Annotated in this window: 52 protein-coding genes and 1 riboswitch (2 of these 53 cut by a window edge); of the genes, 15 read left to right on the top strand and 37 right to left on the bottom strand. The window is 42.1% G+C overall.

The features are described from left to right. Positions 1 to 2,387, bottom strand: partial view of a bifunctional DnaQ family exonuclease/ATP-dependent helicase gene (locus ACHUFA_RS02100; RefSeq protein WP_394404769.1) — the 5' portion only. It extends 70 nt beyond the left edge of the window; the window shows 2,387 of its 2,457 coding nt (coding positions 1–2,387); it begins with the start codon at positions 2,385 to 2,387; the stop codon falls past the left edge of the window. A gap of 87 nt (positions 2,388 to 2,474) precedes the next feature. Between ACHUFA_RS02100 and ACHUFA_RS02095 the strand changes: the two genes are divergently transcribed. Further along, complete coding sequence (locus ACHUFA_RS02095; protein WP_222349003.1) at positions 2,475 to 3,101, top strand: MBL fold metallo-hydrolase; 627 nt, start codon at positions 2,475 to 2,477, stop codon at positions 3,099 to 3,101. A 44-nt stretch (positions 3,102 to 3,145) separates the two neighbouring features. Beyond that, positions 3,146 to 3,826 (top strand): alpha/beta hydrolase, encoded by a 681-nt coding sequence (locus ACHUFA_RS02090; RefSeq protein ID WP_394404787.1) that lies wholly within the window; start codon positions 3,146 to 3,148, stop codon positions 3,824 to 3,826. Between the two features lie 32 nt (positions 3,827 to 3,858). On the opposite strand, the gene ftsX is transcribed toward ACHUFA_RS02090, so the two are convergent. From ftsX to ACHUFA_RS02050, 8 genes are all read right to left on the bottom strand, one after another. Then, positions 3,859 to 4,788 (bottom strand): permease-like cell division protein FtsX, encoded by a 930-nt coding sequence (ftsX, locus tag ACHUFA_RS02085; RefSeq protein ID WP_222349004.1) that lies wholly within the window; start codon positions 4,786 to 4,788, stop codon positions 3,859 to 3,861. After that, a complete protein-coding gene (gene ftsE / locus ACHUFA_RS02080) occupies positions 4,781 to 5,473 on the bottom strand; it encodes a cell division ATP-binding protein FtsE (protein ID WP_222349005.1) in 693 nt (230 codons plus the stop codon). The genes ftsX and ftsE overlap by 8 nt, the downstream gene beginning before the upstream one ends. A 47-nt stretch (positions 5,474 to 5,520) precedes the next feature. Next, positions 5,521 to 6,616 (bottom strand): peptide chain release factor 2 gene (prfB, locus tag ACHUFA_RS02075; RefSeq protein WP_222349006.1). Its coding sequence is split into 2 segments (ribosomal slippage): positions 5,521 to 6,543 and positions 6,545 to 6,616, totalling 1,095 coding nucleotides; the frame shifts between segments, so codons are not numbered across the junction. Positions 6,617 to 6,650: 34 nt separating this feature from the next. Next, a complete protein-coding gene (queG, locus tag ACHUFA_RS02070) occupies positions 6,651 to 7,778 on the bottom strand; it encodes a tRNA epoxyqueuosine(34) reductase QueG (protein WP_222349007.1) in 1,128 nt (375 codons plus the stop codon). Positions 7,779 to 7,816: 38 nt separating this feature from the next. After that, a complete protein-coding gene (locus tag ACHUFA_RS02065) occupies positions 7,817 to 8,314 on the bottom strand; it encodes a VanZ family protein (RefSeq protein WP_222349008.1) in 498 nt (165 codons plus the stop codon). Between the two features lie 135 nt (positions 8,315 to 8,449). Next, on the bottom strand, positions 8,450 to 8,803 hold the full coding sequence (locus ACHUFA_RS02060; RefSeq protein WP_394404767.1) for a TM2 domain-containing protein: 354 nt from the start codon (positions 8,801 to 8,803) through the stop codon (positions 8,450 to 8,452). 11 nt (positions 8,804 to 8,814) lie between these two features. Beyond that, on the bottom strand, positions 8,815 to 9,390 hold the full coding sequence (locus ACHUFA_RS02055; RefSeq protein WP_394404766.1) for a TM2 domain-containing protein: 576 nt from the start codon (positions 9,388 to 9,390) through the stop codon (positions 8,815 to 8,817). A 55-nt stretch (positions 9,391 to 9,445) separates the two neighbouring features. After that, complete coding sequence (locus tag ACHUFA_RS02050) at positions 9,446 to 10,174, bottom strand: glycerophosphodiester phosphodiesterase (protein ID WP_394404765.1); 729 nt, start codon at positions 10,172 to 10,174, stop codon at positions 9,446 to 9,448. A gap of 90 nt (positions 10,175 to 10,264) precedes the next feature. Here ACHUFA_RS02050 and ACHUFA_RS02045 point away from each other — a divergent pair, with 90 nt between their 5' ends. Then, on the top strand, positions 10,265 to 10,489 hold the full coding sequence (locus ACHUFA_RS02045; RefSeq protein ID WP_222349014.1) for a hypothetical protein: 225 nt from the start codon (positions 10,265 to 10,267) through the stop codon (positions 10,487 to 10,489). Positions 10,490 to 10,661: 172 nt separating this feature from the next. Here the strand turns inward: ACHUFA_RS02045 and ACHUFA_RS02040 are convergent, their stop codons facing one another. The 3 genes from ACHUFA_RS02040 to ACHUFA_RS02030 form a co-directional block, all read right to left on the bottom strand. Further along, the gene (locus ACHUFA_RS02040; RefSeq protein ID WP_394404764.1) at positions 10,662 to 13,349 is read right to left on the bottom strand and encodes a cation-translocating P-type ATPase; all 2,688 of its coding nucleotides are present in this window, start codon (positions 13,347 to 13,349) and stop codon (positions 10,662 to 10,664) included. 231 nt (positions 13,350 to 13,580) lie between these two features. Continuing rightward, complete coding sequence (locus tag ACHUFA_RS02035) at positions 13,581 to 13,967, bottom strand: YwiB family protein (RefSeq protein ID WP_222349018.1); 387 nt, start codon at positions 13,965 to 13,967, stop codon at positions 13,581 to 13,583. A gap of 10 nt (positions 13,968 to 13,977) precedes the next feature. Then, positions 13,978 to 14,868 (bottom strand): TSUP family transporter, encoded by an 891-nt coding sequence (locus ACHUFA_RS02030; protein ID WP_394404763.1) that lies wholly within the window; start codon positions 14,866 to 14,868, stop codon positions 13,978 to 13,980. Positions 14,869 to 14,973: 105 nt separating this feature from the next. On the opposite strand from ACHUFA_RS02030, the gene ACHUFA_RS02025 reads away from it, so the two are divergent. The 4 genes from ACHUFA_RS02025 to ACHUFA_RS02010 are packed head-to-tail and all read left to right on the top strand — an operon-like array spanning position 14,974 to position 19,538. Beyond that, the gene (locus ACHUFA_RS02025; RefSeq protein ID WP_394404762.1) at positions 14,974 to 16,287 is read left to right on the top strand and encodes an HD domain-containing protein; all 1,314 of its coding nucleotides are present in this window, start codon (positions 14,974 to 14,976) and stop codon (positions 16,285 to 16,287) included. Continuing rightward, positions 16,274 to 17,086, top strand: coding sequence for a sugar-phosphatase (yidA, locus tag ACHUFA_RS02020; RefSeq protein ID WP_394404786.1), 813 nt, complete (start codon positions 16,274 to 16,276; stop codon positions 17,084 to 17,086). Before ACHUFA_RS02025 ends, yidA begins: the two co-directional genes overlap by 14 nt. Beyond that, positions 17,086 to 18,306, top strand: coding sequence for an aminoacyltransferase (locus tag ACHUFA_RS02015; RefSeq protein ID WP_394404761.1), 1,221 nt, complete (start codon positions 17,086 to 17,088; stop codon positions 18,304 to 18,306). Before yidA ends, ACHUFA_RS02015 begins: the two co-directional genes overlap by 1 nt. Then, positions 18,303 to 19,538: an aminoacyltransferase gene (locus tag ACHUFA_RS02010; protein ID WP_394404760.1), complete on the top strand. Its 1,236-nt coding sequence runs from the start codon at positions 18,303 to 18,305 to the stop codon at positions 19,536 to 19,538. The genes ACHUFA_RS02015 and ACHUFA_RS02010 overlap by 4 nt, the downstream gene beginning before the upstream one ends. 29 nt (positions 19,539 to 19,567) lie before the next feature. Here ACHUFA_RS02010 and ACHUFA_RS02005 read toward each other — a convergent pair whose 3' ends face one another. The 9 genes from ACHUFA_RS02005 to ACHUFA_RS01965 form a co-directional block, all read right to left on the bottom strand. Then, the gene (locus tag ACHUFA_RS02005; RefSeq protein WP_394404759.1) at positions 19,568 to 22,714 is read right to left on the bottom strand and encodes a GBS Bsp-like repeat-containing protein; all 3,147 of its coding nucleotides are present in this window, start codon (positions 22,712 to 22,714) and stop codon (positions 19,568 to 19,570) included. Between the two features lie 74 nt (positions 22,715 to 22,788). Next, positions 22,789 to 23,541, bottom strand: coding sequence for a triose-phosphate isomerase (gene tpiA, locus ACHUFA_RS02000; RefSeq protein ID WP_222349032.1), 753 nt, complete (start codon positions 23,539 to 23,541; stop codon positions 22,789 to 22,791). 190 nt (positions 23,542 to 23,731) lie between these two features. Further along, positions 23,732 to 24,928 carry an elongation factor Tu gene (tuf, locus tag ACHUFA_RS01995; protein WP_222349034.1) on the bottom strand — a complete coding sequence of 399 codons (1,197 nt, stop codon included), beginning with the start codon at positions 24,926 to 24,928 and terminating at the stop codon, positions 23,732 to 23,734. Between the two features lie 124 nt (positions 24,929 to 25,052). Beyond that, complete coding sequence (locus tag ACHUFA_RS01990) at positions 25,053 to 26,129, bottom strand: anti sigma factor C-terminal domain-containing protein (protein ID WP_394404757.1); 1,077 nt, start codon at positions 26,127 to 26,129, stop codon at positions 25,053 to 25,055. Next, positions 26,116 to 26,613 carry an RNA polymerase sigma factor gene (locus tag ACHUFA_RS01985; protein ID WP_394404756.1) on the bottom strand — a complete coding sequence of 166 codons (498 nt, stop codon included), beginning with the start codon at positions 26,611 to 26,613 and terminating at the stop codon, positions 26,116 to 26,118. Before ACHUFA_RS01985 ends, ACHUFA_RS01990 begins: the two co-directional genes overlap by 14 nt. A gap of 282 nt (positions 26,614 to 26,895) precedes the next feature. After that, on the bottom strand, positions 26,896 to 29,592 hold the full coding sequence (gene ppc, locus ACHUFA_RS01980) for a phosphoenolpyruvate carboxylase (protein ID WP_222350063.1): 2,697 nt from the start codon (positions 29,590 to 29,592) through the stop codon (positions 26,896 to 26,898). Positions 29,593 to 29,622: 30 nt separating this feature from the next. Then, entirely contained in the window at positions 29,623 to 30,837 is a 1,215-nt protein-coding gene (gene ftsW / locus ACHUFA_RS01975) for a cell division peptidoglycan polymerase FtsW (protein WP_222350065.1), read from the bottom strand. Positions 30,838 to 30,939: 102 nt separating this feature from the next. Further along, entirely contained in the window at positions 30,940 to 31,308 is a 369-nt protein-coding gene (locus ACHUFA_RS01970; protein ID WP_394404785.1) for a DUF4430 domain-containing protein, read from the bottom strand. Then, on the bottom strand, positions 31,289 to 31,801 hold the full coding sequence (locus ACHUFA_RS01965) for a hypothetical protein (RefSeq protein ID WP_394404755.1): 513 nt from the start codon (positions 31,799 to 31,801) through the stop codon (positions 31,289 to 31,291). The genes ACHUFA_RS01970 and ACHUFA_RS01965 overlap by 20 nt, the downstream gene beginning before the upstream one ends. Positions 31,802 to 31,933: 132 nt before the next feature. Between ACHUFA_RS01965 and ACHUFA_RS01960 the strand changes: the two genes are divergently transcribed. The 4 genes from ACHUFA_RS01960 (at position 31,934) to ACHUFA_RS01945 (ending at position 34,895) form a co-directional block, all read left to right on the top strand. Next, positions 31,934 to 32,791 (top strand): glycoside hydrolase family 25 protein, encoded by an 858-nt coding sequence (locus tag ACHUFA_RS01960; RefSeq protein ID WP_222350071.1) that lies wholly within the window; start codon positions 31,934 to 31,936, stop codon positions 32,789 to 32,791. A 19-nt stretch (positions 32,792 to 32,810) separates the two neighbouring features. Further along, a riboswitch (TPP riboswitch) is annotated at positions 32,811 to 32,913 on the top strand. A gap of 55 nt (positions 32,914 to 32,968) precedes the next feature. Next, positions 32,969 to 33,517, top strand: a complete 549-nt coding sequence (thiT, locus tag ACHUFA_RS01955; RefSeq protein ID WP_394404754.1) for an energy-coupled thiamine transporter ThiT — start codon at positions 32,969 to 32,971, stop codon at positions 33,515 to 33,517. A 53-nt stretch (positions 33,518 to 33,570) separates the two neighbouring features. Continuing rightward, positions 33,571 to 34,413, top strand: a complete 843-nt coding sequence (locus ACHUFA_RS01950; RefSeq protein WP_394404753.1) for a DUF368 domain-containing protein — start codon at positions 33,571 to 33,573, stop codon at positions 34,411 to 34,413. Further along, the gene (locus tag ACHUFA_RS01945; RefSeq protein WP_222350077.1) at positions 34,410 to 34,895 is read left to right on the top strand and encodes an aminoacyl-tRNA deacylase; all 486 of its coding nucleotides are present in this window, start codon (positions 34,410 to 34,412) and stop codon (positions 34,893 to 34,895) included. The genes ACHUFA_RS01950 and ACHUFA_RS01945 overlap by 4 nt, the downstream gene beginning before the upstream one ends. Positions 34,896 to 34,913: 18 nt before the next feature. On the opposite strand, the gene ACHUFA_RS01940 is transcribed toward ACHUFA_RS01945, so the two are convergent. Continuing rightward, entirely contained in the window at positions 34,914 to 35,813 is a 900-nt protein-coding gene (locus tag ACHUFA_RS01940; RefSeq protein ID WP_394404752.1) for an HAD family hydrolase, read from the bottom strand. Positions 35,814 to 35,965: 152 nt separating this feature from the next. Here ACHUFA_RS01940 and lysS point away from each other — a divergent pair, with 152 nt between their 5' ends. After that, positions 35,966 to 37,456, top strand: a complete 1,491-nt coding sequence (gene lysS / locus ACHUFA_RS01935) for a lysine--tRNA ligase (protein ID WP_394404751.1) — start codon at positions 35,966 to 35,968, stop codon at positions 37,454 to 37,456. A 240-nt stretch (positions 37,457 to 37,696) separates the two neighbouring features. Here the strand turns inward: lysS and ACHUFA_RS01930 are convergent, their stop codons facing one another. From ACHUFA_RS01930 to ACHUFA_RS01915, 4 genes are all read right to left on the bottom strand, one after another. After that, a complete protein-coding gene (locus ACHUFA_RS01930) occupies positions 37,697 to 38,761 on the bottom strand; it encodes an LLM class flavin-dependent oxidoreductase (protein ID WP_394404750.1) in 1,065 nt (354 codons plus the stop codon). A 148-nt stretch (positions 38,762 to 38,909) separates the two neighbouring features. Beyond that, positions 38,910 to 40,157, bottom strand: a complete 1,248-nt coding sequence (locus ACHUFA_RS01925) for an ABC transporter permease (RefSeq protein WP_394404749.1) — start codon at positions 40,155 to 40,157, stop codon at positions 38,910 to 38,912. Continuing rightward, a complete protein-coding gene (locus ACHUFA_RS01920; protein WP_222350087.1) occupies positions 40,157 to 40,852 on the bottom strand; it encodes an ABC transporter ATP-binding protein in 696 nt (231 codons plus the stop codon). The genes ACHUFA_RS01925 and ACHUFA_RS01920 overlap by 1 nt, the downstream gene beginning before the upstream one ends. Beyond that, on the bottom strand, positions 40,833 to 41,990 hold the full coding sequence (locus ACHUFA_RS01915) for an efflux RND transporter periplasmic adaptor subunit (RefSeq protein WP_394404748.1): 1,158 nt from the start codon (positions 41,988 to 41,990) through the stop codon (positions 40,833 to 40,835). The genes ACHUFA_RS01920 and ACHUFA_RS01915 overlap by 20 nt, the downstream gene beginning before the upstream one ends. Positions 41,991 to 42,241: 251 nt before the next feature. Between ACHUFA_RS01915 and gorA the strand changes: the two genes are divergently transcribed. After that, positions 42,242 to 43,591, top strand: coding sequence for a glutathione-disulfide reductase (gorA, locus tag ACHUFA_RS01910; RefSeq protein ID WP_394404747.1), 1,350 nt, complete (start codon positions 42,242 to 42,244; stop codon positions 43,589 to 43,591). A gap of 9 nt (positions 43,592 to 43,600) precedes the next feature. After that, positions 43,601 to 43,789 (top strand): hypothetical protein, encoded by a 189-nt coding sequence (locus ACHUFA_RS01905; protein ID WP_222350093.1) that lies wholly within the window; start codon positions 43,601 to 43,603, stop codon positions 43,787 to 43,789. Between the two features lie 4 nt (positions 43,790 to 43,793). Here ACHUFA_RS01905 and ACHUFA_RS01900 read toward each other — a convergent pair whose 3' ends face one another. From ACHUFA_RS01900 to tgt, 5 genes are all read right to left on the bottom strand, one after another. Next, a complete protein-coding gene (locus ACHUFA_RS01900; RefSeq protein WP_222350061.1) occupies positions 43,794 to 44,366 on the bottom strand; it encodes a GDSL-type esterase/lipase family protein in 573 nt (190 codons plus the stop codon). A 7-nt stretch (positions 44,367 to 44,373) separates the two neighbouring features. After that, a complete protein-coding gene (locus ACHUFA_RS01895; RefSeq protein ID WP_222350059.1) occupies positions 44,374 to 45,177 on the bottom strand; it encodes an MBL fold metallo-hydrolase in 804 nt (267 codons plus the stop codon). Between the two features lie 6 nt (positions 45,178 to 45,183). After that, positions 45,184 to 46,539, bottom strand: a complete 1,356-nt coding sequence (vicK, locus tag ACHUFA_RS01890; RefSeq protein WP_222350057.1) for a cell wall metabolism sensor histidine kinase VicK — start codon at positions 46,537 to 46,539, stop codon at positions 45,184 to 45,186. After that, positions 46,529 to 47,239: a response regulator YycF gene (gene yycF / locus ACHUFA_RS01885; protein WP_222350055.1), complete on the bottom strand. Its 711-nt coding sequence runs from the start codon at positions 47,237 to 47,239 to the stop codon at positions 46,529 to 46,531. The genes vicK and yycF overlap by 11 nt, the downstream gene beginning before the upstream one ends. Before the next feature lie 108 nt (positions 47,240 to 47,347). Continuing rightward, entirely contained in the window at positions 47,348 to 48,490 is a 1,143-nt protein-coding gene (gene tgt / locus ACHUFA_RS01880) for a tRNA guanosine(34) transglycosylase Tgt (protein WP_222350053.1), read from the bottom strand. Positions 48,491 to 48,657: 167 nt separating this feature from the next. Here tgt and ACHUFA_RS01875 point away from each other — a divergent pair, with 167 nt between their 5' ends. Beyond that, positions 48,658 to 49,575, top strand: a complete 918-nt coding sequence (locus ACHUFA_RS01875; RefSeq protein WP_394404746.1) for a DUF975 family protein — start codon at positions 48,658 to 48,660, stop codon at positions 49,573 to 49,575. 26 nt (positions 49,576 to 49,601) lie between these two features. Here ACHUFA_RS01875 and ACHUFA_RS01870 read toward each other — a convergent pair whose 3' ends face one another. From ACHUFA_RS01870 to ACHUFA_RS01845, 6 genes are all read right to left on the bottom strand, one after another. Next, complete coding sequence (locus ACHUFA_RS01870) at positions 49,602 to 50,033, bottom strand: CoA-binding protein (RefSeq protein WP_222350049.1); 432 nt, start codon at positions 50,031 to 50,033, stop codon at positions 49,602 to 49,604. Between the two features lie 9 nt (positions 50,034 to 50,042). Further along, complete coding sequence (locus ACHUFA_RS01865) at positions 50,043 to 50,339, bottom strand: bacteriocin immunity family protein (protein ID WP_222350047.1); 297 nt, start codon at positions 50,337 to 50,339, stop codon at positions 50,043 to 50,045. Between the two features lie 257 nt (positions 50,340 to 50,596). After that, the gene (gene polA, locus ACHUFA_RS01860) at positions 50,597 to 53,239 is read right to left on the bottom strand and encodes a DNA polymerase I (RefSeq protein WP_394404745.1); all 2,643 of its coding nucleotides are present in this window, start codon (positions 53,237 to 53,239) and stop codon (positions 50,597 to 50,599) included. A gap of 139 nt (positions 53,240 to 53,378) precedes the next feature. Further along, the gene (locus tag ACHUFA_RS01855; protein ID WP_222350043.1) at positions 53,379 to 53,873 is read right to left on the bottom strand and encodes a phosphatase PAP2 family protein; all 495 of its coding nucleotides are present in this window, start codon (positions 53,871 to 53,873) and stop codon (positions 53,379 to 53,381) included. Positions 53,874 to 53,919: 46 nt separating this feature from the next. Then, complete coding sequence (locus tag ACHUFA_RS01850) at positions 53,920 to 57,276, bottom strand: FtsX-like permease family protein (protein ID WP_394404743.1); 3,357 nt, start codon at positions 57,274 to 57,276, stop codon at positions 53,920 to 53,922. A gap of 9 nt (positions 57,277 to 57,285) precedes the next feature. After that, positions 57,286 to 57,671, bottom strand: the 3' portion of a protein-coding gene (locus tag ACHUFA_RS01845) for an ABC transporter ATP-binding protein (protein WP_394404742.1). The gene runs 316 nt beyond the window's last position; only the last 386 of its 702 coding nucleotides appear in the window; its start codon lies off the right edge, out of view; it ends in the stop codon at positions 57,286 to 57,288.

Raw genomic sequence — 57,671 nt, 5'->3', positions numbered from 1 at the left:
TCCTTACTCAAAAACTCTCTCACTTGCTTGCCATATTTTTTAGAAAGTAAGCGCGTATCGAGTAGAATAACAACTGATCGTTGCTGACGATATCGGTTGGTCCGCCCCAAGGCTTGTTTGAGACGAATCATCATCATGGGAAGGCTATAGTCGTAGAAAGGTGATTTTCCTAACTTCCGTAATTCCTGGTTGATTTTTTGATGCAAACGATCTTTTGGGTTTTCAAAGGGAAGTCGAGTTAAAACCAATAGTAATTTGTCCTGCTGAGCAAAATCCACACCTTGCCAAAAAGCACCTGTCCCTAGCAACATCTTGACTTCACCACGTTCAAAGCGTTTCTTCACCTGAGTTTCCGTCCCATGCTTATGCTGAGCCACATGTGCTAACTCCAATTGGTCTAACAGTTCTGACACAGCTAATAAAAGAGAGGTGGAGGTGAAGAGTACCAGTATTGGCTGATTTAATTCCTGTAAATGAGAGAGGTGATTGGCAATAAATTGAGCATGTTCTTCTGCACTATAGTCTACTACATTTGGTAAATCTTTTGGCAGCAGCAGCAACTGATTCTCCAACTTACAACTAGGTAGCTGATCAAAAGTTGCTTGTTCAAATCCCAACAAATCTGCCATATTTAACCGTTTTGTCAGCTCCAAGGTCGCACTGATATAAAACTGTTTTTCAAAAGGAAGACGGTCCTCTACACGCACCATCTGAGCAAAACTACCGCGCAAGTAGCGAATCCGATGTTGATCAACCAGCTTCTCTTCTATCCAAAAATCATCAAATCGCGCCAACATGTCTGTCAATTCTTGCAAGTCACTATCTACTAATTCCCCTAGATTTTGCCGCAATTGTTCTAAATCTAGAGAGGGAATGAGACGGCCGTGTTCCTTCGTCTTAGAAATCTTTTCTAGCTCAAAACTCGTAGACTCCAACAATCTTTTTTCCAAGATTCCTGTCGCCTTATCTCGTTTACTCTGCAAAAGCTGTAACAGTTGCGCTATATCAATCGTCTGACTGGAAAAATTTTCCACAGCCAGTAAAAACCGCTGGGCTTCATCGACCAATAAAATCCGATTGGTAAAGAGAGATTCTTGGTCAGATAAATGCTCTAAGAAATAGGCATGATTAGTGACTAAAACACGACTTGTCCTCGATTTTTCTTGCAATCTTTCCCAAAAATCCCAAGACTGAAAGAGATCCTTTCTTGAGAGATTCCCATCATGGCGAATTTCATCATAAAAACTTGGGAAACGATACTGTTGCTGAAATTCGTCCAAATCACCAGTTGCTGTCTCCGTTAACCAGACTAAAACCTGCATTTTGCAAAGATTGACCAAACGATTATCATCCTGCCGTTCCAAGACTTGCAAGAAGGTATCCAACTTGATAAAATGTCGGGCTGATTTGATAGAGGCCATCGAAATATGGAAGGTCTCAGCCAGTTTGTTTCCTTCATTTTCCATCATCTGCCCTTGCAAAACCTTGGTCGGTAGGACTAGCAAAAGAGGCTGATCTGTTTGTGAAAGCAGGGGTAATAAATAACCGTAAGTCTTCCCAATTCCAGCCTGCCCTTGGACAAAATGAATCCCTGTCGGGCTATCCAATCGACTAGAAATAGTCTGAGCAAAGAACAGTTGCTGTGCTCTTTCTTCTAAACCTAACAAGGCTAGATTAACCGAAAATTCCTCTGACAAACGGCGGGGAACTGGCCAACCGACAGGTTTCTGCAAGACCAAACCATGTACTGCCTCAAACTTTTCTGATAAATAGGAGGACAAGCATGGATAAACTTCATCAATGACCAGTCGGCTCTCATACAGCAGGTTATCTGCCAAATCCAAGATTTTTTCAACCGTTTGCCGAGGCAGAGACTGGATTTTCTCCTGAATTTTTAACAAAAGTTGAGCTGTTGCCATGGCGTCAGCAATGGCGGTATGGGCCTGGTCCAAGTCTAGATTCAATTTTTCCGATAAAACAGAAAGATTGTATTTCTCAAAAGTCGGGAAAAAGAGCTGGACTAATTCTACCGTATCCACTCGTGGGGTCAGGAGGTCAAATCCTTCAAAAAACAAGGCTTCTGCCAAGAGATTAGCGTCAAATTTGACATTATGGGCTACAAAAATAGCATCACCAATCAAATCGTAGATTTTCCGTGCCACCTGACCGAAATCTGGCGCTATCGCTAATTGCTCATCCGTAATCCCCGTCAATTCCTTAATATGACTATCTAATATTTCATAGGGATTGATGTCTGTCGTATAGGTTTCCAAGATTTTTCCATCTTCTACGATAACAATTCCAATCTGAATGATTTTTGCCTGACTACCTGTACCTGTTGCTTCCAAATCCACAACAGCATACTTATTTCTTTTTTTACTGAACATAACAGTAATATTATAACAAAATTCATGCCCAATCTCCTTATTTCTGTTACACTGATAGAAGAGAATTCGCAAGCTAAAGGAGAAACTATGAAATTACATCGCTCGTTTAATGAAGTTGCTGGAGAAAATACCTACTATTTGGAAAATGATAGCCACCTTTTGGTTGTTGACCCTGGTAGTAATTGGGAGACCATCCGGAAAAAAATTGAAGAAATTGGCAAACCCATCAGCGCCATTCTTTTGACCCATACCCACTATGACCATATTTTGAGTCTGGACTTGGTCAGAGAAACTTTTGGTCAACCTCCTGTCTATGTTGCTGAAGCAGAGGCTCACTGGCTCTATACTGCTGAGTTAAATGGCTTGGCGCGTCACCCAGAATTGCCAACTATGAACTTCCAACCAGCTGAAAAGACCTTTCAGTATGAAAACGATTATGACTTAGACGGCTTTCGGTTCAAGGTTCTGCAAACTCCAGGACACTCGATCGGCGGGGTATCTATCGTTTTCCCAGATGCAGAGCTTGTTTTAACTGGAGATGCTCTTTTCCGCGGAGCTATCGGACGCACTGACCTACCAACAGGTAACTTAGAGGATCTCCTATCCGGTATTCGTGAGCAACTATTTACCCTACCCGGTCACTATACAGCCTATCCAGGTCATGAACGTGAAACTACTATTGCTCATGAACGTAACTTTAATCCTTTCTTTTAATTCATGAAAAAAGTTAAAAAGATCTTACGTGATGTACTGATTCTATTGGTCAGTTTGACCTGTTTGGGTTTCACATTCCTATATTTAAAACTTATCCAGCCACTCAAACTGCTCATAGAGTCAGTCAGTATGGTCAGGACTTCCATAGCTACACTTACTTTCCTGCAAAACAGAAGGCTCGCCAAAGGATTTTATTCTATCAAGGAGCTCTCGTACAAGCAGGAACCCACGCCCCTCTTACAAGAGAATTATCTCAAAAAAATGTTGCTGTCTACCTTCTCAAGAGCCCGCTTAATCTACCAATTTTAGACACAACAGCAGCCCCTAGGCTGATTCCCGATAAGCCTACTATTCCTCTTTATCTAGCCGGTCATTCTCTAGGTGGAGCGGTTGCCAGTATGAATGTGGAGGAAGCTCACCAAGCCAAGGGACTCATTTTGCTAGCTTCCTATCCTTCAAACAAGGTAGATTTATCAGATAATCAGCTAGCCGTCTTATCAATTACTGCTAGCCAAGATCATATCCTCAACTGGTCGTCCTATGAAAAAGCAAAGAAACGCTTACCGAAAAATACCGATTTTGTCCAGATCTTCGGTGGAAATCACAGTGGCTTTGGAGAATACGGTCTCCAAAAAAATAACACCGTATCCACTATCTCCCCAAAACAGCAAAGACAGGAAATCGTAGAAATCATTGCTCAATTTATTCAAAAACAAGAACCGTAAAAAGCTGAGGAAATCCTCAGCTTTTTGTTCTCTTAAATTTTCAAGAAACGGCTCATTGAAATGGTTGAACCAAGTGCTCCAATGACAATCCCTACTAAAAAGAGGGCAAACATCATACCTGGAATAAAGATATTTTGAGGAATCAATGACAGATTCTGGCTTGCCAAACTGCTATTGACCGAGCTATAAACCATGTGATAAACCACATAAACCAAGGAAGCTGGCGCAATAGCACCTAAAAGCCCTACCCAAGCGCCTTCCAAAAGGAATGGACCACGGATGTAAGAATTCTTGGCACCTACCAAACGCATGATCTGAATCTCACGACTACGTGAAATAATGGTAATTCGAATGGTATTTGAAATCAGGAAGACTGCTGTAAAGAGCAAGAGAGCTGTCGCAGCAAAACCCCACGTACGAACAACTGAAGCCACCTTAAAGATTCGCTCAGTCTCGACCTCACCATCACGTACCTCTGAAATTCCATCAATTGTTTTCAGTTCCTTAGCAACTGACTTAACGTATTCAGGCTTTGTGGTATCAATGATATAGGCATCGTAAAGTGGATTGGCATCACCTGAGAAAAGGTTCCAGGTATCTCCCAAGGTCTCTGTTAAATGTTTCAGTTGCTCATCCTTGCTTGAATAAGTCACACTTTCTACATTTTTCAACGCCATAATTTGGTTGTAAACAGCCTTGTAATTTTCATTCTTGACTTCTTTACCTGACTCATCTTTAATAGTTTCTTTTTGGTCTGTCGAATCTGCCCGCAAGTAAACATTGATACGGACATTATTTTCCAAATCAGATGCCAACTTAGCAGTATTCAAAATGACAGATGCAAAAATCCCAACTAAGGTCAGGGTAATCGTAACTGACGAAATGGCAGCAATCGTCATCCAACCATTTCGCTTGAGGCTCTTCAGAGACTCCACAAAATGTCTAACAAATCGTCTAATCATCGTAACCGTACTCTCCTTCTACTTCATCACGTACAACGCGACCGTCTTCAATCGCAATAACGCGGTGGCGGAGTGTGTTTACGATTTGGCTATTATGAGTTGCCATTAAAATCGTGGTCCCTTGCAGGTTGATCCGCTCCAATAAATTCATAATTTCCCATGAGTTTTCAGGGTCCAAGTTACCAGTTGGTTCGTCAGCAATCAAAACTTTTGGATTGTTAACAATGGCACGCGCAATGGCAATCCGTTGTTGCTCCCCACCAGAAAGTTCATTTGGGAAGGAACGAATCTTGTGCTTAAGACCAACCAAGTCCAAGACTTCCATGACACGCTTCTTGATGTTACGTGGCTTTTCACCGATAACTTCCATGGCGTAAGCAATATTTTCAAAAACAGTCTTACGAGGCAAAAGTTTGTAATCTTGGAAAACTACCCCTACACTACGACGCAACATTGGCACGTCTTTTTTCTTGATGTTCCCAAGATTGAACTTACCAACTTTAAGAGTTCCCTTATCAATTTTTTCCTCACGATAAAGAAGTTTGATAAAGGTTGATTTACCAGCCCCTGAAGGACCTACGATATAGGCGAATTCGCCCGCATCTACACTAACAGATACGCCACGAAGAGCCGTTGTTCCATTTCCATACTTCTTGGAAACGTCTTTCATTTCAATGATTGCCATAAGATTTTCTGTTTTATCCGAAGAATAAACAGCCTTTCTTTCTTCTTTTATTTGATGCGCCATTTAAGATAGGCATCGATAAATCCTTCAATATCTCCGTCCATGACTTTGTCCACCTGTGCAACTTCAAAGTTGGTTCGGTGGTCTTTCACCATGGTATAAGGGGTAAAGACGTAAGAACGAATCTGACTTCCCCAAGTGATTTCTCGTTTATCACCTTTAAGAGCATCTACTTCAGCGGCTTTTTTCTCCTGCTCCATTTGGTAGAGTTTCGCTTGCAAGAGTTTAAGAGCACGGTCGCGGTTTCCATACTGAGTACGGTCCACAGTAGACTGGGTCACAATACCTGTCGGAATGTGGGTCAAACGTACACCGGTTGACACCTTGTTGACGTTCTGACCACCGGCACCGCCTGAGCGGAAGGTATCCATCTTAATCTCATCATCTCGGATTTCCACTTCAATCGTGTCATCCAATTCTGGCATAACTTCCACAGATGTAAACGAAGTATGGCGACGTTTTGCCGAGTCAAATGGTGAAATACGCACCAGACGGTGAACTCCCATTTCAGACTTGAGAAGACCGTAGGCATTTGGTCCTGTAAAGCCCAGCGTTACAGACTTGATACCAGCCTCGTCACCTGCTTGATAGTCCAAGGTTTCCACTGTGAAGCCCTTGGCATTGCCATAGCGCATATACATCCGCATCAGCATTTCGCCCCAATCCTGAGCTTCTGTACCACCAGATCCTGGATGAATTTCCAAAATCGCATTATTGTGGTCATAAGGCTCTGACAAGAGCAAGGTCATCTCGTAGCTGGTCATGAGTTTGTCCAGCTCTACTAGTTTTTCTACCAACTCCTCACGAACAGACTCATCTTCTGCCAAAAAGTCCAAAAGAATTTCTGACTCATCAAAGAGGTCGATCATCTGATGAAAATTGTTGTAGGTTTGTTTGAGCTCATTTAATTCTTGCGATGTTTTCTGAGCTGCTAAATTATCATTCCAAAAATCAGGTTCGGTCATCTTGTTTTCCAAGATGGCAATTTCTTCCTCTAGACCATCTAAGTCAAAGAGACCCCCTGAATGAGTTCAATTTGGTTTCAAGCTCTTCGATTTTTTGGCGAATTTCTGCTGTATCCATAAGTACCCCATTCTATTATTTACTTCTAAGTTTATCATACTTGCGCTATTTTGGCTATCTCTAGAAATTTTGCCCGTTCTTCTACTACTTCAGGCGCCTGACTTTTGATGTTTTTCACGAAGTCAATCAGGTCTTCCGTCGGCTTCTTGACAATCTGGCTCAAAGCCCAAATAGCCGTTGCCATATGGATAGGATTTTGTCCCTTGTCAATGATTTCTAAGAGTTTGGGAATCGCAGAGCGGTCATGACTATTTGCCAGAGCGATAATCGCATTGCGCTGGAGAATATTTTTCCCACGCCAAGAGCCCGCAATTATGCCAAATTTTTCCTTGAACTGACCATTTGACAAGTCTAAAAAGGGAATCAATTCTGGATGAGCTAAATCAGGGTCAATATCCACGACCGGTGGACTATCAATGCCCTTATTGTAAGGACAGCAGATTTGGCAGATATCACAGCCGTAAATGACCGTCTTGATTTTCTTGCGAAATTCTTCCTCCATCATGCCCTTATCCTGCGTCTGAAAAGACAAACAGCGACGAGCATTCATAGACCCATCCCCAATCAGACAGGAAGTCGGACAGGCCTCCACGCAACGATTACAAGCACCACAATCATAATCAACAGGACTGTCTGGTTCGATTTCCAGATTGGTAATGAGCTCTCCCAAAAACATGTAGGAACCGTACTCTTTGGAAATAACCAAACCGTTCTTCCCGATAAAGCCGATACCTGCACGTCGGGCAACAGCTGTATCTACCAAGGCACCTGTGTCTACCATGCCCTTGTATTCAAAGTCAGCGGTCAGGGCTTTAATTCCACGCGCCAGCCTTTCCAACTTATCCTGCATGATATAGTGGTAATCCAGTCCCCATGAATTGGGTGTGATTTTCCCACGCTTGTACTGAGTTTTCTGCGGTTGCTGAGGCAATCGACGCGGATAGGCGACAGCGATTGAGATAATCGTTTTAGCGCTTGCCAAACTGAGCTGAGGCTCAATTCGCTCCTCGATATTTTTGTGTTCAAAACCTGAGGAACGCCCTTCATCAACTGCAGCCCGCAAGGATTTTTCCAAATAGGCAAAATTATCTGCCGTGGTAAATCCAATCTTAGAAATCCCGATTTCAACTGCTAATTCTTGTATTTTTTCTTTGAGGTTCATAGCTTTATTCTAGCAAAAATACCGTCTTTTTCCAATTGTTAACGTTTTATCCACAGATAGATAAGAAGGAGAAGAAAGCCAATCAAACTCCACATATTGAGCAGAGTGATGAACTTATTTTTCCAGATTGTTTTCAGTTGTTGAAACAGAAGAATTCCGAATAAACCACCCAAAGAATTGGCCAACAAATCTGTGATATCTGCCACTCCAATTGAAAAAATAAATTGCAATATTTCAAATAAAAGACTTGTCAGCACAATCTGCACGAAATCATGGAACCGACTTTCTTTCGGATGAATAACCCGCAAATAAAGCCCATAAGGCAGAAAAATACAGACATTTAGCCCTATTTCCAAATAATCCAAATGTCCATCATAAACCGCCGTCCCCGCAAATGGAATCAAATTCACACTTCGGTAGCTAGTATACTGCATCCGATAAAGAATATCCGTAATATCCATCTTTAAGAGGATGACCCACGTCAAGAAAATCAGATAAAAGAGAAAGATGACCTTCGTCAAACGAGTCGAGTGCATAAGACCTCCTTAAACTGCATTTTATCATTATAGCAGAAAAAGAGAGGGACTAGGTTACAATCTGATAACGAATCAAGCTCTTACATTACAGAAGTTTTACAAAAAAAGAGTGTGATTTTTCACAACTCCTTCTCCTTAAAACAGCACTGTTGCAGCCAATGCTTGATTGATTTTTTCTAAATTTGCACGCTTAGTCGCTCCCATGATAAAGAACAAATCAACAAGTGGCCAAATTCCAAAGGTTAGCCAGCCAAATAGCAACTTGCAGACGCCCAGACCGATCTGTCCAATATAAAAACGATCAATACCTAGACCACCAAAACAAATGGATAAAATAAGGGCAATGGTCGGACTTTTCAAATCCGTTGCCAAAATGTAGCTAAATTGCTGTTCTGTCAATCCTGCAAGACGTTGGCGTAGCATCGGAATGGATTCTGCAGGGAAATTTGAAGCATTACCCGCAATATATGATTCTGAAAAAATAGACATATTTTCTCCCCTTATTCTTCTTTAGATTCTGGCTGGGGAATAACTAAGTCTGTTTCATCTAACTCGACTTCTTCCGTCACTTCCACTTCTTCCCCAACTTCAGCTACAGCTTCTTCAATAGTTGATGTTTCTTCTGCAGGCGATACAGTTTCTTCTGCCACATCAGCTGCGTTCGCTTCCTTTACACGGTGTTGATGCGCCTTAATTTGGTGAATAGTAAACATGAGGCGCTCAAAATTTGCCTGACGGGTCGCCCCCATAATCAAAAACCAATCGACCACCTTCCACACATATACACCGATTATGAGGACAAAACCAATCAAGATAAAAAGCGTAATAAATGAGATAACCAGCAAGGCTAACTTGGCAATCCCCATCTCTTTTTGCCCAGCATAAAAGCGGTCTACTCCAAATTCTCCAAGGAAAATACTGAGCAACAAGGCAATCATCGGATTCTTTATTTCTGTCATTAAGAGGGCTTTAAAGGATTCGTCATCCAACTGTTCCAACTCCCGCTGAATAAGCGGAATCTGCTCAGGTGGAAAAGCCCCCATGTTGTTCATCAAAAAAATTTGTGCGTAATTCATATGGTCTCCTTTTTAGGGTCTACCTTATCATATTTTACTTTGACCTGCAAATGAGTTACAGAAGTCTATCTTTATCTCGTAAAGCTTTGGCAATTGCGGGTTTATCTGTGATAATTCCTGTCACGTTCTGAGCGAAAGCCTGCACCATCTGCTGTTCATCATTGACTGTCCACAGACGAACATGTTTCAATGGTTTTTTCTTTTCTTTAAAATACCAGTTGCGATTGAGATGAAGACTAGTAATAAAAGAAGCTATACCTCCAAGCCAGACCAAGAAATTATTTTTACTCACCAAGTAAGCCTTTTCAGCCTTGGGCTCTAAGTGATGCATCTTATAAAGTGACCGCAAATTGAAAGAAGAATACATGACTGAAAAATTCCAGTTTCGGCTCGTTACAATGGAATGAATAGCCTTTTCAATACCCTCATAGGCCACATCTGCGGTTTTTAATTCAATGTTGAGACTACCGTGAAAGTCCAACTCCTGCAGCAAGTCCAAAACTTCTTGCAAAGTTGGAATGGTCTGGTCAGCAAATTCTGGGCCAAACCAAGAACCAGCATCTAAGGTTTTCAATTCTGCCAGGGGAAAATCGGCCACAATTCCTCGACCATTGGTCGTCCGATCTACCGTTAAGTCATGCAACACAATGACTTCCTTGTCCTTGGTAAACTGGACATCCAACTCAATCCCGTCTGCACCAACTCGAACAGCCTCTTCAAAGGCAATTAAGGTATTTTCTGGTCGGTCAATACGACTTCCCCTATGAGCAACTATCTCTGTCATTTCTACTCCTTTCCCTCTGTTTATTATAGCATACTTTAGTTATTGACAGATAATTTTCCCAGGATTATAATCGGGCTAGGAGGTGGTCTTATGTCTATTCAAGTCACATCAAAATACCCTGGCTTCTTTAAAAACACTTTGATTTTAAACAAAATTCCTACCGAAAAAATCGGCTATGGTCAAACTCTGGAAATTGAACTTAATGATGAGCCTAGTTTTCTTAATGTTGAAGGGAACATCTGGTGGTCAAAAGTAGCTGTTTCAAACGGTGATAAACTGGTGATTCGACCTGGAATCGGCTTTTTTCGCCTCTAGTCGTTATGATAGTTGCTTGTTCTGGTATCTTCATTCCCTATGAACAAGCCCAACTCTACAAAACTGTTCAAATTTTATTTATCGTCTGCCTTATTTTAGAACTAATTCTTCCCTCTGTCTACATCAAAAAACACTAAAGACCAGATTCAGCTGAATCTGGTTTTCTGTTTGATTAAATTGCTTTTTCGTCTTGTCCTAAGGCACGTTGAACAGCTTTAACAAGTTCAACCAAGACAACCATGAGCAAGCTTCCTACTACAACAACCAACCATTGTGTCACTGAAAGGTGTGATACGTGGAAGAATTTGTTGAATCCTGGAATAACAACGGTTGACATTAGCATGACAAAGGCGATTGGGATTGAGTAGTTGAAGAGACGATTCTTGAAGAGGCCGACTGTGAAGATAGATTGGTAAACAGACTTCACGTTGTAAGCATGTACCAATTGGATCAAACCAAGAGTCACATATGCCATCGTAAGCGCATCTTCGTGCATCATATGATCGTTGCCAGCATGTTCTGGGAACATAAGAGCAAAGCCATAAACACCGAGAACCAAGAGGGTTTGTAAGGCACCTTGGTAAAGGATTGCTTCCATAACGCCACCGTCGAAGAAGCTTGATTTACGTCCACGAGGTTTGTGGGTCATGACACCTGGCTCAGCTGGTTCAACACCAAGAGCGATGGCTGGAAGAGTATCTGTTACCAAGTTAATCCACAAGAGATGAACCGGCTCAAGCACGTCCCAACCAAATAGGGTTGCCAAGAAGATCGTGAAGACCTCAGCCATGTTAGCTGAAAGCAAGTATTGAATCGTTTTTTGAATGTTTGAGAAGACCTTACGTCCTTCTTCAACTGCAACGATAATGGTTGCAAAGTTATCATCAGCAAGGACCATGTCAGAAGCACCCTTAGAAACCTCTGTACCAGTGATCCCCATACCGATACCAATATCAGCAGTCTTAAGAGAAGGCGCATCGTTGACACCGTCACCAGTCATGGCAACAACCTTACCTTCATTTTGCCAAGCCTTCACAATACGAACCTTGTGCTCTGGGGACACACGCGCATACACTGAGTATTGCTTGAAGACTTTTTGGAATTCTTCGTCTGACAACTCATTGAGCTCAGCACCAGTGAAGACATGGTCTTCTGTATCGTTTGGATCAATGATGCCTAGACGTTTAGCAATAGCTTCTGCTGTATCTTGATGGTCACCAGTAATCATGATTGGGCGGATACCAGCTTCTTTAGCCACCTTAACAGCAGCTGCTGCTTCTGGACGTTCTGGGTCAATCATACCCACCAAACCTGCAAAGACAAGGTCTGCTTCTACGATTTCAGTCTCCAAAGTCGGAACAGCATCAGTGTACTTGTAAGCCATCATAAGGACACGAAGGGCTTGTTTGGCCAAGTCTTTATTTGTTGCCAGGATCGCTTTCTTGTCCTCTTCTGTGATTGGACGAATGCTACCATTTTCTTCGATTTGTGTCACACGTTTAAGCAATTGATCTGGCGCACCTTTTACGGCTATAAAAAAGTTACCGTCAGCTTGCTTGTGAATAGTTGACATTAATTTACGTGTTGAGTCAAATGGTAATTCAGCCACACGTGGTTCATTAACAAGGACTTCACGCACGTCAAATGTGTGGTCCAAACCATACTGTACAAGAGCTGTTTCTGTCGGGTCACCAATCAATTTGCCTGATGGGTCAATCTTAGTATCGTTGGCAAAGTTCATAACACGAAGAGTGTTATTATCCATGGCAATTTCAGCTGCAGACGAAATTAATTGACCATTTGTATAAACTTTTTCAACGGTCATTTGGTTCATAGTCAAGGTACCAGTTTTATCTGATGCGATGATTTCTGTTGAACCAAGAGTCTCAACCGCTGGCAATTTACGGATAATAGCGTTACGTTTTGCAAGAACTGTTGAACCAAGTGAAAGAACAACTGTTACGATAGCTGGAAGTCCTTCTGGAATAGCCGCAACAGCAAGCGCAACGGCAGTCATCAAACCTGCAAGTGGCGCTTCACCACGAACAAATACACCTACTGCGAATGTAATCGCAGCAATGACCAAGATAGCGTATGTCAAAATCTTAGAAAGATTATCCAAGTTTTGTTTCAGTGGTGTGTCAGTCTCATCTGCATTGTTGAGCATGGCCGCAATATGACCAACTTCTGTGAAAGTACCAGTGTTTGTGACCACTGCAACCCCACGTCCATAAGTAACATTTGAGTTTTGGTAAGTCATATTGACACGGTCACCGATACCAGCATCTGCTGCAACCAATTCCGCAAGGTCTTTCTCAACTGGAACAGACTCACCAGTAAGAGCTGCTTCTTCGATTTTAAGAGAATTAGCTTCCAAGAGACGCATATCAGCAGGAACAACGTCCCCAGCTTCCAACATCACGATATCCCCTGGTACCAATTCTTTTGAGTCAACCTCTACGACATGGCCGTCACGACGAACACGCGCAATTGGGCTAGACATTGATTTGAGAGCTTCGATAGCTGCTTCTGCTTGCCCTTCTTGGTAGACACCAAATGCCGCATTCAAAATAACAACCGCCATGATGATGATGGCATCTGTCAAACCTTCCATACCTTCTGTTACCACAGAAAGAATGGCCGCTGCCATTAGGATGATAATCATCAAGTCCTTGAATTGATCCAAGAATTTCATGAAGACGCTACGCTTTTCGCCTTCTGCCAACTCATTACGACCGTATTCGGACAAACGCTTGTCTACCTCTGCCTTGCTCAAACCTTCATGAGAAGAGCCCAAGGCTGACAAAACAGCTTCTTCTTCGAGTGTATAGTACAACTCACGCTTTTGTTCTTTCAACAAAATTTCCTCCTTGCGGTCTCTCCTTTTCTCTCCCTGAATTTACTAGGCAAAAGAAAAGAGACCTGTTTTTTGTAAAACAAGTCTCGCTATTTCATACATTGCCGGAAATTCTTCGTACTGACGACAATGTCACAACTAAAAAGTTGCTAGCTACTCCCTCGATTCATTTTATTATAGCAAAAATTTGTATTTTTTCAACAATTTTTTATCCGAGGATGTTCTAATTTGCAACTAAAACCAAGAAATTTCCATATCATAGCTGGCAAAAATCTGATCACTGCCCAATGATTTCAAATCGTAACACAAATGAATAGACTGAGTTTCTTCCTTAAATTGGTAGCGCTGGGTATCTGTTACAAAGTGTTGCAAACCCATAGGTGTGGGAATAACCACGACAGCTTCTTCATTTGCTACAAAACGCATGATGGATTTAGGAGTGGAAAAACGAGTCATGGTCAAATCCGACATTCCTGCCTTAATGATGACTTTTTCCCCTTCTTCATTGGTAAACACCAGATAAAGTTGCCCATTTTTTTCCGTCAGCTCAACTGGATAAAGCTGGTCGATGACTTCTAACTGGTCATCTAGTTTGATTTCATTTCTAAGTCGAATGTCCATAAATTTCCTTTTATTTTTTCTGAATAGATTTGACAAGTGACGAACGCAAGAGCATAGCACCGGTATAAATCGCAATGAAAATGACCAAAACTTTTAATTTGTTGATATCCAAATTGGTTAAAAAGATAGCAGCTGTCAAAACTCCCAGAACACCACCTGCGATAATTCCTGTAACGCCCGGCCAACTCACACGTCCAGATTCGATGAACTGCTTGGATCCAGCCGTCATGATCATGGCCGCATTGAGCATCATAACCGGCAAAGCAACTGTAGGACTAATCTCCATTAGCGAGAAGAAAATCAACTCTGGCGCATAATTTCCAAGTCCCATACTCATCAGCATGCCCACGATAAAGTCAAAAATAATTCCTATCACTAATCTCAACCCAGACAAGCCTCTTACTTGGTCAGTCAAGTCAGCACCGGGATTGGTTACCATGCGATAGACCATAAATCCAGCAGCAATGATCAACAGAATCCCTAAAATCCGTTGCACCATTTTTGTATTCCAGCTTTGGGTCACACGCGCACCGACATAGGCACCAGAAAAAGCCGCTGTAGCCATTGCCACTAAGGTAACCAAATCCACCTTGACAATTGTGATAAAAAGTAGTGCCTCTACCAAGACTGGGATGATATGAGCGGTTGTCATGGTTGCGGGAATTTTTCGATCATCCTGCACCAACTTGGTTGCCTTAAAGAGCGTGGTTGTCGTTGCAAAAGTTCCAATTCCAAGAGTGTCCAGCAAATCCGTCACATACCCAATCCCGAAACCTGTCCAAAATTTCTCACTTAAACGAATTTTTTCTTTTTTCGCATAACGAAAAATCATGGTAAAGTTGGCAATAATAATCAGTACCAAGAGCGCTTGAATACCGTGTAAAATCATTCTATTTGTCATTAGTTTATTATACGAGAAATGTCTCCTTTCGTAAATAAAAAATTTCTAAGTCTGACAAAACAGTCTAAATCAGCAGAAAAATGGCTTTTTTGATATAATAATAACATGATTGAAAAAGTATTTCGTGATCCAGTTCACAACTATATTCATGTGGACCATGAGATCATTTACCAACTTATCAACACAAAAGAATTTCAGCGACTACGCCGCATCAAGCAATTGGGAACGACTTCCTACACCTTCCATGGTGGCGAGCATAGCCGCTTTTCGCATTGTCTGGGAGTCTACGAGATTGCCCGCCAAGTGACCCAGAAATTTGATGAAAAATACAGCGATATTTGGGATTCAAGCGAGTCACTTCTCACAATGTCTGCAGCCTTACTACATGATGTAGGACATGGTGCCTATTCGCATACCTTTGAGCGACTTTTTAACACAGACCATGAGGAAATGACCTGTTCTATTATCACGAGTCCGGTGACCGAAATCAACGCCATTCTGCGCCAGGTAGCCCCCGATTTTCCTGATAAGGTAGCCAGTGTGATCAACCACACTTATCCTAACAAACAGGTGGTGCAGCTGATTTCCAGTCAAATTGATGCAGACCGCATGGACTATTTACTACGGGATTCCTATTTTACCGGTGCTAGCTATGGCGAGTTTGATTTGACACGGATTTTACGTGTCATTCAGCCTGTAGAAAATGGTATTGCCTTTCGTGAATCAGGTATGCATGCCGTCGAAGATTATGTTCTCAGCCGCTACCAGATGTACATGCAGGTTTATTTTCACCCTGCAAGCCGGTCCATGGAAGTTCTATTGCAGAATCTCTTGGATCGTGCCAAAGTCCTCTATACAGCAGAAAAGGATTTCTTCAAATTTTCATCACCAAAATTAGTGCCTTTCTTCGAGCATCGTGTGACTTTGGAAGACTATCTGGGTCTAGACGATGGTGTCATGAATACCTACTTCCAGACTTGGATTGACGGGCCCGATCGAACCTTGTCGGATTTAGCACAGCGCTATATTAACCGTAAGGTCTTCAAATCCATCACTTTTTCTAGCCAGGATGAAGAAGAATTAGACCAGCTTCGTTCTATCGTGGCAGACGTTGGTTTTGACCCTGAATACTACACAGCTATTCACCACAATTTTGACTTGCCTTACGACATTTACCGGCCAGAAGCAGAGAAGAAACGAACACAGATTGAGATGATTCGGAAAGATGACAGCTTGGTCGAGCTCTCTCAACTGTCCCCAATCGTTTCCTCATTAGCTGGAACCATTCACGGAGATAGTCGTTTCTATTTCCCGAAAGAAATGCTTGAAACCACTGGCATTTTTGCAGAACAAACAAAACTTTTTCAAGAATTTATCAAAAACGATCATTTTACCTATGGAGAAAATCATGTCTATTAAACTTGTAACCGTTGATATTGACGGCACCCTTTTGAACAGTAAAAAAGAAATCACCCCTGAAGTTTTTGCAGCTGTACAAGAAGCCAAGGCTGCAGGTGTTAAAATTGTCATCACGACTGGTCGTCCTATTTCAGGAGTTCATCATCTTTTGAAAGAACTCAATTTGACAGATCCAGGCGACTATGTGATTTCCTTTAACGGTGGCCTAGTCCAAGATACAGCTACTGGTGAAGATATTCTGAAAGAAACCCTTTCCTACGAAGATTATTTAGATTTGGAATTGCTGGCACGTCGACTTAATTTGCCTATGCACGTCTCCACAAAAGAAGGCATGTACACAGCTAATCGCAATATTGGCAAGTATACAATTTATGAAGCTATGTTGGTAAACTCTCCTGTCTTCTATCGTACGCCAGAAGAAATTGCTGATAAAGAAATTATCAAAATGATGATGGTAGATGAACCAGAAATCCTTGATGCAGCCATTGAAAAAATTCCTGCCTATTTCTTTGAACGGTTTAATATTGCTAAATCAGCGCCTTTCTACCTAGATATTACACCCAAAACATCTAGCAAAGGGCAAGCTGTCATCGGTTTAGCTGAAAAATTAAGTTTAACCTTGGAACAAACGATGGGCATTGGCGATGAAGAGAATGACCGGTCCATGTTGGAAGTCGTCGGAAATCCTGTCGTCATGGAAAACGGCAACCCCAAACTGAAAGAAATCGCCAAATATATCACCAAATCAAATGACGAATCTGGCGTTGCACACGCCATTAGAGAGTGGGTATTAAACTAATGTATTCCTATAAAGTGGGCATTCCTGCCCAAGAACACGATGACTTTGTCAAAGCACATCCACAGATTAATCTCCTCCAAAGCAGCTCATGGGCACACATTAAGGATGCCTGGGGCAATGAACGGATTGGCTTCTACAAGGAAAATACCCTTGTTGCTGTCGCTTCGATTTTGATTCAGCCTCTACCACTTGGTTTGACCATGATTTACATCCCTCGAGGCCCCATCATGGACTATCTTGATAAGGAATTGGTTACCTTTGTCATGTCTTCCTTGAAAAAAGTTGCCAAAAGCAAGCGAGCTGTCTTTATCAAATTTGACCCGTCCATTTATTTCCAACAACATCTAGTGGAACAAGAAGTTGCTGATAACGAAGAGGCTCAAACTGTCATTGCTAACCTCGAAGAAGCTGACTGTAAATGGGTCGGACGTACAGAAGACATTTCTGAGACCATTCAGCCTCGCTTCCAAGCTAACATTTATGCTAAGGATTTTGTGCCTGAAGCGATTCCTAAAAAAGTGCGTCAGCTGATGCGAATCGCTGAAAATAAGGGAGCTGTCATTGAAATTGGTCATCTGAACCTAGTAGAAGAATTTGCTGGTCTCATGAAAAAAACCGAAGCACGTAAGAGTATCCATCTTCGTAACCAAGATTATTATGAAAAGCTATTATCTACTTACGGTGATGATGCCTATATCACCATGGCACGCCTAGATGTAGCTGCCCGCTACCAAAAACAAGAGGCAGAATTACAGAAACAAGAAGAGCTGAAAGCGACCTTTACCGGAAATACTCGTGAAACCAAGGTCAAGGCTACTTTGAAAGAAATCGAGCGCTTGTCCGCAGAGCTAGACTTCCTCAAATACTACTTGGGTCAAGGGAAAAATGTGGTTCCTCTTGCAGCTACCCTGTCTCTTAATTTCGGAACTTCTTCTGAAAATATCTACGCAGGTATGGATGACGACTTCAAACACTACCAGCCTGCTCTCGCTACTTGGTACAAAACAGCTCTCCACGCCTTTGAACATATGGGGATTAGCCAGCAAAACATGGGCGGTATTGAGAACAAATTAGACGGCGGTCTCTACAACTTTAAGTCCAAATTTAACCCCATGATTGAAGAATTTATTGGCGAATTCAACCTGCCGGTCAGCCCACTTTATGGTCTCTTCAATCTCGCTTACACCATCCGTAAAAAACGGAGGAACAAACAATCATGACCCTTGCTCTCCTCAGTCTTGAAGAATACCAAGACCATGCCAAAACTGTTACTGAGCGTTCCTTCCTCCAAACAGAGGAAATGGCGACGCTCTTGACAAAACGTGGAATGAAGACCCAATTTGTCGGGCTCAAAAAAGAGGGACAAGTTGTCGTATCTGGCATTCTATATAGTTTACCGATGACGGGAGGGCTTCATATGGAAATGAATTCCGGTCCCGTCTCAACTGATCAATCTTATCTTGCTGAATTTTACAAAGACTTGCAACTCTATGCTAAGGAAAATGGTGCCCTACAGCTAATTGTTAAGCCCTACGATACCTATCAGACCTTTGACAGCGACGGTCAGGCTACTTCAGAAGAACAAAAACACTTAATGACTGACCTAACAGGGATTGGGTATCAGTTTGATGGTCTGCAAACGGGATATCCTGGAGGCGAACCTGACTGGCATTATGTCAAGGATTTAAGCAACCTTACCCAAGATAACTTCCCTAACTCCTTGAGTAAAAAAGGGAAGGTGTTGCTCAAAAAAGCCAATACCTTTGGTATCAAAGTTCGACCACTTGCTAGAGAAGAACTAGACCAGTTCAAAGCTATTACTTCTGCTACTTCTGAACGCCGAGAATATGCCGATAAATCTCTCGAATACTACCAAGATTTCTATGATGCATTTGGAGATAAGGCGCAGTTCCTTTTGGCAAGTATTAATTTCCAAGACTATCTTGCCAATCTCAATCAGCAAGAAGCAAAATTACAAAAAAAACTGGCAGCTATTCATTCTTTCTTAGAGCAACAGCCAAATTCCAAGAAAAAACAAAATGAAGCACGTGAGATTTCCAGCCAAATCGCAACCTTTGAAACCCGTAAAGAAGAAGCACAAGAACTGCTAAACACTTACGGCCAAGAAGATGTAGCATTAGCTGCTAGTCTCTTTGTCTACAGCCAACATGAATTGGTCTATCTCTTTAGCGGTTCCTTAACAGAATTTAACAAATTCTACGCACCGGTTATCCTGCAAGAAGCTGCTATCCGTGAGGCTATTAGACGAGGCATTTCTTTCTATTCTTTCTTAGGTATTACCGGAATCTTCGATGGTAGCGATGGAGTTCTCCGCTTCAAGCAAAATTTCAACGGATATATCGTCCGAAAAATGGGAACCTTCCGCTATTACCCACAGCCAGCCAAAGTCAAGGCCATTCAATTCATCAAAAAAGTTCTCAGAAGACAGTAAAACTAGGGTCACTTCAAACCCTAGTTTTTTTAATTTGTAAATCTGCCTGAATAATCAATATTCAAATCAAAATAAGAACGTCCGTTAAGAAGAGATGCAACCGAAGTAAACTGCCATGCTGCTGCTCCTGCATAGAGAGACATTTCTCTTGCTTGGTCAGCTGACATCCCCTTGTAGTAAGGATAATGTGCAACCCAGAAATTACTCATCCCAAACTTAGCTGTTATAATCGGTCCTGTAACATTAACCTCATTTCTATCCAACCAGCTAGCTCCTGCATAATGTACTAGGTTAGAATAGCCCAATCGCTTCATCTCGGACTCCCAGATTTCCATATTGGTATTGACATTGTTTCGCGATTTCGCTTCCTCAATATCATTGACCATAACTGTTTCTCTTGATAGTCCCAACTCTTTCGCGGCTTGCACAAAATATTGCGCTTCTTCTCTAGCAGATTTGGCATCTGTGAAGTGTGAGTAATGGTAAACTGATACCTTGAGGCCAACAGCTTGCGCATTTTTTATCTGACCCGCGGCATACGGGTTTCGGTAACTTGTTCCTTCGGTCAATTTCACGACCACACCGGACACACCTTGCTGCATTAATTTTCTATAGTCATCGGTTGATAAGGCACCGTTATGACTACTTACATCAATAAAAGATTTCCCTGCTTTCTTGATATAGTTAACCGTTGTAGCTGTTTTAGCGACACCATATCGTTTACCTTGACTGGTAATGTAAACATGTGCATTGACCAAACCTTGTTCATATTTGTGGTTCACCAAACGCACTGTAATACGGTAAGTACCATCTGTCCGACGCTCTGCTGGATACCAAACAATATCATTCTGACCATTGGCATCCGTCCAAACAGGAATTTCCACCTTGTCAATTCCTGCGGGTGCAAAAATATTTTTCACAACTACATCAAAGGTACCATAGGAATTATCCACATTGATAATAGCAGCTATTGCTGTCGGTGCGGTTGACTTGATCGCAACATTAACCTTTGTATTTGCTACCCCGAATCTCTTCCCATCCGACTGCTGCAAATACACGTGGGCGTGGTAGATACCCGTATCATATTTGTGGTCACTGGCTGAGACCGTCGCCTTGAAGCTACCATCACCTTGCTTGATAGCTGTATACCACTTGATATCATCCTGTCCATTGACCTCTGACCAGACTGGAACTTGAACTGTAGATAAATGACCAGGAACCCAAGCATTGGTCACTACTACATCAAACGTCCCATTGGCAGAGTTGTTATTTTTAATGCTGACAGTAGCTGAGGGCTTAGCTGCAGGCAAATCAATTTTGGTCGTCGCAATACCCTGTAGACTTCCATCGTTGTATTTGTAGTAAAGGTGAGCATGGTAGAGCCCAATTTCATTCTTATGGTCTTTTTTGTTAATCGTCACCTTATAAGTGCCATTCCCTTGTCTGGTGGCTGTATACCATTTTAGGTCATCTTGGTTATTAACTTCCGTCCAAACTGGAATTCGAACCGCCTGAATGGTCGAACGTCCATAGACTTCAGAAACAATTAAGTCAAAAGTACCCGTTTTTTCATTGAGATTCGCAACAGAAAGTTTCCCACCAACTGGTAAATTCAAATGAGTTGTCGTTGAAGCAATGCCGTTCTTCGTCTTGTCCACAAAATTGTAGTAAAGATGAACATGGTAGAGCCCGATCTCATTTTTATGGTCTTTCTTATTAACTGTCACCTTATAAGTACCATTTGCCTGCTTGATTGCCGTATACCACTTCAGGTCATCCTGATTATTGGCATCCGTCCAGACTGGCACTTGAATACTTGAAATAGCCTTTGGTGAAACAATATCTGAAATGACAATATCAAAACTTCCTTGCTTTTCATTGACATTAGTAATACTTAGTTTTCCTTGCGGCTTGTTTTGCAGAGTTGTTGTCGTTGAAGCAATTCCTTTTTTACTTCCATCTGTCAATTTGTAATAGAGATGCGCATGGTATTTTCCTAGACCATTTTTATGGTCTTTTTTGTTGATTGTCACCTTGTAGGTCCCATCCGCTTGTCTCATAGCCGTATACCATTTAAGATCGTCTTGGTCAAATTCATCTGTCCAAACTGGAACTTGAACAGCTTGGATATTAGAGCCTACAATATTTGACACAATAACATCAAAAGTCCCCAAACGATCATTCATATTTTGAATGGAGAGAGTCCCAGAATAGCCATTTGGAGCAGGTAGGGTGAAACTCGTGTTAGCAATACCTTGGTGTTTGCCATTCGTATACTGATAGTATAAATGAGCATGATAGAGCCCAATTTCATTCTTGTGATCTTTTTTCCGAACCGTTACTTTGTAGCTACCATCAGCTTGCTTAACAGCCGTATACCACTTAATATCATCTTGCCCATTCGTATCTGTCCAAACGGGAACCTGTACGGTCTGAATGGTTGTAGCTCCCACGATATTGCTGATGACAATATCAAAGGTTCCAGCTACTGTGTTAACGTTTTTGATGTTGATCGTCCCAGTCACTTTAGGTCCAGCTGCTCCATAACCAGGTCCCAGTACAATCTTAGTTGCGGGAGCTGCTGTTGTAACAGTCGTTTGGGCTTTTTCAGCCTGCTCAGCTGTCGAACTTGGTGCTGGTTTAGCAGCACTTGCAGACGTTGAAGGACTTGTTGACGCTGGTTCCTGTTTGCTTGGTGTAACAACTTCTGATTCAGATTTTGTATCTGTTTCAAGAGCTTTATCTACTTCATCTTTCCAAATAAATTGATAATCTTGAAATAGAAATTGCTTTCCATCTTCAGTAAGGACTTCTACTTGAAGGAAAATGGTTTCTGTTTCACCAGCCATTACCAATCCTTCTCCTGTTACAAAAGCCTGATAGTGACCTTCTTCATCCTTTACAAAATTAATCTCTTGCGTCTTGCTTTGGATAGAATTAGTCCATAATGTTGCCTTAACCTGATTGGCAGTTACGGTCAAGTCAGACAAGGTAATTTTTGCCTTGTCTCTCTCCAATTCAACAGCAAGTTCTCCACTTACATTTTCATCCGTCTTAGCCTTCGTATGTGTTGGATCAGCTAAAATCTGATCAGCCAACACCTGTTCTCCACTCGCTTGGATTGCCCCAATGGCAACCGTCATAGCTCCTACATATATAAGAGACTTATATTTCATTGTTTCTCCTGTTATGTGACAAAGAACCTCTAACTAAGAGTTAGAAGTTCTTTGTCGGTTTATATCTATTCAGTTTAGAAGTTCAACAAAGCCAAGAAGCTTTCTGCTTCAAGTGATGCTCCACCAACAAGGGCACCGTCAACGTCTGGACAAGCCATGTATTCAGCAACGTTTTCAGGTTTCACTGAACCACCGTATTGAATACGAACTTTGTCAGCAACTTCTTGACCAAAGTCAGCTGCTACAACATCACGAACCGCTTTACACATTGTTTGTGCATCATCTTTAGTAGCTGATTTACCAGTACCGATAGCCCAGATTGGCTCATAAGCAATAACGAGTGAAGCTACTTGCTCTGCTGACAAGTCTTTCAATGCAGCAGATACTTGCGCACCTACGAATTCAGCTGCTTTACCAGCTTCGTAAGTTTCAAGAGATTCACCACAACAGATGATTGGTGTCATACCGTTACGGAAAATAGCATGCGCTTTTTTGTTGATATCTTCATCAGTTTCGTGGAAGTAATCACGACGCTCTGAGTGACCAATAACAACATAGTCAACACCCATTTCGTTCAAAACTTTAGGGCTAGTTTCACCAGTGAAGGCTCCAGCATCTTCAAAGTAGCAGTTCTGTGCTGCAACTTTTAATTCTGAATCTTTAGCGAACCAGAGCAAAGCGTTCAAGTCAACTGCTGGAGCTGCAATAGCTGCTTCAACAACATCACCTGAAGGCAATTTACCAGCAATTCCCTCTACAAAAGCTTGAGCTTCTTGAGGATTTTTGTTCATTTTCCAGTTGCCGGCAATAATTGGTTTACGTGACATTTCACATACCTCTTCTTCTTTAATTTTTACTTGTCTAGTATATCACAAAATAATCCAGAATTCTAGGTATTTTATTCCCTATAGAAAATTGACATCATTCTGTAATATAAAGAAAAACTCGCCACCTAAAGGTAGCGAGCCAATTATAAGTTGTCTGACTTTAATTGTTATTTCTGGGAACTCAATCGAATTAAGCTTCGATTTCTGTAACCATACCTGAACCAACAGTACGTCCACCTTCACGGATAGAGAAAGTAGTACCTTGTTCAACGGCGATTGGGTGGATCAATTCAACGTCGATAGTTACGTTATCTCCAGGCATTACCATTTCAGTACCTTCTGGCAATTTGATTGAACCAGTTACGTCAGTTGTACGGAAGTAGAACTGTGGACGGTAGTTGTCGAAGAATGGAGTATGACGTCCACCTTCTTCTTTAGAAAGGATGTAAACTTCACCTTTGAATTTAGTGTGTGGGTTGATTGAACCTGGTTTAGAGATAACTTGACCACGTTCGATTTCGTCACGTTGTACACCACGAAGAAGCACACCAACGTTATCGCCGGCAAGACCTTCGTCAAGTTGTTTACGGAACATTTCAACACCTGTAACAACTGCTTTATGTTTTTCTTCTTTGATACCAACGATTTCGATTTCGTCGTTGACACGAACAGTACCACGGTCGATACGTCCAGAAGCAACTGTACCACGACCAGTGATTGAGAATACATCTTCGACTGGCAACAAGAGTGGTTTGTCAGTGTCGCGTTCTGGTTCTGGAATGTACTCATCAACAGTGTTCATCAAGTCCATGATGATATCTTCGTATGCTGAGTCACCTTCCAAAGCTTTAAGAGCTGAACCTTGGATAACTGGAAGATCGTCACCTGGGAAGTCGTATTCTGACAAGAGGTCACGGATTTCCATTTCAACCAATTCAAGCAATTCTTCATCGTCAACCAAGTCAACTTTGTTCATGAAGACGATAAGGTGTTTAACACCAACCTGACGTGAAAGAAGGATGTGCTCACGAGTTTGTGGCATTGGTCCATCAGTTGAAGCAACTACGAGGATCGCACCGTCCATTTGGGCAGCACCAGTGATCATGTTTTTAACGTAGTCCGCGTGTCCTGGAGCGTCGATGTGAGCATAGTGACGTTTTTCAGTTTCATACTCAACGTGTGCAGTATTGATAGTGATACCGCGTTCGCGTTCTTCAGGAGCAGCGTCGATAGACGCATAGTCTTTAGGTTGGTTAACTGATGAAGGCAAGCGACGTGCCAATACAGTTGTGATAGCTGCTGTCAAAGTAGTTTTACCGTGGTCAACGTGTCCAATTGTACCAATGTTAACGTGTGGTTTACTACGATCGTATTTTTCTTTTGCCATTTTGGTAAAAGCCTCCAATAAAATATATTTTATAGTTAGACAGTAGGCAATACAGACTAACTTTACCTTACCATTCTATCAAATTACAGAGAAATTGCAAGTGTTTTACCTATTTTTCCACAGATTATTCATTTTCCAAGCCGTTTTCCAAGTGGTAATATGGCTGATTAGGAATGCTGGCTCCAATGCTGGAAGCATAAATCCAAGACTGATTTTCCAGCTTGGCAAAGTCCTCGGATTTACCTGTTAAAATGATCCCTGCAAATTCTAGTTTGTCCAACTCTTCTTTCTTAGATAAGTCCAAGTTACCAAACTTTTTCAAGTAGACTTTGATGTCATCTTGTGTTTTGAACCCATTATAGGTGCTACTTCTGTCTGACTCCATGTATTTTTTGAGATTAGCCAAGAACCCATCCACATCTTTCATTTCAGAAAGACGTTTATCTAATTTTTCACCCTCTTTTAATTTAGCAACAGCTTCTTCTGCTTCTTTCTTGTGAACAAATTCTTTTCGCGTCAAGTTTTCTGGACTTGTGCCATAGAGATTACTTGGTTCCCACCAAGAAGGGTCGCCTTTGGAATAGGTTCCAATCCAGTACCAATTGGTCTTGAGATTCTTAGGAATCATGGTTTGGAGTTCTTTTAAGCTATATGGTTTGTCAAAGGTAATCGCCACTTCCACCAACTGATTTTTCATATCCTTAGTGTATTTAATTTCATTGGTTGGTTCACTGGACTTTCCTCCTTGAGTGCCTGGTTGACCAGCAGTAAGTTTGACGTTATAAAAGTGTGAAACTTTCTGGTTGTTCTCTATATTGATGGTTGCGCCAGCCTCTGTTTGCTTTCCTGTTGTTGATTCAAAAAGTGTTCCCCATCTGATACTTAGGATATTAAAATCTGTCTTGTATTCGCCATAATCGACTGGGATTCCATAAATATCTTTTGCTTGTCGTCCTTTGATACCACCGTTGAACATATCGCCTCCATTGGCAGACCAAGTATAGGTTTCGATATTTGGAAAGGCAACACTTTCAACTAATTCAACTTCGTGAACTACTTTCCAGGCTTGATTGCTAATCACTTTTCCTGTAATCATGCGAGTACCGATGTAAAGTCCACTAATGGCTAGAACTGACAAACTGACGGTCATCCAGCGATTTCTTCTTTTTCTTTTCTTCGTGACAAATTCAAATGTTTCCATCTTTGTAACCTGCTTTCTTTAGATTCATTTTGAGGGCTTTCCTTCCTCGCATCAGATCAATCTTGACCTTGCTGTGAGAAATACCTAAAATAGTTGCTATTTCCTTGGTTGAAAAACCTTGAAAATAGTAGAGTTCTAGAACGGTATGATAGGTTTGTTTTAACTTTTTCAACTCTTCCCAAAGCCAGTCATAGTCATCCCTATCAAAGCTAACTACATCTTCTGGTTTGAAAAATTCCTTGCGTAAGATTTCTTGATAGCGTTTATCTCGCCGGTACTTATCAATATAGCGTCGAAGGGAAACACGATACATCCATGCACGCAATTTATTGGCTGGAAGAAGGAATTCAGCCTCCAAAAGCCGGAGAAGGACATCTTGTACCACATCTTCTGCATCACTCTTTGCAGCACCTGAAGAAATCAGATAGCAGGTAATCTCCTTCGCCCAATCAATCAGTTGGCGCTCATATTGGTCCAATTTCATATATCCTCCCTTCTTCACATATATAACGAACAACACTTGACTGCGGTTACAACTAGTTTACTCATTTTTCGCAAAAAAGAAAAGAACCTGACGGTTCTAGAAGATAGATAAATCTTGTTAAAAAACAGGTTATACTAGGTTAGCTATTGAATAGCAATATAATCAGTCTTTGAACGGTTGATAGTAGAACATTTCCTGTTTTATTGAGGACAAAAAAAGATTGAAGAAATCATCTTCGGAAGAGACTTTTTCTTCAATCAAAATACTTACAAGCTTTTCCTATCAGCCTGAGTTACGCAAACCTGTTGCGATACCGTTGATGGTGATGTGAATGAGACTTTCTTGATCTGCACTCAACTGACCATGACGGAGGCGATTGATGAGCTCAATTTGAATATAATTCAGCACATTGAAATATGGCAAGCGGTATTCCAAACTTGCTTTCAAGGATGGAAGTTCTGCCAAGAGTTCTTCATTTTGTTCAATTTCCAAAATGATGTTCTTGGTCAATTGCCATTCGTCCAAAATAGTGTAGAAGACTTCACGTACTTCTTCGCTTTCACACATCTTAGCATATTCAAAGGCAATATTCATATTTGACTTAGACAAGACCATGTCAACATTTGATAGGAGTGAACGGAAGAATGGCCAGTTTTGATACATGGTTTGAAGCTTAGCAAGATTCTCAGGCGCCTTGTCAATGAAGCGTTTGAAACTTGAACCTACACCATACCAACCTGGTAACATAATCCGATTTTGTGACCATGAGAAGACCCATGGAATCGCACGAAGGCCACCAATTTCTGTAATGGTCTTACGAGCAGCTGGACGGGAGCCAATATTAAGGCTTGAAACCTCACGAATTGGGCTAGCTGCAAAGAAGTAATCATAGAAATGTGGATTACCAAAGACTAAATCACGATAGATGACATAACTATCATCCACGATTCCATTCATGACTTCACGGTAGCCTTCCAAATCCTCAGGATTGGTGATCATCTGCGTCACCATACGGTCAATGGAGGCTGATACTAGCATTTCGAGATTGTAGTAAGCAGCGTCTTTGTTACCGTATTTGTTACCGATGACCTCTCCTTGCTCAGTCAAGCGGATACGATCCTTGATAGAGCCAAATGGTTGTGAAGTAATGGCATCATAAGATGGGCCACCACCACGTCCAACTGTACCACCACGGCCGTGGAAGAAGGTAATTTTAATACCATGTTCTTCACCAATCTGAGTTAATTCATTTTGAGCCTTGTAGAGCGTCCAACCAGATGATAAGTAGCCACCATCTTTGTTGGAATCTGAATAGCCCAGCATGATTTCCTGATAAGAATGATTGCCGGCAATCCACTTTTGTGCGATCTCAAGGTCCAGATATTGGCGCATAATAGCTGAGGAATTATCCAAATCTTCGATGGTTTCAAAGAGAGGAACAATTTGCACACGCGCGTTTTCGCTATCCACCAAGCCAACTTCTTTCAAGAGAACAGCTAGTTCCAACATATCTGACACGCTCTCTGAGTGGGAGATAATATGTTGCTTGATAACTTCTTCACCTAGCTTATCTTTCAACTCACGCGCCGCTTGAAAAATAGCTAATTCTTTCTGCAACTGCTCTGATTTTTCAACATGAGTAGCGGATAAGATACGAGGATCTTCTGTCAATTCGCGCAGAAGCACTTCACATTTTTCTTCTTCAGACAGACTGCTGTAATCTTCTACCACACGAGCTGAAGCCAAGAGTTCTGCCACACTGGCTTCATGAATGCTAGAATCTTGGCGCATATCAATGGTTGCCAAGTAGAACCCAAAAGCTTCAACCGCTTCCAGCAACTCTGTAAAATCACCTTGAATCAAGCCTTTTGATTTATTTTCTTGAAGTGATGTTTTGATAGCTAAAAGGTCAGCCTGAAACTCTTTGACATTGGCATAGCGGACATCATTTTTCACATCGTAAATGAGATAATCGCGGGTATTGCGTAACTTCATCTGAATATAGTGGAAGGCACGGCGATAAGGTTCATGCTCACGGTAGACAGATGTATCTTCTGACAAATCTGCCAAAGCCTTGACTGCTTCATTGACGGACACAATTGTCGTAGATAAAGAGAAGGTACGATAGAGTTTGAAGAGTTTTTCATCATAGTAATTCATGATGACTTCTGCCTGTGTCAAAGCAGACAACTTCAAGGTTTCAGCCGTTACGAAGGGGTTTCCGTCGCGGTCTCCACCAATCCACATTCCCATTGAAATTGGATGTGGGTTCTTCAATTCAATCCCTTTTTCAGCAGCCAACCGTTTGTATTCGGTCTGCAATTTTGTGACAGCTTTGATAAAGGAAGAATTGTAATACTCCATAACGTTTGTGATTTCATTGGTTACTTTGAGTTTCTTCTCACGAATCATCTCTGTCTGCATGATGATTTCAATGTAGGAACGCAACTCGTCTTCCCATTTCGTCTTATTCAAAAGACCTAATTTTACATCGCGGTAACGACGTAGGAGTTCATGGATACGCTTGGTCAAATCAAGCATAGACTGGCGTTGTACTTGTGTAGGGTGAGCCGTCAAAACTGGTACAACTGTCAGGTGTTCCAAGATTTCTGCAGCGTCTTCACGGTCTGCAACCAAGTCAATGGTTGTGGACAATTTTCCTAGGTAATCATTGCCCAAATTGTTTTGCAAGTTGATTTCGTAAGCCAAGTCCACATCTTCAGAGATATTGATCAAGAGTGGTAAGACCGCAAAATAACGCGAAATAACTGCCAATTCATCATTGGTCAACTTGCCGATAATTTTCAGTAAATCTTGGTAATTATCGTGGGTTGATAAGGCAGCCAACTCGACAATTTTATCGAAGGTTTCAGGTGCAATCATCTGACGCGCTACATCTCGTAAAGTGTTGGTCAGAATGACAACTTCTTCCATGATTGTTTCTTTGTTGTTCAGGTTCTCTAATTTTTGAATAGACATCTATATCCCCTTTTCTATTCCTAAATAAGCCTATTGCACTAGAGTGCGTTCAATTTCCTCGTGAATCAATTCTCGTTTCTCATTGGCATCAATATTGAGTACAAAACCAATTCCAATGGAAATAATCAGTAAACTATTCCCCCCTTGAGATAAGAAGGGGAAGGTAACACCTGTGGCGGGAATCAAACCTGAAATCCCGCCTACATTGACAAAGGTTTGGATGAGCAACATAGCTGCAACACCCAGCGCCATCATTGAGTTAAATGGGTTGCGAGCACGGATTCCCACAACGATAATGCGTAAAATCAAGAAGAAAAGCAAGGCAAGGATAAGGCTGGCCCCAATCAAGCCTAGTTCTTCAATGGTAATGGCAAAGGCAAAGTCTGTATGTGCTTCTGGCAAGTAACCATTTTTCTCGATCGAGTTCCCCAAACCAAGACCAAACCAGCCACCATTACTCATAGCATAATAGGAATTTGCCAACTGGTGGCCCGCATCTGTCAAGTCCTCAAAAGGATTGAAGAAGGCTGAAAAGCGTTTCGCAATATAACCAAAGACTGGTACTTGAGAAACGGCTTCAACACCGATGATCTTAATAGCCGTTAACACGACTACGGCCCCTCCCGTCAAGAGTCCCAAACTCGTCGAAAACCAACGATGACCAATCCCACTAACGGTGACCATGATAATAATAATCAAGGCAACAATGGTCGCATTCCCCAAGTCAGGAAGTGAAGCAACTAAGCCCAAAGAAACGATACTAATGACTCGCCAGTCATTGAACTGCTCAGGTAGCAAGCGTCCCTTGGTTAAGGCCTGGTAATCATAGGTTCGAATGTCGCCTTGGATTCGCGCAAACTTATGGGCCAAGAACCAAATAATAATCAGCTTCAGGTATTCAGCAGGCTGAAAGCCAATTGGTCCCAAACGAATCCAACCGTGGGCACCATTAACCGCTTCGAAGAAATGGGAAACCACTAACATGACCCAGTCTATGACTACAACCAAGCCAATCAAGCCGCCTCTACGCAAGAAGCTCAGCCTCATTCTATAAATCAACCAAATCCCCGCTAAACTAATGAGCCAGAAGGCGGCCTGACTGATAACCAATTTAAAAGGATTTCCACCATCTTTTATCTGCAAGGCACTTGTGGTTGAATAAACCATAATCAATCCGATTACCGATAAAATCAAATAAGGGATTAAGATAGAATAATTCAGCAAATGCCGTTTGTCAATCTTCATTTTCCCTCCTCGTTCCATTTTTAGATATTGTTACATTATATCACATTCTTTCAGAAAAGTCTGAACTTTCTATAGCAAAAAGAGGCCTTGCGACCTCTAAAATTATTTATAAGTTTGAAGATAAAATTTAATATCATCTCCATCTTTGACGACCTGCTCTTCTACCCCTTTTGGTGCCATTTCACCATTCACATCATACATCCAGTAAGTGAAGGTTGCTTCATCTTGCTTGACGCCATCAATAGCAGTCACCATCCCTGATTTGAGTTCGACTTTATGGTCTTTTTCCAAAATGTCAACCACCTTGTCACCTTCTTTGAATTCTACTTTTTGACTATCTTTTTTCTCACCTGAAAATTCAATTATCAACATTGCAGTATAGTTTTTTTCAAGAGATTTTTCAGTAGGTTTCTGAGATTGACAAGCAACTAAAAATACAGATAACACGAGGCTAAGAGCTAAAAAATACATTCTTTTCACGATAGATTCTCCTAAATAATTGATAAATAAATGGATAAAAAATAAAGGTTGATGCAGCATGTAAAGCATCAAACATCAAACCATTCAACCAGTAAATCCAGAGATTGGCTCCAAATTGAATTGATGTTGGAATACTGATGAGGAAGCCATAGGCAAAGGCCATAAGGCCCGCCAAAATACTTTGCAGGATAGTCGCCCAGGAAAGCTCCTCCGTCAAAGGAAGCACCAAAAAGCGCCAGGCCAGCATCATCAAACCAAAGCTCACTATCTGCCACAAGACAACAATGGAAAAACCAAAGTAAATGCCACTGCCAATCATGGTTAAAGCCATAATGAGCAAGCTATCTGCTAAAGGAAAATAGAGCAGACTAACTAAGAAAATCGCCGTGATAGGCTTGACATTGGGAAAGGCACCAAAGGCAAAGCGAAGGACAATCGCTAAGGCAGACAAAATAGCAATCCGGCTCATTCTTTTTGTAGACATGCAGACTCACTTTATCATTTATTCTTTTCACTATAAGACTAGACTATTCTGACAGGCCTGTCAAGTTCAATTTTTTCATTATTTTAGCTTGGTTTTTTGATTTTTTAAAGGTTTTAGGGTAAAATGTACAAGATGAGAAAGAAAATTAAACCAATTTTTGTAATCGCCTTCTTTCTTTTATTTGTGGGAATGATCCTAACAACAAGGGGAATGGCAAATCAGCAAAAACATGCAAAAACAACTACGATAAGTAGTATATCTTCGACCAGTAACCCTAGCTCCTCGTCGTCTACAATGAGCTCTTCTAGTTATTACATTGAAAACGCCCTCTCCATGAAACCAATCATTGATGTTTCTGGTTGGCAACTTCCGTCAGACATGAACTACGATGTCATTTCACAAAATATCTCTGGTGCCATCGTTCGTATCCAAAGTGGCTCGCACACTACAAAGGATAACAATGCCTCTGACAAATACGGTTTGGACAAATCTTACAAAACGCATATTCAAGAATTTCAGAAACGCGGTGTCCCAGTAGCCGTTTACGCCTATGTAACGGGAAAAAATGAAAAAGCCATGAAAAACGAGGCCAAATCTTTCTATAAAGCTGCCTCAAAATACAAACCAACCTTCTACTGGCTAGATGTAGAAGAAAAGACCATGGACGATATGAATGCTGGTGTTGAAACCTTCCGACAAGAACTCGAAAATCTCGGTGCCAAAAATATCGGAATTTATATCGGGACCTACTTCATGGAAGAGCATTCTATTTCTACAGAAAAGTTTGATTCTGTCTGGATTCCGACTTACGGAACCGACTCTGGCTACTACAATGCCGCACCAAATACAGACTTGGATTACGATCTTCACCAGTATACTTCGGCAGGTTATGTCAATGGTTTCCCCCATCAATTAGACCTCAATTTGTTAACGACTCTGAAAGACCCTAACGAAGTTTACCAAAAGCTCTTTACAGTCCCAACAGAATAAGCTATAATAAAAGCAATTACATGACACAAAGGAGTGCCGTTGGCTGAGATTCTTGTCTGAACAAGAAAATCCTCGAACCTGATCTAGTTCATACTAGCGTAGGAATTGTGCTATACAGACCTTGTCTGGATAAATCATGACCACCCACTCCTTTGCCAATAGACAAAGGAGTTTTTTATGTCGAAAACCAATCTACGAACCCTAGCTGAAATTGCTATTTTCTCTGCACTTGCCCTTATTCTGGACAAAATTCCGCTCTATACCATGCCTCAAGGCGGTTCTGTTTCTCTGGTCATGTTGCCCATCCTCCTCCTTGCTCTTCGTCACGGATTTTCTACAGGTATCTTAAGCGGATTGATCGTGGGAACTGTCCAGCTATTCTTTGGGGGCTATTTCCTAAACATCATTCAAGTATTTCTCGACTATGCTCTTTCCTATGCGGGCATTGGCTTTGCAGGACTTTTGGCTAAACAGTTAAAACAACAAAAATCTTTCCAAAAACAAATTTTAACCTTAACCCTAGCTAGTTTTTTAGGTGCCAGCATACGCTTTTTAGGGAATTTTTTAGCAGGAATTATTTTTTACGGTGACTACGCACCAAAAGGAACTCCTGTTTGGATTTATTCTTTGACCTATAACCTTTCATATATCTTACCTTCAACTGTTATTTGTTTGGCACTCCTTATCACTTTGCTCAAGCTCCGCCCCAACTTTTTCAAGGTTTGAACGTTCAAAAATGTGGTACAATGAAGTATCACATTTTTTAATTGGAGGTCATCATGGTTTCTTGGATTGCAAGAATCATCAAAGGTATGATTATCGCGCTGGGCTTCATCTTGCCAGGTGTTTCTGGTGGAGTGCTGGCAGCTATTTTAGGCATTTACGAGCAGATGATTGGATTTTTAGCTCATATTCGTAAAGATTTTGTGGAAAATGTTCTCTTCTTCATTCCTGTTGGAATTGGTGGTATTTTAGGAATCGCCCTCTTTTCTTACCCTGTCGAATACCTGCTGGAACATTATCAAGTCATCGTTCTCTGGGGGTTTGCGGGTGCTATCATTGGAACCTTGCCAAGTCTCTGGAAAGAATCAACTCAAAAATCCCCTCGTGATCAAGCTGATTGGGCTTGGGTACTTGGAACATTTGTTGTCTCAGGACTCTTGCTCTACTTCTTGAACGACTTAGTCGGAACACTTCCTGCTAACTTTGCTAGTTTTGTCCTAGCAGGTGCACTTATTGCACTAGGTATCCTGGTTCCTGGACTCAGCCCTTCAAATCTACTCTTGATTTTAGGAATTTACACACCAATGCTAACAGGCTTCAAAAATCTTGACTTGGTTGGGACCTTCCTTCCTATTGCCATCGGTGGTCTACTAGCTATTCTCGCCTTTTCAAAAGCCATGGATTACGCTCTCCAAAATTATCACTCACGTGTCTACCATTTCATCATCGGAATTGTCTCATCCAGTACTCTTTTGATTTTGATTCCAAATGCTGGCAACAAAGAGTCTATCTCCTATGCTGGAGCAGGCATTGTTACTTGGATCTTAGCTTTGATTTTCTGCGGACTGGGTATCTGGCTTGGTCTTTGGATGAGCAAACTTGAGGAAAAATATAAATGAGTAAGAAAAATAAGTTGAAGAAAACGCTGGTTGACCAGATATTAGACAAGGCAAAGATTGAACACGATAGTCTAGCTTTAAATGCGATAGAGGGAAATCTTCCTGAGGGTATTCTGGAAGTAGATATTTTCAAAACCTTAGCCTTAATCGGTGACAAAACTGGACCTGTAATTGGGATTCTTCCTATTACGGAGCATCTTTCTGAAAAGAAATTAGCCAAGATTTCCGGCAACAAAAAAGTCAGCATGATTCCACAAAAGGATCTGGAAAAAACGACTGGCTATGTACACGGCGCTAATAACCCTGTCGGCATTCGCCAAAAACACAATTTCCCTATTTACATTGACCAAATCGCTCTCGAAAAAGGGACAATGATTGTCTCTGCGGGCGAATTAGGTCGATCTATCCGTATCAATAGCCAAAGCTTGGCAGACTTTGTCAAGGCTGAATTTGCAGATTTAACAGAAGCAAAAAATGATTGAGGTTGCCTCAATCATTTTTTATTCATATTTTGCTCGTAAAATGTTGGCTTGATCCGAATTTAATTTGAGTAAGTAAACCACCTTTTCAACCGGAAGTCCACTACCTAGCAGACGCTCTGCCGCTATCATAAGACCGTTGTTAATTCCCATTTCCAAAATAGAATTTTTCTTATCATTGACATCAAAGATAAATTTATTGCCAGGAAGATCAAAGAGAACTTTTACAGCACCGTATAGCTGCTCAAAGTTGTCAATCTCCAAGTCAAATACTGGCTTGGTTCCTGGTTTTAAACTACGTCCTCGGTGATTAAACCACATGGCGCGCCAGCCACCATTGACCGCTCCCATGACATCATTATCATAGGAATCCCCAACATAAAGAGTGGTTTCAGGATTCATGCCAAATTGTTCAGCAGCCAGATTGAAAATTTCTTTCTCAGGTTTTTGAAAACCTGTCGCTTGACTGACAATCACATGCTGAGGCTCAATATAATCATATAGTCCCAATTTTCTCACCTTTTTAAGCTGGTGTTCTGTCGGACCATTTGTAATGACACCCATGGGTACATTTTTTGACTTCAAGAAATCCAAAGTCATCCGCATTTCGTCTAGCATGGTAATATTTTCCAGCTCGTATTCATAGACCTCTTGAAACTTGCGCCCCATTTCTTCATCAATTTCAGGATAGCCAAATTCCAAAAGAGTCTCCTTGCAGCGCCAGTAACGGAAGTATTCGACTGTCCATTCACCTGCGATAACCTTAGGAAATCCAGTATCTGAGTAATGGCGGAAGCGAATATAATTTTGATTAATTTGGCTCATATCAAAATCAGGGAAACAGCGCTCAATGGCCTTACGATAAGGGGCTTGCTGATCATAAATGGTATCATCAACGTCAAAAACAATTGAAGTAATCATGGTGACCTTTCTTTTTCTTTTATTCCGTTCACGATTATACTCTTTTTTGCAAGAGAATTCAAACTAGGCTGGAAAGTCGTGTTTTTTCTAGCTTTTTGTGGTACAATGGATTGGATAGATGCCTTTTTAGGGAAAATTATTTGGAGGAAACTATGTCCAACGAACACATGAAAGAATTAAACGACCAACAGATTGTCCGTCGCGAAAAAATGATAGCCTTGGCTGAACAAGGAATTGATCCATTCGGTAAGCGTTTCGAGCGCACAGCCAACTCTCAAGAATTAAAAGACAAATACGCTGATAAATCAAAAGAAGAATTGCACGACTTGAACGAGACAGCTGTAATCGCTGGTCGTCTCATGACCAAACGTGGTAAAGGTAAGGTTGGTTTCGCTCACTTGCAAGATCGTGAAGGCCAAATCCAGCTCTACGTTCGCAAGGATTCTGTCGGCGAAGAAAACTACGAAATCTTCAAAAAAGCTGACCTTGGTGACTTCCTCGGTGTCGAAGGTGAAGTCATGCGTACAGACATGGGTGAATTGTCTATCAAGGCAACAAAACTCACTCACTTGTCTAAAGCACTCCGTCCACTTCCTGAAAAATTCCACGGTTTAACAGACGTTGAGACCATCTACCGCAAACGTCACTTGGACTTGATTTCGAACCGCGAGAGCTTCAATCGTTTTGTGACTCGCTCAAAAATCATTTCTGAAATCCGTCGTTACATGGACAGCAATGGTTTCTTGGAAGTTGAGACACCTGTTCTTCACAACGAAGCTGGTGGTGCTTCTGCCCGTCCATTTATCACTCACCACAATGCTCAAAACATTGATATGGTGCTTCGTATCGCAACTGAATTGCACTTGAAACGCCTCATCGTTGGTGGTATGGAACGTGTCTATGAAATCGGCCGTATCTTCCGTAACGAAGGTATGGATGCAACCCACAATCCTGAGTTCACTTCTATCGAAGCATACCAAGCCTATGCAGACTACAAGGACATCATGGACTTGACAGAAGGTATTATCCAACATGCCGCAAGATCTGTCATCGGTGACGGACCTGTCAACTACCAAGGTACTGAAATCAAGATTAATGAACCATTCAAACGTGTTCACATGGTGGATGCGATCAAGGAAATCACTGGCGTAGACTTCTGGAAAGAAATGACTGTCGAAGAAGCGCAAGCCTTGGCGCAAGAAAAACATGTGCCACTTGAAAAACACTTCACAACAGTTGGTCATATTATCAACGCCTTCTTTGAAGAATTCGTCGAAGAAACATTGATCCAACCAACCTTTGTCTTTGGTCACCCTGTTGAAGTGTCACCATTGGCTAAGAAAAATGATGACGACGCTCGTTTCACTGATCGCTTCGAACTCTTCATCATGACCAAGGAATATGCCAACGCCTTCACCGAATTAAACGACCCAATCGATCAATTATCACGTTTTGAAGCCCAAGCCGCTGCCAAAGAACTTGGTGACGACGAAGCGACTGGTATCGACTACGACTATGTGGAAGCCCTCGAATACGGAATGCCACCAACAGGCGGCCTCGGAATCGGAATCGACCGCCTCTGCATGCTCTTGACAGATACAACAACTATTCGCGATGTCTTGTTGTTCCCGACGATGAAGTAAATGTAAAATTTGCATTACTCATGACTACTGCACAGGACGACCACATGCTCTCTTGTTGTTAGGCATGAGGCTAAACAAATCTTTACTCCCTACGATGAAATAAAAAAACAGATTGACGAAAAAAGTCTTGTCTAAGAATATTTTTCGTCAATCTGTTTTTTATCTACCTGTCAATAAAAGACTCTTAAAATACGGTAAAATCAGTATCTCAAGAGTCTCTTCGATTTGTTCAATTATAAATTACTCCAAAACAGGCCCCTGCTTCCCTTCAAAATACTTTCGTACTCTTGGTGCCACTTCTTGGCCATAGAGTCGAATGGCTTCAAGGACAGCTTCATGTGGCATAGAACCCAGCGGGAGGTGGAGCATAAAGCGGTCTAGTTGGAAGGTTTCGATGTGTTTGATGATTTTAGCAGCGACGGTCTCAGGATCACCGACCATCATGGCGCCATCTGGTCCGACAGAGGATAGGTACTGCTCTTTGGTCATTTCAGACCAGTGAGGACGCCCCTTGGCAATATTATCTACCGTTTGCTTAGTTGGGTAGAAATAGTTGTCAATGGCAGCTTGCTTATCTGCTTCAATCCAGCCCCATGAATGGGCAGCAACTTTGAGCTGTTCTGGTGAATAACCGTTTAAAGCGCCGATTTCCTTGTACATGCGGACCAAGCGGGCAAAATGCTTTGGATTGCCACCAATCATTGGGTAAGCAATTGGCAAGCCTTTTTCAGCAATACAAATGGTGGATTCTGGATTTCCTCCTGTTGCCACCCAAATCGGAAATTCTTCCTGTACTGCACGAGGATAGACTGGACGACTATCCACTGATTGGGTCAATGTTCCCTGCCAAGTTATATTTGTCTGTTCACGGATGGCAAGGAGCATGTCCAATTTTTCATTGAAGAGTTCTTCGTAATCGGCCAAGTCATAGCCAAAAAGTGGGAAAGACTCAATAAATGATCCTCGACCTGCCATGATTTCCGCTCTGCCATTTGACAAGGCATCAATAGTCGCATACTGCTGGTAAACGCGGACTGGATCAATGGAAGATAGAATGGTTACAGCGCTAGATAGGCGAATCTGCTGAGTGTTCACCGCTCCTGCTGCCAGCACAATCTCTGGTGCCGAGACCGCAAAATCCTCACGATGATGCTCACCAATTGCGTAAAGGTCCAAGCCAACCTGATCAGCCAGCTCAATCTCTGCCACTAGCTGACGGATGCGCTCCGCATGTGAATAGGTCTTGTCAGTCCCTTCCAGTTGCGTTGTTTCACCAAATGTCGAAATACCAAGTTCAATCTTCATAAGTCTGCTCCTTATCTATAGTAAAATTATTTTATCTTTAATTAGTGATAAAGTAAAGAAATACGCCTTATGATAAATTTATTCCAAAACTTCTCTAAGTAGCTATATACTAAATAAAGAAGCTAGGATTTTCCTAACTTCTCTTAGATTATTCGTAACGAAGTGCTTCGATTGGGTCCAATTTAGATGCTTTGTTGGCTGGTAAGACACCAAAGATAACACCAACAGAGGCTGAGAAAAGAATACTTCCAATCATGACTGGCACAGAAACCACTGCTGTAATATTTTGTCCCATAACATGGCTGGTATTTACAGCTAGGACAATCAATTGAGCTAAGCCTAAGCCAATCAATCCACCCAAACTAGTTAATACCATAGCTTCAATTAAGAATTGAACCAGAATATTTCCACGTGTAGCACCTAAAGCCTTCCGCAGACCAATTTCACGTGTTCGCTCTGTAACAGAAACCAACATGATATTCATAACACCGATACCACCTACAAGGAGGGAAATTCCGGCCACCGCACCTATAAATAGCGTGATTCCTGACATTTGCTGGTTAAACTGGTCCAGCATAGCTGACATATCGTAGATAGTATAGCTTGCTTCACGAAGACCTGTAGCTTTTGTCAAATAATCTGCTGCTGCTCGACCAATTTCACTTGCACGCGCAATATCTTTTACATGAACATAAATTTGTTGATTTTCAGAGACACCTTCTTCTGCTGCAAGCTGCGTATTGGTCATAACGGCATTCCCACCTGATGTCATACCATAAATCGCTGTTCCTGCTTGGGGATCTTTATAAACCCCTACTACCAAGTAAGAATGCTCTTTCACGCTCACTGTTTGGTTGAGTGCTGCTTGAATATCCCCAAATAGCTTTTCAGCTAGATTTTTATCCAACATGATAATCCGTGAAAACTTACTATAGTCAGTTGCTGTGAACTTACGCCCTGCAAGGACATCGTACTGTTTCACGTCAAAGTAGTTCTGACTAACCCCTGTAATATTGACACCGTCTGCTTTTCTCTTACCAAAACTCATCTCAGCCTGTGTATTATTAACAGTGTAGTAGTTCTCCACACCCTCAACGTTTAACAAACCTTTCAAAGTTGTATCCTGCAATACAGGTTCTTTTTCTTCTGAAATAGGCGTTTCTGTCCAGGAAGACATCAGACCATCTGAAGAAGAATCTGTTTTGGTGTTACTGAAATAAATATTCACATTCTGCTGGTCACCAGACAAAGCCTTGGCAATGCTGCTGCTCATTCCATTCCCTAGAGCAACAATTACGACAACCGCAGTCACCCCGATAATAATTCCCAACATGGTCAACAGAGATCGCATTTTGTGGGCCAAAATGGATTTTAAGGCAAATTTCCAATTTTCCATTACAAGCCCTCCTTACGACGATCTTCTGTAATCACACCATCTCGAAGAACAATTTTCCGAGTCGCATATTCTGCAATTTCAGGCTCATGGGTTACCATGATAATGGTTTTTCCTTCTTGATTAAGCTCTGTCAACAATGCCATAATTTGGTCGCCAGTCTTGGTATCCAAAGCTCCTGTTGGTTCGTCAGCTAGGATAATAGAGGGGCTATTGACCAAGGCACGGGCAATGGCGACACGCTGTTTTTGTCCACCAGATAATTCAGATGGCAAATGGTGCATGCGTTCGCCCAATTCGACTTTTTCAAGATATTGCTTGGATAATTCCTTTCGTTTTCCAGAAGGAACACCCGCATAAATAAGCGGTAACTCAACATTCTGCAAAGCATTGAGTTTAGATAAGAGAAAGAATTGTTGGAAGACAAAGCCGATTTGGTCGTTGCGGACCTGAGCTAATTTTTTCTCAGAAAGTTGGCTCACTTCGGTATCTTCCAAGCAATATTCACCTGAACTAGAACGGTCCAATAAGCCAATGATATTCATTAGGGTTGATTTTCCCGAACCAGATGGTCCCATGATGGCTACAAATTCACCTTCTTCCACTTCTAGGCTCACATCTTTTAAGACACGTAATTCTTGATCTCCGTTTTTATAGCTTTTGTTAATATTTTGTAACTTAATTAGCTTTTTCTTCATCTGCATCCACCTTTTCACCCTCTTTTAGACTGCCATTTGGATTAGAGATGACTTTATCGCCTGCTTTCAAACCACTTGTAACTTCTTGATTTGTAGCATCTGAATTACCAATTTGAACTTCAACTTTCTTCGCTTTTCCATCTACCATTGCCCAAACGTAGTTTTTATCTCCTTCATTGACAATAGAGGTCACAGGTACCAAGATACGTTTGGCTGTATTCACTACTTCAATATTGACTGAGAAACCTTGTTTTAATGGACCAACTTCACTAGTAATTGTAGCTTTGAATGGATATTTCGCGCTGCTACCAGCACCACCAGTCGTCTGTCCTGCACCGCCGTCTTGGCTTGGATAGTTAGAGATGTAGTTGATTTTACCAGTCCAAGATTGATCAGGATAAACCTTAGAAGTGATTTTAACTTCTTGGTCAACTTTGATATTAGCCAAATCGTATTCAGACAAGCTACCTGTTACTTGGAGGCTGCCTTGGTTGACAATGTGGACAACTATTTGGTTGGTGCTAGTATTTGATTTTGAGACAGAGTTGTTCACTTCAACGACTGTACCTGAAACGGTACTCTTAATTGTAGCGTCGTTAAGAGCCGTAGCTGATTTGTCAACTGCTGCCTGAGCATCCGCATAGCTATCATTCAAATCTTGCAACTGCATATCTACAGAACGTTGAGCAGAATTGATTGTCGTATTATCAGTCGCATCGTCCCCTGTTGTTTGAACGGTTTGACCATTTGTACGCAAATCATAAATTTGGCGTCCAACCTTGTCACGCGCACGGACAGCAGTATCATAGTTAGACTGCAATTCAGTCACATCGTATTGTACCAGGGCTTGTCCTACAGTAACTTGGTCACCTTGTTTGACATTGATAGAAGTAATGTCTCCCTTGGTCGCGTCATAGTAGACATACTGTTCTTCTGCTGCAGAAACTGTTCCAGCAAGCAAGGTCGAAGAAGCAATCGAACCTTCTTTAGCAGTTTGATAATGCAGAGCCTTATCAACTTCTGTAGTGTTTGGTGTAGATGATTTTCCGCCGAAGAGAAGGGCTCCGCCAACAAGAGCAACAGCTACTACTCCCAATCCAGAAAACAAAGCAATCTTTGCCTTTTTAGACTTTAACATAGATTTTCTCCTTTAATTAAACTAGCTTGCAAGATTTTTCTACCAAGCTTTGTGTTACTGTTATGATACACCTAAACAAAAAATAATGCAAGACTTTTCCATAATTTTATATTAAAACTTCCTCATTCCCCTTGCCATGGGCCTAGCTTACAATTCCTTACACTTTTGTAAGATAGGATAATCGTAGCGGATTTTTGCAAAAAATGTTTAAAAAAGCTAGAATGAGCATATATTAAGTAAAGGAGAGAAACATGAGAGAATTTGATGTCATTGCGATTGGTGGAGGGTCTGGAGGATCAGGATTTGTCAATCGCGCAGCCATGCATGGCGCAAGAGTAGCAGTTATCGAAGGAGGGCAGGTCGGTGGTACCTGTGTCAACCTAGGCTGTGTTCCTAAGAAAATCATGTGGTACGGAGCCCAAGTAGCTGAAACACTGCATACTTATTCCAGTGAATACGGCTTTTCAACCGAAAATATCCAGTTTGATTTTGCTAAGCTCCGCAAGCATCGTGAAGGCTACGTTGATCGTTCCCGTCAAGGCTATGCCAACAATTGGGCACGTAATGGTGTGGAACATATCGCAGGCTACGCACGTTTTCTTGACACACACACAGTAGAAGCCAATGGAGAGCAACTGACCGCTAAGCATATCGTCATCGCAACAGGTGCCCGCCCTACTCTTCCGAATATTCCTGGCAATGAACTAGGCGTGGTATCTGATGATGTATTTTCCTGGGAAAGTTTGCCCCAGTCTGTAGCTGTGGTCGGCGCTGGCTACATCGCTGTCGAAATGGCAGGTGTCCTGCACAACTTGGGTGTCAAGACAGACCTTTTCGTCCGTAAAGATCGTCCCTTGCGCAAATTTGACCATTCTATCATTGAATCACTCGTAGAAGAGATGAACAAAACTGGCTTGCAACTACACACCCATAAAATTCCAAGTAAACTTGAAAAACTAGCTAATGGTCAGCTGGAACTGCACTTTGAAGATGGAACCTCACATGTGGCAGACCAAGTTCTCTGGGCTATTGGCCGCACACCAAATGTAGAAAATCTCAATCTTCAAGCTGCTGGTGTGACTCTGACTGAAGGTGGCTATATCGCTGTAGATGACTTCCAGAATACTGCTGTTGCTGGGATTTATGCCCTGGGTGATGTAACTGGAGAAAAAGAATTAACTCCTGTCGCTATCAAGGCCGGACGACTCTTGGCTCAGCGACTATTTAACGGTCAAGAATCTGTAAAAATGGACTACAGCAACATTCCTACTGTCATCTTTTCCCACCCTGCTATCGGAACAGTGGGCTTGACAGAAGAGGAAGCTATTGAACAATACGGTTCTGACCAAGTTAAATGCTACCTCTCCAACTTCACTTCCATGTACACAGCCATGGCTGACCACCGTCAAGTGACTCGCCTAAAATTGGTAACCGTAGGTACTGAGGAAAAAGTTGTCGGTCTGCACGGCATTGGCTACGGTGTGGATGAAATGATTCAAGGCTTTGCAGTAGCTATCAAGATGGGGGCTACCAAGGCTGATTTTGATGCAACAGTTGCTATCCATCCCACTGGTTCTGAAGAATTTGTGACCATGCGCTAGGAGATTCTCATGAAAAAATCTCTTCTAACCTTAACTAGTTTAGCCGTAGTCATCCTCTGTCTTCTGAACACTCGCCTGCATTTTTTGACAGGCTTGCCCAACCAAATCCTCTTAGGAGTGACATTTTTCATCTTAGCCTATCAGGTGCTGGCTTCCTACAGAGAAATTAAAGAACACAGACAAGCAAAAAGAGAGTGAACGGTCACTCTCTTTTTCCTATAATGTTTAGCATGGCTTCAGCCAATAATTCATAACCCAAGCTACCAAAATGCAAGCCGTCATTTATCTGACCTCGCAGAATTTCCTTAACAGTAAGACCACTTTTTTCAAAGGTAGCTCTTAGAGATAGGAAGTTCACCCCTTCTTCACTAGCCACCTGCTCCATAATTTCTGTGTAATAGGCCACCAGACGATTAGTGCGATAGGCTTGCAGATCCTCATCAACTGGTGGTGGTGATATAAGACAAATCCTGTTAGCAGAGATTTGACGCCTCAATATCTCTACAATTCTTCTCAGATTTTCCAAATATTCCCCTAGAAAGACCTGTTTATGAATGGCCAAGTCATTAGCACCAATAATGATAAAAATGTAATCCGCTGACCAACTGGACTGGCCCTGCAATATATTCAAAAGGTCAAAGGTATTGTCCCCGGAAACAGCGCGATTATCTATCTGTAAATCTGCTTGACGGGCCAATAAAGAATGATTGATATGAGGAATTTCCTTACCCTCATGGCGGGCAAAAAGACTATCTCCCAACAAAAGAACCTTCATCGCCCCTCTAAATGCGTGTCAACTTAGTTGCCGTATCTGGTGATGTATCGTAGACTTGGAAGTCTACTCCGACACCCAAATCAGCCTGAGCTAGCTGGTTGACCATGGTCATATGGGCTAATTCCTTAATATTATTTTCCTTGGACAAGTGCCCCAGATAAATCTTCTTGGTGCGATTGCCCAGCGTACGAATCATGGCATCTGCCCCATCTTCGTTGCACAAGTGCCCCTTGTCTGACAAAATCCGCTGCTTGAGATTCCAAGAATAGGAACCCGCCCGCAAGATTTCCACATCATGATTGGACTCAATCAAATAGCCATCGGCATTAGCCACAATTCCTGCCATACGATCTGATACATAGCCTGTATCCGTTAGCATGACAAAGCTCTTATCATCCTTCATAAAGCGATAAAACTGTGGACAGGCTGCATCGTGACTGACACCAAAGGACTCAATATCCAAGTCTCCAAAGGTCTTGGTTACCCCTAGTTCAAAAATATGCTTTTGTGCTGTGTCAATCTCACCCAGCTTGCCTTCCATAGCATTCCAAGTTTCTTGATTAGCATAAATGTCCATACCGTACTTGCGCGCCAACACCCCAACCCCATGGATGTGATCGCTGTGTTCATGGGTCACTAGAATCGCGTCCAAGTCCTCCGGCTTGCGGTCAATTTCCGCTAAAAGACTGGTAATTTTCTTGCCAGACAGACCGGCATCTACTAAAATTTTCTTTTTCTCCGTTTCCAAGTAGAAAGAATTTCCACTGGAACCTGAAGCTAATATACTATATTGAAACCCTACTTCGCTCATAGTCTCCTATTCTTCCTCTGTATCCGTGTCATCTTCCCATTCATCGAAGGTCACGTCCTTGTTATAAGGCAGGACAATGGTAAAGGTCGAACCATGTCCATATTCACTCTTGGCCCAGATAAAGCCCTTGTGTTGTTTGACGATTTCTTTGGCAATAGCTAAGCCTAAACCTGTACCACCTTGGGCACGCGAACGCGCCTTGTCCACCCGATAAAAACGGTCAAAAATCTTAGGCAAATCCGTCTTGGGAATCCCCAATCCTTCATCTGAAATGGACACAATCAGCTGACTGTCTGTCGTCTTCATACTAAAGGTAATCTTGCCACCATCTGGTGAGTACTTAATAGCATTATTCAAGATATTGTCCAAGACCTGAGTCATCTTATCGGTATCAATCTCAATCCAAATCGGTGTAATCTGGTAATCACGGACAATACTGTATTCCTTGGTAGCATCCTGACTCTTCATCTGCTCAAATCGGTTGAGGATAAAAGTCACAAAGGCTGTAAAGTTGGTCAACTCAAATTCCATATTGGCTGCCGCATTATCAATCCGAGATAGACTCAGCAGGTCGGAAATCATACGCATCATGCGGTTGGTCTCGTCAAGCGATACCTTGACAAAACTCGGTGCTACTGCATCATTAAGAGCCCCTTCATCCAGCGCTTCTAGATAAGATTTGACGGAAGTCAAAGGTGTCCGCAACTCATGACTCACATTGGAAACGAAGAGTCTACGCTCCCGCTCTTCCTTGGCCTGTTCCGTCATATCATGTAAGACAACCACCAGACCCGAAATCAACCCACTCTCACTACGGATAGTCGCAAAATTTGCCCGCAGAGCTAGGTATTCCCCATTTTCATTGGCATGATCGACTAGAACTTCTGGAGTCTGCGCCAATAAATCTCGGAAACTATAGCGTCCCTCCAAATCTAGGATGTCCAAAAGTGCAGTCTGATACGCTGATTTCTTGGTCAAACCTAGCTGCTTCTGCGCCATATCATTGATCATAATAATATGACCCATACGATCCGTTGCCACCACACCGTCACTCATGTAAGACAGGATGGAGGACAACCGCGTCTTTTCCTGTTCCAAATTGTCATGGGTCAAGCGAATGACCTCTGACAAATCATTGAGAGAATTTGTCATATCCGTGATTTCAGGACTTCCACGCATATCTAAAATATCCGAGTAATCTCCTGCAATTAATTCCTTGACCTTTTGATTGAGAATTTTGATGTGTTTGTTGTCGCGATGATTTTCGATAATCATGAAAATCAGCGCCACCACAAAACCAATTAAAATGACGATGAACCAAAATTCCTGGGTCGTCATTAAATAACGTAATTTATTGATCATTTGCTTTAATGTAATAGCCGACACCACGACGGGTCAAGATGTATTCAGGACGACTTGGCGTATCTTCGATTTTTTCACGCAAGCGACGAACTGTCACATCAACTGTCCGCACATCGCCAAAATAATCGTAGCCCCAAACAGTTTCCAAAAGATGTTCACGAGTCATGACCTGTCCCAAATGGTTGGCCAAATGGTGGAGCAGCTCAAACTCACGGTGGGTCAATTCCAACTCTTTACCATGCTTTTTAGCCACGAAAGCATCCGGCAAAATGGTCAAATCTCCGATAACTAACTCTGCCTGACCACTTATTTCTGTCTCGATAACTTGCGTTTCGGTCAATTCGCTACGGCGCAAAAGTGCCTTCACACGCGCCTGCAATTCACGGTTTGAGAACGGCTTGGTCACATAGTCATCTGCCCCGATTTCGAGACCGATAACCTTATCAAATTCACTGTCCTTGGCCGACAGCATGATAATGGGCACATTACTGGTCTTACGAATATTACGGGCCACTTCTAAGCCATCAATCTCTGGTAACATGAGATCTAAAATCACAATATCAGGAATTTCTGCTTCAAACATTTCCAGCGCGGTCCGTCCATCAAAAGCCGTCACGACCTCATAACCTTCACGCGTCATATTAAATTTGATAATATCTGAGATTGGCTTCTCATCATCTACAATTAAAATTTTCTTCATGTTCTTGCTTCCTTTGTTTAATTAAAACATTATAACAAAAATCCCGTCAGAATGCATGTTTGAGACTAATGTTGCGTATAGAAAAAGGAAGCCTCAGCTCCCCTTCTATTAGAAATTACGGCCGTTTTTGCCATAACCATATTTTTCCATAAAGTCTTGGCGGAATTCCAAGAGATTGTCATCCATGATTGCCTGACGGACATTTTTCATGAGATTAACAAGGAAGTAAAGATTGTGGTAAGACGTCAAGCGGATACCAAAGGTTTCATCAGCCTTAAGTAAGTGACGAAGGTAGGCACGCGTGTAGTTCTTACATGTGTAGCAATCACATTCGTGGTCAAGTGGCGTGAAATCTTCTGCGAACTGGGCATTTTTGACCACCAAACGACCATGCGAAGTCATACAAGTACCGTTGCGGGCAATACGAGTCGGCAAGACACAGTCAAACATATCAACACCGCGAATGACACCGTCAATCAAGCTATCTGGTGCCCCAACCCCCATGAGGTAACGTGGCTTGTTTTCAGGTAAGAGTGGTGTCGTGAAATCCAGCACCGCATTCATCTCATCATGGGTTTCCCCAACAGCCAGACCACCAATGGAATAGCCTGGGAAATCCATGCTCACTAAGTCGTGAGCTGATTGACGACGAAGGTCCTCAAAGCCAGCACCTTGAACGATTCCAAAAAGACCTTGATCATGTGGACGACGGTGGGCTTTGAGCCCCCGCTCCGCCCAACGGCTGGTCCGCTCGATTGATTTTTTCACATAATCATATGGTTGGTAAAATTGTGGACACTCATCAAAGGACATCATAATGTCAGAACCGAGATTGTTCTGAATAGAAATGGCCTTTTCTGGTGACAAGAACATTTTTGAACCATTGAGGTGGTTCTTGAAGGTCACGCCTTCTTCGGTGATATTACGGCTGTCCGCCAGTGAATAAACTTGGAAACCGCCACTATCTGTCAAGATAGCTTGGTCCCAGTTCATAAATTTATGCAAACCGCCTGCCTTAGCAATGAGTTCATCACCAGGACGTAGCCAGAGGTGATAGGTATTGGACAAAATAATCCCTGAACCCATTTCCTTGAGCTCTTCAGGCGACTGGGTTTTGACAGTAGCCTGCGTTCCAACTGGCATAAACATAGGCGTCGGGAAGGTCCCGTGGGGCGTAATAATCTCACCCAAGCGGGCTCCCGTATGCTTTTCTTTTTTAATCAAACGGTATTTGATAGGATAATCCGTCATAAGTTCCTCGCTTTCAAGAAATACAGTCTTGGGCGCTTTTCAGCCTTTCTAGTGTAACAAAATTCAGCAGAATTGTCATCTTATTAATGTATGCAACAAAGAATATTTACGGAGAACAGAGATTTTTATAATTGATTATGATAAGATGGTAAAAAGGAGGTATTTACATGTTTTCTATTAGCCAAATCCGTGCACATGCACGCCAGACAATCGAGCAAACCCCAGGGATTTACCTACTTGGTTTGGCTCCTGCACTAGTTTCCTTATTTTCAAGTCTCATTAGTTTTTTCCGAAATTCATCTTCATCGACTGTTAATCAAGAAGCTCTGAATTCACTGACATCTGGTCATTTTGAAGATAGCCTGGCTAGTACAACATCCTTTACTAGTACTATTTCAGCATCTCTTTTCCCTTTGCTAATCGGTATATTGCTAAGCTTTATTCTCTTGTCCTTAACATTTACTATTTTGAATATCCTTCGTAAACACCAAGAAGGTACTGGTTTTAAGGATGGATTCACGATTTTCCAACACCAACACTTTGGAAAAATATTCTTTACAGTCTTTATAAAAAGGCTCTTGCTCTTCTTATGGGGACTGATTTACCTAATCGGTCTAGTCATGATTATTGGAGGACTGGTTGGACTTATCGTTTGCGCCTTGCTATCAATGAATTCCGCATATGATCCTGAAACAATCCAGTATATGCTAGGAATGTTTACCGGTATCCTCATCATTGGTCTCTGCATCTTTGCCTTTGGTTTGGCTATCTATTTACCACAAGAATTAGCCTACTCACAGGTTGAAATCTTGCTGTTTGAACAGTTAGAAGCAGGCACTTATACTGGTCCTATGGCACTGATCAAGGAAAGTCGCCGTATCATGAAAGGCTACAAATTCAAACTCCTCCTGCTAAGTCTTTCCTTTATTGGTTGGTTTTTCTTACAAGGCTTGAGTTTTGGTTTAGTCGGTATCTATGTCTATCCATACTACAGCGCTGCTAAGATCCATTTCTACAATGCTGTTCTGAAAGACCGTAAGATGAAAGAAGATGTTTTAAGTGGAAACTTCACTACAACTGCATAGAAAAAAGAAGCGAGTGCTTCTTTTTTCTATGCTTTCATCTCAAGGTATTCAATCTTAATACATTTATTCATGACAATAGCATTGCGATTAGCAGCTCGCAAAATGTCCTCTGCTTCTTGACTTTCTAATCCAAGCTGTGCCCAGAAAATCGCCGCATCTGTTTCCACAAAATCACGCGCTACATCTGCTAGAAACTCACTACGGCGGAAAACATCTACAATATCCACTTTCTCAGAAATATCTTGTAAGCGACTGTAAACCTTCTCACCAAGAATCTCCTGACCAGCTAGTTTCGGATTGACTGGAATAATCTTGTAACCAGCCTCCTGCATGAGCTGAGCTACTCTGTAAGCAGCTGTTTCCTGTCGATCTGACAACCCCACAACTGCGATAGTTTTGCTATTTTTCAGATAGTCAAAGATAATATTTTGACTTGGATTTTGAAAATGATAAGTCATAAAAACTCCTTATTTAGGGGTCAAGCTCCACGCGGCATGAATCAAGCCCCAGAATTTCTGGTCATTTGCAGGTCGCGTCATCGCTTTCAGATAAAAATCAGAAACCGGCTTAGACATGCGACGACCAATAGCAAGGGGACGTAACTGTCCCAGTAAAAGATTAAAAACTGGCAAAGCCTCATCACCGGCTTCAATTTTATTTTTAGCCTCAACCAATAAATCCCGTTCTTCCTGACTGACCTCTTCTTGCAAAATCAAATCATAAAGCAGATTCAATGGTTCTGCGTTGTCAATTTTTGGAATCATCACTAGCCCTCCTCATTTTTTCTTAACATCATATCACAGAGAAATATCCTTGACAAGCCTTTCCATCTAAGTACTCTATAGAAGAACCTGAGCCTAGAATTTCAAAAGCGAAGGGAGGGTTTACAGCGCAAAACCATCCTGATCTCATGCGCAGTAGACACTGGGCAGTTATCAGCGTTGACCTAGCAAACTTGATACCTACCTCATTGTCCTTGCGGGGGCGCTAAGACGAAATCATCGATTTCTGTAGTGCTCCCTCATTTCGCTTCATACCAGGTTTTTCCTGCGTTTTCGTCAGCGAGGAGTGGTACGGAGAGTTGGATAGCAGATTCCATGGTTTCTTTGACGAGTGTTTTAACAGCTTCCAATTCGTCATTTGGGACTTCAAGGACAATTTCATCGTGCACTTGTAAGAGCATGCGGGTCTTGAAGTTTGATTCTGTTAAGGCTTTGTCCAAGTTGATCATAGCAACCTTGAGAATATCCGCTGCCGATCCTTGAATTGGTGAATTGATGGCAGTTCGTTCTGCAAAATTACGTACATTGAAGTTACGAGAATTGATATCTGGTAGCTCACGGCGACGATGGTAAATAGTTTCTACAAAGCCCTTATCACGCGCTTCACGTACGATTTCTTCCATGTAGTGTTTGATTCCAGGGAAACGTTCAAAGTAACGTTCAATATATTCTTTGGCTTCTTTGCGAGTGATACCTAGGTTGTTCGACAAGCCAAAGTCTGAAATGCCATAAACCACACCGAAGTTAACAGCCTTGGCATTACGGCGGTCATTTGGAGTGACATCTTCTGGTTTTTCGATACCAAAGACCCGCATAGCTGTCGCTGTATGGATATCTGCACCATTCTGGAAGGCAGCAATCAAATGCTCATCCTGAGAAATGTGAGCCAGCACCCGCAACTCAATCTGAGAATAATCAGATGAAAGGAAACTTGCATTTCCCCACTCTGGGACAAAAGCTTTACGAATGAGGCGTCCTTGTTCTAAACGAACAGGGATATTTTGCAGGTTAGGATCTGTAGAAGACAAACGCCCTGTTTGCGTCAAATCTTGAACATAGCGGGTATGAATCTTCCCATCTGCCATAATGGCGTCTTGCAGACCAATGACATAGGTTGACTGCAACTTAGAAATCTGACGGAATTCTAAAATCTTAGACACAACAGGGACAATCGGTGCTAGGCGCTCTAGGACATCGACTGCTGTGGAGTACCCTGTCTTAGTCTTCTTAGTGTACTCGAGTGGTAGCCCCATTTTTTCAAACAGAATAGTACCTAACTGTTTAGGGGAATTGATATTAAACTCTTCACCTGCCAAATCATAGATTTCTTGAGTGAGCTGGGCAATCAAGATTTCATTTTCAGCCTGCATTTCCTGCAAGGTTTTGGTTTGAACACGAATACCTGCAATTTCCATTTTGGCAAGGACGTAGGCCAGAGGTTGCTCCATATCAAATAGCAATTCTGTTTGCTGATGATTGCTGAGTTGCTCCAACATCGGTGCTTCTGTTTCCAGCAAAACCTGTACTTTCTTAGCCAAATGTTCAAAGAGCACCGCTTCTTCTGGAAGTGCACGTTTAGCACCTTTTCCATAGACGACTTCATCTGCTACCAATTGACATTGACCATAGAGATGAGCAATCGTCGTCAACTCATTGTCCTCAACAGTAGATAGGAGATACTTAGCCAGACGACTGTCAAAATTGGCTGGTGCTAGTTCAATACCTACTCGTTCCAACAGAACCTTGCTTCGCTTAAAATCATAGGTTTTAATCGCAGTTTTCCCAAGGAAATCGCGCAAGACAGCGTCTTGTAGCAAAGCTGGGTGTCCTACATAAATCTGCTGGCTATCGCCCCAAGCCAATCCGACAATATCTTCCTTATGGTAATTTTCTCCCAAAATCTCAAAGTAGAAGAATTGATCCTCATGGAGCATGTCGGCTGTCACCTCTGTCACCACTTGGAAATCGATTTCTTCTTGTTGGACAGCAGGTGTCGCACCGAGTTGAGCTCGAAACTGTTTGAAGTTCATTTCTTCATAAAAGCGCGCCATGGCATCCAAATCTTGCGGACCAGCATAGCGGATGTCATCTAAACCAATCTCCAACGGTGAGTTGGTGTCGATTGTCGCCAAGGTCTTAGATAAGAAGGCTTGTTCTTTATCATTGATAAGATTTTCCTTCATCTTGGAAGCCTTCATGCTATCAATATTCTCATAAATACCTTCCAAGGAACCATGTTCGATGAGGAGTTTGAGCCCAGTTTTCTCTCCAATTTTTGTTACGCCTGGGATATTGTCCGACTTGTCTCCCATGAGAGCTTTAAGGTCGATGAATTGAGCTGGGGTAATCCCCATTTTTTCCATAAGATAGGCTGGAGTAAATTCTTCAAACTCAGCCACTCCTTTTTTAGAAATCTCAACAACTGTGTTTTCATCTGTCAGTTGAATCAAATCCTTGTCGCCAGACACAACGGTAATCTCAAAATGTTCATCTGTCGCTTCAGCTTGTTTAGCCAAAGTCCCGATGATGTCATCCGCTTCGTAGCGATCCAGTTCGTAATACTGAATACCCAGCACATCTAATTGCTGGCGCAAAAATGGAAACTGTTCTCGAAACTCGTCTGGTGTCTTGGCACGACCACCCTTGTAGTCACTGTACATCTCGGTACGGAAAGTCGTCTTCCCCGCATCAAAGGCAACTAAAACGTGAGTCGGTTCTACCCTCTCCAAGAGATGATTGAGCATGAGATGAAAACCGTAGACGGCATTGGTATGAAGACCATTGGCATTCTTGAAACGGTCAATTTGGTTATAGAGTGCAAAAAAGGCACGAAAAGCAACGGAGGAACCGTCAATTAACAGTAATTTATTCTTGTTTGTCATATCTATTATTATAGCACGAAATGACTAGACTAGGGGGAGTAAGACACTACATGGAGGAGAAAATCTGCCTCGTTTTTTGATAAGAATAAAAAGAAGTACCCGTAGGCACTCCCTTTCCCCTGTCAACTAGGGATTCTTTCTACATCATAAATAGAATACTTCCTGCCAACATACCAAGACTAAATCCCATTAGCACATCTCTCGGAAAATGCACACCAACCAAGACTCTACAGACTGCAAGAGTTACTGACAGAAAAAGCCCCAAACCTCCTAAACCGATATGATGAGACAAAAAACACATGGAGATAATCGTCGCTGAAAAGACATGACGGCTGGGCATGGAATTTCCCTTGGTCGTCTTTTCAATCAGAGGTTGAATAGTATAAACTTCATAGGGGCGTGGCGCATTGATGAGTTTGCGTACGAGACTCAGTAAACTAAAGCCCACAGCCGGTACCAGCACCCATTTCCACTGAAATTCCCCTTGAAAAAAGGTAATTAACAGAAAAAGCGGATAGGCTAGATACATGACATAGGTGATATAGTGGTTGAGCCAGATAACTGCTTTTTTAAGAAAAGGGCTGTTTTCTAAAAATCTGGCCATATTTGCATAAACTTCTTCATAGTTTCTCATGTCTTTATTATAGCATAAAACCAGCCCAATTTAGGCTGGTCTTCGTTTATTCAATAGACTTGAGGGCCTCGAGCATATCTACTTTTCGAAGGTGGTGATTGACAAACCAGCCCAAGACCGCCAATATGCTAAAGATGACCAGGATAGGCGTCAGGTAAACATCCCATGTTACACTTGGATTGAACACAATAGAGTCCGTGCCAATCATATTGAGGATAAGAAGGTGCAAGCCAATACCACCCAGCAAACCAAGCAGGATACCGATAAACGACAACAATATAGTCTCCCGATAAATGTAAAGGGTCACTTCTTTATTGTGAAAGCCCAGCACCTTAATGGTCGACAGTTCTCGAATCCGCTCTGCCACATTGATATTGGTCAAATTGTAGAGAATGACAATGGCTAGAAGGACAGATAAGATAATCAAAATCAGCATGATGGACTGAAGAGACTGGGCCAAGTGTTCAATCGTAGAAATCATGGTCGTATTTTGCACCACTGCAGATACACCAGTCATTCCGAGAAACTGCGCTGCATTCTTCTTAATGGCACTAGACCTTGTATGCTTGAGACGAAGCAACCAAGCATTCTCTGGATAATCTGTGCCCGTGACTTTTTTATAATAGTCAGCCGTCATATAGACCGAATGCCCCGCATACATCTCTGCAATGCCGGCTACCTTAACACTGACGTTTTCTCTGTCAAGGGTCAACTGAACAGTATCCCCAACTTTGGCTTCGTATAATTTGGCTAATTTTTCTGTTAAAATAGCCCCTTTGTCAGTCAAAACTAATGGTTCTTTCCTTTGACGGTGAACCAGCGAGAGATAAGCATCCAATTTCTCCGATTGATCCGTTACGATGAGGCTAATCGTCTGCTTGTCAGCATGATGAGGAATGGACTGCTCCAAACTCTGATAGAAAAGTGCTAAAGAAGAGGAAATCTCCTTGGACTGCATGGCTTCTTCTACCGCAGTCAAGTCTGACTGACTAGCGCCAGTATTCTTGACCACTATCATATCGTAATGCAGCAAGTCTCCAAATTGACGATTGACTAAGCCTGAAATGGAAGAACGAATGCCCAAACCAGCAAAGAGCAGAGCCACTGAACCAGCTACACCAAACATCGTCATGAACATCCGCTGTTTGTAGCGGAAAATATTGCGAGCCGTGACTTTCTGCGTAAAGGTCAATCGTTTCCAAATGAAGGAAATTTTCTCTAATAAAATAGTTGACCCAGATACAGGTGGTTTTGGTAATAGAAGTTGAGCTGCATTTTCCTTGAGTTCACGGTAGGCTACCAAAAAGGCAGGTAAAATAGCTGATAAGAACCCTAGTAGGAGGCCTACGAGCAGCCAGACGGGATAAAAGTGCAACTCTACGTCTCCTAAGACCATCTGTTCCGTAATAATACGACTGATGATTGGCGAAAGCCAATAGCTTCCTGCAAGGACACCTACGATGGTTCCTATACAACTTGCCAAAAAGCCATAGAGGACAAATTTACGAATAATATCACGATTGGTATACCCCAAAGCCTTGAAAATTCCTGCATTGGTACGTTCTTCATCAACAAAACGTGTCATCGTTGTAAAAGTTACCATGGCAGCCACCAGATAGAGGACTAGGGGAAAAATTGTTCCCACCGCAGAGATAGAGCCTGTAGCTACACGGTAGTTTTCATACCCAGTCCCACCCGGTATAGTTTTTCGATTATAAATGTTGTAGCTAGGCTCTTCTAGCTGTTTGAGTTGGTTTTCAGCCTCTGTTAATTCTTTTTTGGAACTAGATAATTGCTGATCAGCTTGTCGTTTTTCTTTGGCGTAATTCTCTTTTCCTTCCGCAATCTCCGTCTTGGATTGATCTAATTGCTTTTCCTTATCAAGAATATTTGCCTGCGCTTGCTCTAGTTGCGACTGAGCACTTTGTAACTCTTTTATACCTGCTTGATAGGCTGCTTCTCCTGCCTGGTACTGAGACAAGCCCGACTCATAAGCCGCTAAGCTATCTTGGTAATGAGCCAAGCCATGTGCATACTGACTCTCACCTAATTGATAATTTGTCTCTTTTTCTTGATAAAGTTTCTTGGCCTCTTCTAAGAAAAGAAATCCTTTATTGTAGTCTTTCAAGGCTTGTTGAACAAACAATTCCTCTTGAGCGAGCTTGGCTTGTTCCGCTTGAATTTCGGGATGATTCTCTACAAACTCTCCTGCTAACTTTATGGCATCCATTTTCTCTTGCAATTGGTGTTTAGCAGTTTCAAGAGTGGCTTGTTCTGATTGGATTTGTCCAGCAGTCGTATCAAGTTCAACTTGTTTCTGGGCAATGTTTTCTCTAGCACGAGCTAATTGCATTTTGACTTCATCTAGCTGGTTTCGCTTATCCTGTAAGAGCTTATGAGTTTGGTCTAACCGTACTTTTGCTGTATCTAGCTCTGCTTTCTTACTAGCTAAAGCAGCTGCAGTACGGGCAAGTTGGTCTCGACTGATTTGCACTTGATCTTGACTATCAGCTAGCTGGGCTTGGGCGGCGCTTAATTGATTTTCTCCGTCAGTTAGTTCTTGCTCGCCATCAGAAAGTTGTTGACCTGCTTGGCGCAATTCCTTTTCTGCGTCAGCAATTTTCCCCTGTCCCTGAGCAATCTCCTTCTGTCCTTGCGTCCTAACTGTGGTCAATCGTTTCTTCCCATTGTCAGAGAGTCGTTTTTCAAGCTCTTCTTGGTGCTGGGCTAAACGCTCGTCATAGCAAACACTTGTATAGCCCACCGCTTTCAAATCCTCATAGCGAATGCGGGCAATCATGTAAACATCTGAATCAAAAGCTGAGGGAGTTGTAACAGCATAGGCAGACAGATTCCCAGCTCCGGCACTAGAATTTCCAAGATTCTTAGTACTCCACATCTCAGATGAATGCACAAAACCAGTTACTCTAAAAGTAGTCTCTTTCAAGACCCCATCATCTGCTTGGGTAAAGGAAATAAGATCACCTATCTGGTAATCCTTCTGGAGAATGGTCGCAAGAGCAATCTCATTGGCCTGAGTTGGCAGACTTCCAGATTCCAACTGGAAGAGGGAGACTTGCTTGGTCTGTGAGTAGATACGAATAGCATCCGTCGTCCCCTTACGCGTTACATCTGTCATATAGGCGTATTCGACAGTGGCATTTTTGAGCTTGTTCAATTCTGCCTGATCTTGCTTATCCAGTCCCATTTCTGCTATGACTGCTAGGTCCATCATTTGGGTCTTGTCAATATAGGACTGGGCGGACTGCTCCATATTTGGAGAGGTCACTTTTAAGCCCACTAAGGTCACTGCTCCGATAAACATAAGACTAAAAATGGAGAAAAAACGACCTTTTGAAGACCATATGGACTGGGCTAGATTTTTCCAATAAACTTTTTTCATAGGAAACTCCTAATATTCCAGTGTGGCAATGTCTTGAGGCTGGGGATTCAGCTTAACAGACTTGACGGTGGCATCTCGCATATGAATAATCCGATCTGCAATAGGAGCCAGGGCTGCATTGTGGGTCACAATGATGACCGTTGCTCCTTGATGACGGGACATATCCTGTAAGATTTGCAAGACTTGCTTACCTGTCTGATAATCGAGCGCCCCTGTCGGCTCATCACAGAGAAGAATTTTGGGATTTTTTGCGACCGCACGGGCAATGGCAACACGTTGTTGCTCCCCACCAGAAAGCTGGGCTGGAAAATTATTAAGGCGGTGAGCCAAGCCAACTTCCGTCAAAATTTCAACGGGATCCATAGCATTTTTTACGATTTCCGAAGCCAACTCTA

The sequence above is a fragment of the Streptococcus hepaticus genome, assembly GCF_043656315.1.
GTDB classification, from domain to species: domain Bacteria; phylum Bacillota; class Bacilli; order Lactobacillales; family Streptococcaceae; genus Streptococcus; species Streptococcus hepaticus.
The sequence above is the reverse complement of the archived record's forward strand: the minus strand, read 5'-3'. Positions and strand labels throughout refer to the sequence as shown.

Coding starts and splice junctions, on each gene's coding strand:
- ACHUFA_RS01865 (WP_222350047.1), bottom strand. CDS start 50,339: ATGATTCCAAAAATTGACAACGCAGAACCATTGAATCTGCTTTATGAT.
- ACHUFA_RS02015 (WP_394404761.1), top strand. CDS start 17,086: ATGTATTCCTATAAAGTGGGCATTCCTGCCCAAGAACACGATGACTTT.
- polA (WP_394404745.1), bottom strand. CDS start 53,239: ATGACAAACAAGAATAAATTACTGTTAATTGACGGTTCCTCCGTTGCT.
- ACHUFA_RS01930 (WP_394404750.1), bottom strand. CDS start 38,761: ATGAAGATTGAACTTGGTATTTCGACATTTGGTGAAACAACGCAACTG.
- tgt (WP_222350053.1), bottom strand. CDS start 48,490: ATGACGGATTATCCTATCAAATACCGTTTGATTAAAAAAGAAAAGCAT.
- ACHUFA_RS01985 (WP_394404756.1), bottom strand. CDS start 26,613: ATGAAATTGGACCAATATGAGCGCCAACTGATTGATTGGGCGAAGGAG.
- ACHUFA_RS02060 (WP_394404767.1), bottom strand. CDS start 8,803: ATGTCTATTTTTTCAGAATCATATATTGCGGGTAATGCTTCAAATTTC.
- ACHUFA_RS02065 (WP_222349008.1), bottom strand. CDS start 8,314: ATGCACTCGACTCGTTTGACGAAGGTCATCTTTCTCTTTTATCTGATT.
- ACHUFA_RS02050 (WP_394404765.1), bottom strand. CDS start 10,174: ATGACAGAGATAGTTGCTCATAGGGGAAGTCGTATTGACCGACCAGAA.
- ACHUFA_RS01990 (WP_394404757.1), bottom strand. CDS start 26,129: ATGGAAACATTTGAATTTGTCACGAAGAAAAGAAAAAGAAGAAATCGC.
- vicK (WP_222350057.1), bottom strand. CDS start 46,539: ATGATCAATAAATTACGTTATTTAATGACGACCCAGGAATTTTGGTTC.
- yycF (WP_222350055.1), bottom strand. CDS start 47,239: ATGAAGAAAATTTTAATTGTAGATGATGAGAAGCCAATCTCAGATATT.
- ACHUFA_RS01965 (WP_394404755.1), bottom strand. CDS start 31,801: ATGTCTACAAAAAGAATGAGCCGGATTGCTATTTTGTCTGCCTTAGCG.
- ACHUFA_RS01855 (WP_222350043.1), bottom strand. CDS start 53,873: ATGAGAAACTATGAAGAAGTTTATGCAAATATGGCCAGATTTTTAGAA.
- ACHUFA_RS02035 (WP_222349018.1), bottom strand. CDS start 13,967: ATGGACATTCGACTTAGAAATGAAATCAAACTAGATGACCAGTTAGAA.
- ACHUFA_RS01900 (WP_222350061.1), bottom strand. CDS start 44,366: ATGAAGGTTCTTTTGTTGGGAGATAGTCTTTTTGCCCGCCATGAGGGT.
- ACHUFA_RS01895 (WP_222350059.1), bottom strand. CDS start 45,177: ATGAGCGAAGTAGGGTTTCAATATAGTATATTAGCTTCAGGTTCCAGT.
- ACHUFA_RS01970 (WP_394404785.1), bottom strand. CDS start 31,308: ATGTATTTTTTAGCTCTTAGCCTCGTGTTATCTGTATTTTTAGTTGCT.
- ACHUFA_RS02010 (WP_394404760.1), top strand. CDS start 18,303: ATGACCCTTGCTCTCCTCAGTCTTGAAGAATACCAAGACCATGCCAAA.
- ACHUFA_RS01960 (WP_222350071.1), top strand. CDS start 31,934: ATGAGAAAGAAAATTAAACCAATTTTTGTAATCGCCTTCTTTCTTTTA.
- ppc (WP_222350063.1), bottom strand. CDS start 29,592: ATGTCTATTCAAAAATTAGAGAACCTGAACAACAAAGAAACAATCATG.
- ACHUFA_RS02005 (WP_394404759.1), bottom strand. CDS start 22,714: ATGAAATATAAGTCTCTTATATATGTAGGAGCTATGACGGTTGCCATT.
- ACHUFA_RS02045 (WP_222349014.1), top strand. CDS start 10,265: ATGTCTATTCAAGTCACATCAAAATACCCTGGCTTCTTTAAAAACACT.
- ACHUFA_RS01850 (WP_394404743.1), bottom strand. CDS start 57,276: ATGAAAAAAGTTTATTGGAAAAATCTAGCCCAGTCCATATGGTCTTCA.
- ACHUFA_RS01870 (WP_222350049.1), bottom strand. CDS start 50,033: ATGACTTATCATTTTCAAAATCCAAGTCAAAATATTATCTTTGACTAT.
- ACHUFA_RS01950 (WP_394404753.1), top strand. CDS start 33,571: ATGGTTTCTTGGATTGCAAGAATCATCAAAGGTATGATTATCGCGCTG.
- ACHUFA_RS01875 (WP_394404746.1), top strand. CDS start 48,658: ATGTTTTCTATTAGCCAAATCCGTGCACATGCACGCCAGACAATCGAG.
- queG (WP_222349007.1), bottom strand. CDS start 7,778: ATGAACCTCAAAGAAAAAATACAAGAATTAGCAGTTGAAATCGGGATT.
- ACHUFA_RS02055 (WP_394404766.1), bottom strand. CDS start 9,390: ATGAATTACGCACAAATTTTTTTGATGAACAACATGGGGGCTTTTCCA.
- ACHUFA_RS02030 (WP_394404763.1), bottom strand. CDS start 14,868: ATGACAAATAGAATGATTTTACACGGTATTCAAGCGCTCTTGGTACTG.
- tuf (WP_222349034.1), bottom strand. CDS start 24,928: ATGGCAAAAGAAAAATACGATCGTAGTAAACCACACGTTAACATTGGT.
- ACHUFA_RS01915 (WP_394404748.1), bottom strand. CDS start 41,990: ATGTTAAAGTCTAAAAAGGCAAAGATTGCTTTGTTTTCTGGATTGGGA.
- ACHUFA_RS02095 (WP_222349003.1), top strand. CDS start 2,475: ATGAAATTACATCGCTCGTTTAATGAAGTTGCTGGAGAAAATACCTAC.
- ACHUFA_RS01920 (WP_222350087.1), bottom strand. CDS start 40,852: ATGAAGAAAAAGCTAATTAAGTTACAAAATATTAACAAAAGCTATAAA.
- gorA (WP_394404747.1), top strand. CDS start 42,242: ATGAGAGAATTTGATGTCATTGCGATTGGTGGAGGGTCTGGAGGATCA.
- thiT (WP_394404754.1), top strand. CDS start 32,969: ATGTCGAAAACCAATCTACGAACCCTAGCTGAAATTGCTATTTTCTCT.
- ACHUFA_RS01940 (WP_394404752.1), bottom strand. CDS start 35,813: ATGATTACTTCAATTGTTTTTGACGTTGATGATACCATTTATGATCAG.
- ACHUFA_RS02025 (WP_394404762.1), top strand. CDS start 14,974: ATGATTGAAAAAGTATTTCGTGATCCAGTTCACAACTATATTCATGTG.
- lysS (WP_394404751.1), top strand. CDS start 35,966: ATGTCCAACGAACACATGAAAGAATTAAACGACCAACAGATTGTCCGT.
- ftsX (WP_222349004.1), bottom strand. CDS start 4,788: ATGATTAGACGATTTGTTAGACATTTTGTGGAGTCTCTGAAGAGCCTC.
- ftsE (WP_222349005.1), bottom strand. CDS start 5,473: ATGGCAATCATTGAAATGAAAGACGTTTCCAAGAAGTATGGAAATGGA.
- tpiA (WP_222349032.1), bottom strand. CDS start 23,541: ATGTCACGTAAACCAATTATTGCCGGCAACTGGAAAATGAACAAAAAT.
- ACHUFA_RS01945 (WP_222350077.1), top strand. CDS start 34,410: ATGAGTAAGAAAAATAAGTTGAAGAAAACGCTGGTTGACCAGATATTA.
- ftsW (WP_222350065.1), bottom strand. CDS start 30,837: ATGAAGATTGACAAACGGCATTTGCTGAATTATTCTATCTTAATCCCT.
- ACHUFA_RS01905 (WP_222350093.1), top strand. CDS start 43,601: ATGAAAAAATCTCTTCTAACCTTAACTAGTTTAGCCGTAGTCATCCTC.
- ACHUFA_RS01925 (WP_394404749.1), bottom strand. CDS start 40,157: ATGGAAAATTGGAAATTTGCCTTAAAATCCATTTTGGCCCACAAAATG.